This window comes from Pseudomonas sp. PvP001 (genome assembly GCF_040546375.1).
Classification (GTDB): Bacteria; Pseudomonadota; Gammaproteobacteria; order Pseudomonadales; family Pseudomonadaceae; genus Aquipseudomonas; species Aquipseudomonas coleopterorum.
In genome coordinates, this window is sequence record NZ_JBEPNQ010000001.1 from 4,508,344 (window position 1) to 4,566,014 (window position 57,671).

Here is a 57,671-nt window from a genome sequence, read left to right on the forward strand (position 1 = left end):
CTCGCCGATCCGGCGCGCCTCGAGAAGATCGCCCGCCTGCGCCGAGAGCTGGACAGCGTGAGCGACGAAGAGCGCGCCAACCTGCGCGCCCAGGCCGTGGCCGCCAAAGGGTTGGCCGCCCACTGACACCGGGCCGGCCCCGGTCGGCCCCCTCTTTTGCGAACTGGATTGACCATGACCGATATCGACCGCGACGAGTTGCTTGCCCTGTTACTGGATGACGAAGGACTGGACGATGCAGCGCCAGCCACACCCAGCGGGCCGGTCCGCCGCACCGAAGATGGACCGGCGCCGCTGTCGTTCGCCCAGCGCCGTTTGTGGTTTCTTCAACAATATGACGTACACAGCCCGGCCTATAACTCGGCTCGTGCATTGCAGATTCAAGGCCAGCCGGATGTCCCGGCCTTGCAGGCCGCCCTGCGCCGACTGATCGAGCGCCATGCCAGCCTGCGCACGCGTTTCGTGCAAGTCGATGGGCAACCTCTGCAGGTCATCGATCCCGAGGTGAAATTTCATCTGGAATGCGTCGACCTGCCTGACGACACAGGGTTGCAAGCAGCCCTGCGCCAACGCGTCGCCGTACCCTTCGACCTGGGGCAGGCACCTCTGCTGCGCGCCAGTCTGCTGCGCTACCCTGGCGGTGCCGTGTTGCTGTTGTGCCTGCATCACATCGTTGCAGACGCCTGGTCGAACCCGCTGCTGATTGCCGACCTCGGCCAGGCCTATGCCGCCGCCCTGCAAGGCCACGACCGCGCCTTGCCGACACTGCCGCTGGAGTACGCCGACTATGCGACCTGGCAGCGCGAGTACGTTGGCGGCCAGGCGGGCCGCCAGGCTCAGGCCTACTGGCGTGATTATCTGGGCCAGGACGTGCCGGTGCTCGAACTGCCCAGCGACCGACCGCGTCGCGCCGAACCGCGCCTGGACGCGGCGCGTCATGACCTTCGCCTGCCGGCCAGCACGGCCCAGGCACTGCGAGAATTCTGCCGATTGCAGCAGTGCTCGCCCTTCGTGGTGTTGCTGGGCGCCTGGCAAGTGCTGTTGGCGCGCTACAGCGGCCAGCGCGACTTTGCCGTCGGTGTGCCCAACGCTGCGCGCAGCCATGCCCAGGTGCAGAACATCGTTGGTTTCTTTGTCAACACCCAGGTGTACCGCGCACGGCTGGAGCCTGCGCTGACCACGCGTGGGCTGTGCCGCCGTTTGCGCGAGCAAAGCCGTGTCGCATTGGAGCAATCGGATTTTCCCTTCGAGTGCGTCATGGACGGCCTGAATCTGAGCCGAGATCTGCATCACACGGCGCTGTTCCAGGTGCTGTTCAACTTTCGCCATTCGCGGGACGCCCAGGCCCTGCATCTGCCCGGATTGCAGGTGCAGGTGTTGGACGTGGAGCTGGAGAGTGCGCGTTTCGACCTTACCCTCGATGTCATTGCCAACCCTGACGGCATCGATTGCCGGCTGGAGTACGTCACCGCGCTCTATGACGCCGCGACCATCGCGCGCATGGGCCAGCATCTTGCTCAGCTCGTGCAGGGCATGGTCGCCGCGCCCGATCGGTCGGTATTCAGCCTGCCGCTGATGGATGTTGCCGAGCTGTACCAATTGAGCGCCTGGAACGCGACCGACAGTGGCTACCCGCAGTATCCGAGCCTGCCTGCGCTGATCGCTGAACAGGTGCGTGCGACGCCCGCTGCGTTGGCTTTGGTCCATGGCGAAACGCGTTTGAGCTACGCCGAACTGGATGCCCGCGCCAATCAGCTTGCCCATTGGCTGCAAGGGCAGGGCGTTGGTCCGGATGTGCCGGTTGCCGTCTGTGCCGAGCGCTCGGTGGAATTGGTGGTGGCGTTGCTGGGCGTGATCAAGGCGGGCGGTGCGTATCTGCCGCTGGATCCGGAGCATCCGCTGGAGCGGCTGCAGGGCATGCTGGAGGACAGTGGCAATCCGTTGTTGCTGACTCAGAGTGAGTTGGTAGAAAAATGGTCGGACGAGGCGGGTGTTCCTGTTTATGCACTGGAAGATCTGCCCCTGAGCGGCTTGCCGATGAGCGCGCCGGACGTTCTCATCAGTCCGGAAAACCTCGTCTACTGCCTGTACACCTCGGGCTCCACCGGCAAGCCCAAAGCCGTCGGCAATCGCCACGCCGGTCTGCTCAACCGACTGCAATGGATGCAGGCCGAATACGGGCTGACCTCCCATGATCGAGTGCTGCAAAAGACCCCGTACACCTTCGACGTATCGGTATGGGAATTCTTCTGGCCGCTGCTCAGTGGCGCCGTGCTGGTCATGGCTCCGCCCGGTGCGCACCGTGATCCGCAAGCGTTGCGCGAACTGATCGTCGAGCACGGCATCACCACGCTGCACTTCGTGCCTTCGATGCTGCAGGCGTTCGTGTCGGCGGGTGAGTTGCCGGCTTGCACCTCGCTCGAACGCATCATCTGCAGCGGCGAAGCCCTGCCGGCCGAGTTGCAGCGCCAAGTGCTGGCGCAGACGTCTAGCGAGCTGCACAACCTGTACGGCCCGACCGAGGCGGCCATCGACGTCACGGCCTGGGCCTGCCGCGAAGACGGCAGCAGTGTGCCGATCGGCCGGCCCATCGCCAATACGCAGATCCACATCCTCGATGCCGATCTCAATCCGGTACCCGTGGGCGTGGCCGGTGAGTTGTACATCGCTGGGATCAACCTGGCGCGCGGCTACCTGGGTCGCCCCGCGCTGACCGCCGAACGCTTCGTCGCCAACCCCTACGGCGCGCCCGGCTCGCGCCTGTACCGCAGCGGCGACCTGGCGCGCTGGCGCAACGACGGCGCCATCGACTACCTCGGTCGTCTTGATCACCAAGTCAAATTGCGCGGCCTGCGTATCGAACTGGGCGAAATCGAAGCGGTGCTGCTGGCTCACCCGAACGTACAGGAAAGCGTGGTCATCGCCCGTGACGAGAGACTCATCGGTTACTGGGTAGGCGGCGACACGGATGAAGCCGAACTCAAGACCCATCTAGGCCAGCACGTGCCCGACTACATGGTGCCGTGGCGCCTCGTACAGCTCGAAGCCATGCCGCTGTCGGCCAACGGCAAGCTCGATCGCAAGCAATTGCCGACGCCCGAAGGGCAGGTCGCCGTCGAGGCCTACGTCGCACCGCGCAGCGAGGTCGAACGGGCCTTGGCGTCGATCTGGGCCGAGGTCTTGGGTGTCGAACAGGTGGGTGTCGCCGACAACTTCTTCGAGCTGGGCGGCGACTCCATTCTGTCCTTGCAGGTGATCAGCCGGGCGCGGCAGGCCGGGTGGCAATTGAAGCCACGCGATGTGTTCGAGCATCAACACATCGCTGCCTTGGCAGCCGTCGCGGTGGCCTTGGACCACTCTCGTGTCGACAACGGCCCGGTGCAGGGCGAGGCGCCGATCACACCGATCCAGGCGCATTTTTTCGCCCAGGCAGTGCCTGTCCCGGGCCACTGGAATCAGGCATTGCTGCTACGGCCGTTGCAGCCACTCCAGCCACAGGCGCTGGACAAGGCGCTGACCGCGCTGTACGCCCATCACGATGCCCTGCGCCTGCACTTTCACCGAGTCGAAGGCCGCTGGCGCGCACACCACGGGCAAGCTACGGCCTCGCTGCTGCAGTGCCAGAGCCTGGGCGACGCCGGGTCCGAGGCGATCACTGCGCTGTGTGAAGCCGCCCAGCGTGGCTTCGATCTGGACCAGGGGCCGCTGTTCAAGGCCGTGCTCATGGAACTGGGCGACGGCAGCCAGCGGCTGTTGCTGGTCGCCCATCACTTGGTGGTGGATGGGGTGTCCTGGCGCATCCTGCTGGAAGATCTGGCTCGGCTGCACACTCAGGCGCTGGCGGGTTTGCCGCTTGAACTGGCTTCGCGCACGACCAGCTTCAAGGCATGGGGTGAGTACCTCGTCAATGAGGCGCGACTGGGGGTAAGCGAGGCCGAGCGCGACTACTGGCGCACCTATGCGCAGACCCCGGATGCTTCGCTGAACGTGCAGCATCCGCACGGCAGCCGTGCCTTGGCTGACACCGCTCAGGTGCGCGTGCAACTCGATGCGGCGCGCACCCAGGCGCTGCTCGGTGCTGCCAATGGTGCTTATCGCACGCGCATCACCGAGCTGCTGTTGACCTCGCTGGCGCAAACGCTGTGCCACTGGAGTGGTCAGTCGGCGGCGGACATCCTTATGGAAGGTCACGGCCGCACATCCGATGCTGATGCGGATATGGACCTGAGCCGTAGCGTGGGCTGGTTCACCGCCCTCTACCCGCTGCAACTCACGCCCGGCAGTGACGCGCCGGAGCAAGCCATCAAGGCGATCAAGGAACAGCTGCGTGCGGTGCCGGGCGAGGGGCTGGGTCATGGCGTACTGCGCTACCTCGACCGGGGCGAGCTGGCACAGCAACTGGCGGCCCGGACGGCCCCGCAGGTCACCTTCAACTACCTCGGCCAGTTCGATCCGGGTCGTTCGGCCGGCGGACTGTTCGCCTGGGCCGATGAGCCCTTGGGTGCTTCCCTGGACCCCAGCGCCGAGGCCGACAGCGAATGGGTGGTGACCGGCCAGGTGCGTGACGGCTGCCTGCACCTGAGCTGGCGCTACGGCGTCGAGCGTTTCGATACGGTCGTGGTGCAAGCCCTGACGCAACGGTATCTGGCGACATTGGCCGGGCTGATCGACCATTGCCTGAGCCCTGGGGTCGCGGGCGTCACGCCGGCGGACTTTCCGCTGGCGCAGCTCACTCAGGCGCAACTGGATGCCCTGCCGGTGGCCGCGGCCGACCTTGAGGACCTGTACCCCTTGTCGCCATTGCAGCAGGGTTTGCTCTTTCATGCCCTGCAAGGCGGCACCCGCAGCACCTACGTCAATCAGGTTAGCGTGCCGCTCAGCGACGTGGACGGCCTGCGCTTTGCGGAGGCCTGGGAGCGTGTCACCCGCGAGCACGCGATCCTGCGCGCCGGTTTTGTCTGGGACGGCGATCTGCCGCAGCCGCTGCAATGGATTCATCGCCAGTTGCCTTCGCCGGTGCAGCACCTGGACTGGCGCGCACGCCCTGGGCAGCAGGTGCGCCTGGACCTGGCCGAACTAGCTGACGCCCAGCGCGACCAGGGCTTCGACCTGCGCCAACCGCCGCTGCAACGGCTGTTGCTGGTGCGCCTGGGCGAACGGGATTACCAGCTGATCTGGACCCGCCATCACATCCTTCTCGACGGCTGGGCCACCGCGCGAATGCTCGAAGAAGTGCTCTTGCATTATCGCGGCGAGTCGCCGGTGCCGAGCGCGAGCGCCTATCGCGATTACCTGGCCTGGCTGGCACGTCAGGATGGGCAGGCGAGCGAGGCGTTCTGGACCGACCAGCTGCGTCACCTGGATGCGCCGACGCGATTGGCCGACGCCTTGCCGGCAGTGCCCGAGCAGCCGGGACATGGCGATCTGCGCCTGCACGTGGACGAGGCGACCACCGCGACACTGACGGCGTTCGCCCGGCGTGAGCGGGTGACCCTCAACACGCTGGTGCAGGGTGCCTGGAGCCTGCTTTTGCAGCGCTACACCGGGCAGCGCAGCGTGGCCTTTGGCGCCACCGTGGCCGGCCGCCCAGCCGCGCTGGCCGATGCCGAGCGCATGCTCGGGCTGTTCATCAACACCTTGCCGGTCATTCAGGCGCCCGGCCCGCAGCGTCTGTTGGGCGACTGGCTGCGCGAGCTGCAATCGCTCAACCTGACACTTCGCGAGCACGAGCACACGCCGCTGTTCGATATCCAGCGCTGGGCCGGGCAGGGTGGCCAGGCGCTGTTCGACAGCGTGCTGGTGTTCGAAAACTATCCGGTGGACAGCGCCTTGCGCAGCGGCAGTGGCGTGCGGTTCGGCCAGGTCATTTCGCGGGAGACCACCCATTACCCGCTGACCGTGGTGATCCATGCCGGCGATACCCTGAACGTGCAACTGAGCTATCTGCTGAGCGCTTTCGCGGCGGACAGCGTGGCTCGGATCGGCGAGCATTTGCGCAACCTGTTGTTGACGATGGCAGCCCCGGCGCTGGACACGGCTTCGCTACGCCTGGGCGATCTGCGCCTGCTCGATGCGGTGCAGCAACGGCAGTTGTCGGACTGGAACGCTACGGATATTCGGTATCCGTCTTATCCAAGCTTGCCTGCGCTGATCGCCGATCAGGTGCGCGCCACACCCGATGCATTGGCGTTGGTCCATGGCGACACACGTTTGAGCTACGCCGAGCTGGATGCCCGCGCCAATCAGCTTGCCCATTGGCTGCAAGGGCAGGGTGTTGGTCCGGATGTACCGGTTGCGGTGTGTGCGGAGCGCTCGGTGGAGTTGATGGTGGCGTTGCTGGGTGTGATCAAAGCGGGCGGCGCGTATCTACCGCTGGACCCGGAGCATCCGCGGGAGCGACTGCAGGGCATGCTCGAAGACAGTGGCAGTCCGTTGTTGCTGACTCAGAAGCACCTGATGGAAAAATGGCCGGGCGCGGCGGATGTTCCTGTTTATGCGCTTGAAGATCTGCCCCTGAGCGGTTTGCCGATGAGCGCGCCGGACGTCGTCATTGGCCCGGAAAACCTCGTCTACTGCCTGTACACCTCGGGCTCCACCGGCAAGCCGAAAGCCGTCGGCAATCGCCACGCCGGTCTGCTCAACCGCCTGCAGTGGATGCAGGCTGAATACGGCCTGACCTCCCATGATCGAGTGCTGCAAAAGACCCCGTACACCTTCGATGTATCGGTATGGGAATTCTTCTGGCCGTTGCTCAGCGGTGCTTCATTGGTCATGGCTCCGCCCGGTGCGCACCGCGATCCGCAAGCGTTGCGCGAGCTGATCGTCGAGCACGGCATCACCACGCTGCACTTCGTGCCGTCGATGCTGCAAGCGTTCGTGTCGGCAGGCGAGTTGCCAGCCTGCACCTCGCTCAAGCGCATCATCTGCAGCGGCGAAGCTTTGCCGGCCGAGTTGCAGCGCCAGGTGCTGGTGCAGACGTCCAGCGAACTGCATAACCTGTACGGCCCCACCGAAGCGGCCATCGACGTCACCGCCTGGGCCTGTCGTGAAGACGGCAACAGCGTGCCGATCGGCCGTCCCATTGCCAACACCCAGATCCACATTCTGGATGCCGATCTCAATCCGGTGCCGGTCGGCGTGACGGGCGAGTTGTACATCGCCGGCGTCAACCTGGCGCGCGGCTATCTGAGTCGCCCTGCGCTGACCGCCGAGCGCTTCGTCGCCAATCCCCACGGCGCGCCCGGCTCGCGCATGTACCGCAGCGGCGACCTGGCGCGCTGGCGCGAGGACGGCGCCATCGACTACCTCGGTCGCCTCGATCACCAGGTCAAATTGCGCGGCCTGCGTATCGAGTTGGGCGAGATCGAAGCGGTGCTGCTGGCTCACCCGGCGGTGCGCGAGTGTGTGGTGGTTGCCGCAGACAACCAACTGCTGGGCTACTGGGTCGGCGACGCCGTTGACGAGGCCGCGCTTAAATTTCACCTCGGCCAGCACGTTCCTGAGTACATGGTGCCGTGGCGACTGCTGCAACTCGAAGCCATGCCGCTGTCGGCCAACGGCAAGCTGAATCGCAAGCGCCTGCCGCAGATCGAGGTTCAGGCCGTCAAAGGGCATGTCGAACCGCGCACTGACGCCGAACGCGACCTGGCAAGGATCTGGTCCGAAGTGTTGGGCGTGGCGCGGGTCGGGGTGACGGATGACTTTTTCGAGTTGGGCGGGCATTCGCTGCTCGCGACCCGTCTGGCTTCGCAGATCCGCCACCAATTGGGCGTACAGATTCATCTCGGCGCGGTGTTCGACACACCCACCGTCGAGGCGCTCGCTCGGCACCTGGAGCACATTCCGGCGCACGCCCCCGAAGAGGAGGTGGACGCCATGACCCAATTGCTGAACGAACTGGAGCGCATCGAATGAACGACCTGAGCCAACCCCACGGCCCTAGCCTGCGTGACGATCCGTTGCGCCCGTTGGCGGAACGGTTCAACGCGCTTCCAGCGCAAAAGCAGCGGATATTTCTGCAGCAACTGCGCGCAAAAGGCATCGACGCCCGTCGCCTGCCGATCGTCCCGGCACCTCCCGAGGCGCAATCACCGTTGTCCTACAGTCAGAAGCGGCTATGGCTGCTCTGGCAGTTGGAGCCGACCGCCAGCGCCTATCACATCACCGGTGGCCTGCAATTGTCTGGCGAGCTGAACGAGGCCGCTTTGCAGGCGGCGATTGCCGACATCGTGGCCCGACACGCGGTGCTGCGCAGCGACTTCCCCACTCAGGACGGCGAACCGGTGGTGCGCGTGCACGACGTCGATGCCTGCACCGTGACACTGACCCGCGAAGACCTCAGCGACGTATCGGTGTCGGCCCGCGATGCTGCGTTGGCGCGTCTGGCGCAAGAGCAGGCCACACGACCGTTCGATCTCACTCAAGGCCCCTTGCTGCGTTTGTGCCTGGTGCATTGTGAGACCGAGCGGCATGCCTTGCTGGTCACCTTGCACCACATCGTTGCCGATGGCGTCTCGGTCGAACTCTTCGTCGAGGAGCTGGCCAGCGGCTACGCCCGCCGTCTGCGGGGCGATGCCGATGCCTTGCCCAGCCTCGAGATTCAGTACAGCGACTACGCCCGTTGGCAGCGCCTGTGGCTGGAAGCGGGTGAGGGCGAGCAGCAACTGGCGTACTGGCGCGAGCGCCTGGGCACCGAGGAACCGGTGCTGGAGTTGCCGGTGGATCATCTGCGGCCCGGCTTGCCCAGCTACCGCGGCGCCCGGGTCGGCAAAGCCTTGCCCGACGCCCTCAGCCAGCGCCTGCGCCAGTTCGCCCGCGCCCAGCACGCCACGCCGTTCATGGTCCTGCTGGCGGCTTACGGGGTGTGGCTCGGCCGGCTGTGTGGTCAGTCGCAGTTGCGTATCGGCATTCCGGTGGCCAATCGCACGTCCGCCGCCACCCAGGGTTTGATGGGCTGCTTCGTCAATACTCAGGTCTGGCCGCTGCAGGTGTCGCGGCAAGCGTCTTTCGTCGACCAGCTCAAGGCCGTGCGTGAACAGGCCTTGCAGGCTCAGGCTCACCAGGACGTGCCCTTCGAACACCTGGTCGAGGCGCTGCAACCGGCGCGCAGCCTGGGCCGCAACCCGTTGTTTCAGGTGCTGTTCAACCACTTGCAGCGTGGCGACCGTGAGGTGGAGGCGGGCGGCCTGGTGTTCGAGCGTCTGGAGCAGACGGCCCAGACCGCGCAGCTGGACGTGGCCCTGACCACCGAAGAAAACCCCCAAGGCCAGATTACCGCGACCTTCAGCTACGCCACCGACCTGCTCGAGGCTGCCACCGTGCAGGCATGGCACGCGCACTTCGTGCACCTGCTCGAACGGGTGCTGGAACAGCCCGAGCGCGCGCTGCATGAACTGGCGCCGCTGACACCGGCCGAGCAGGCGCAGATGAGCACCTGGAACGCCACTCAGGAAGACTATCCGTCCTACGCGAGCCTGCCAGCGCTGATCGCCGAACAGGTGCGCGCCACACCCGATGCGCTGGCGTTGGTCCATGGCGACACACGTTTGAGCTATGCCGAACTCGATGCCCGCGCCAATCAGCTTGCCCATTGGCTGCAAGGGCAGGGCGTTGGTCCGGATGTGCCGGTTGCCGTCTGTGCCGAGCGTTCGGTGGAGTTGGTGGTGGCGTTGCTGGGTGTGATCAAGGCGGGCGGTGCGTATCTGCCGCTGGACCCGGAGCATCCGCGGGAGCGGCTGCAGGGCATGCTCGAAGACAGCGGCAGTCCGTTGTTGCTGACTCAGAAGCACCTGATGGACGCCTGGGCACGCGTACCGGTTTACGCACTTGAGCTTCTGCCGCTTAGCGGCCAACCTGCGAATGCGCCGGGCGTTGTCATCAGCCCGGAAAACCTCGTCTATTGCCTGTATACCTCAGGCTCCACCGGCAAGCCCAAAGCCGTCGGCAATCGCCACGCCGGTCTGCTCAACCGGCTCCAATGGATGCAAGCCGAATACGGACTGACCGCCAACGACCGGGTATTGCAAAAGACCCCTTACACCTTCGACGTATCGGTATGGGAATTCTTCTGGCCGTTGCTCAGCGGTGCTTCGTTGGTCATGGCTCCGCCCGGTGCGCACCGTGATCCGCAAGCGCTGCGCGAGCTGATCGTCGAGCACGGCATCACCACCTTGCACTTCGTACCGTCCATGCTGCAAGCGTTCGTGTCGGCGGGTGAGTTGCCGGCTTGCACCTCGCTCAAACGGATCATCTGCAGCGGCGAAGCCCTACCGGCCGAGTTGCAGCGCCAGGTGCTGGCGCAGACTGATAGCGAGGTGCACAACCTGTACGGGCCGACCGAGGCGGCAATCGACGTCACCGCCTGGGCCTGCCGCGAAGACGGCAACAGCGTACCGATCGGCCGTCCCATCGCTAACACCCAGATCCACATTCTGGATGCCGATCTCAATCCGGTGCCGGTCGGGGTGGCGGGTGAGCTGTACATCGCCGGCGTCAACCTGGCGCGTGGTTATCTGGGCCGCCCCGCATTGACCGCCGAACGCTTCGTCGCCAACCCTTACGGCGCGCCCGGCTCGCGGATGTACCGCAGCGGTGACCTGGCGCGTTGGCGTACCGACGGCGCCATCGACTACCTCGGTCGTCTCGATCACCAAGTCAAATTGCGCGGCCTGCGTATCGAACTGGGCGAGATCGAAGCGGTGCTGTTGGCTCACCCGAACGTCCAGGAATGCGTGGTCATCGCTCGTGACGAAAAACTGATCGGTTACTGGGTGGGCAGCGGTACCGATGAGACCGAGCTCAAGACACATCTAGGCCAGCACGTGCCCGAATACACGGTGCCGTGGCGCCTCGTACCGCTCGACGCCATGCCGCTGTCGGCCAACGGCAAGCTCGATCGCAAGCAATTGCCAGCCCCCGAAGGGCAGGTCGCCGTCGAGGCCTACATTGCACCGCGCAGCGAGGTCGAGCGGGCCTTGGCATCGATCTGGGCCGAGGTCTTGGGCGTCGAAGAGGTGGGTGTCGCCGACAACTTCTTCGAGCTGGGCGGCGACTCCATTCTGTCCTTGCAGGTGATCAGCCGGGCGCGACAGGTAGGGTGGCAGCTGAGCCCGCGTGATCTGTTCCTGCACCCGACCCTGGCCGCGCTGGCGCAGGCCGCACGCAGCGCCTGTCAGAGTGTAGAGCGAGTGCCGACCGTGGCCAGCGGGCCGGCGCCGCTGACGCCGATCCAGCACTATTTTTTCAGCCAGGACATTGCCCAGCCTCAGCACTGGAACCAGTCGGCCTTGCTGCGCCCGTTGCAGGCCTTGCAGGCCGAGCCACTTCGCGCCAGCCTGGGGGCTCTGGCCGAGCACCACGCCAGCCTGCGTCTGCGTTACCACCAGGGTGCCGATGGCACTTGGCAGCAACGCTACACCGCGTTCAGCCGCGACGACCTGCTGGTGGAAATCGATGCCCCGGACGCCGAAACCTTCCTTCACGAGGCCGAGCGCCTGCAAGCCAGTCTCGACCTGAACGAGGGGCGCGTGTTGCGCGCCGCGTTGCTGGCGTTGAGCGACGGCAGCCAACGGTTGTTGATCGTGATTCATCACCTGGTGGTGGATGGCGTGTCCTGGCGCGTGCTGGTGGAGGACTTGCAGCACGCCTATCGGCAGCACAGCGCCGGCCGGGGGGTGACGCTGGCGCCGGGGGGGGCCAGCTTCGGGCAATGGGGCGAACGGCTGCTGGCCTTCGCGCAAAGCCCGGCGCTGCTCGATGAACTGGAATACTGGCGCGCGCAGACGCAAGGGCAACCGGCTCAGGCCCTGGGTCGCGAAGGCCAGGCCGTGGAACACCGGCTGCGCCTGCCGGCCGAACTGACTCGCCGCCTGCACAAGGAAGCACCGGGCGCCTACCGCACGCGTCTGGATGAACTGCTGCTGGTGGCCCTGGCCCGCGTGCTGTGCCGACACAGCGGCCAGACCTCGCTGAGCGTGGCCCTCGAAAGCCATGGCCGTGGCGCCTTGCCTGCGCCCTACAGCGACGGCCTGGACATCGAGCGCAGCGTCGGTTGGTTCACCAGCCTGTACCCGGTGCGCCTGAGTCCGGGCCTGGGCGATCTGGGCACCGCCATCAAGGCGGTCAAGGAGCAACTGCGCCAGGTGCCGAACAAGGGCATCGGCTACGGCGCGCTGCGCTACCTGGGCCCGTCGTCCGCCCAGGCGTCGCTCGCCGAGCAGGCCTCGCCACAGGTGATGTTCAACTATTTGGGCCAATACGACACCGGCTTCGACGCTCAGCGCCTGTTCACCCTGGCCAGTGAACCGCAGGGCCGGCAGCGCGACGACGAGGCGCCGCTCAGCCATGCATTGACGGTCAATGCGCGCCTGGTGGAAGGCCAACTGCACTTCGACGCCCGGGCCGACGCCAGTCATTACAGCCCCTCGCAACTGGAGTGTCTGCTGGACGATCTGCGCGCCGAACTGAGCCTACTCGCCGCCCACTGCCTGGCCCCGGAGAACGCGGCACTGACGCCTGCCGACGTACCGCTGGCCGAACTGACCCAGGCTCAACTCGACGCCTTGCCCCTGGCCGCACGCGACGTGGAAGACCTCTATCCGCTGTCGCCTCTGCAGCAAGGCCTGCTGTTCCACAGCCTGCAAGGCGATGCCCAGGCGGCCTACGTCAATCAGATCGATGTGGTGCTCGAAGGGCTGGATCTGCAGCGGTTCCTGCAGGCCTGGGACAGCACCGTGCAGCAGCACGCCACCTTGCGCAGCGTGTTCCTCGGGCAAGGCGAACTGCAGGTGCCGCTGCAGGCCGTTCTGCGCCGCTGCCCGGCCGTGGCGCAGGTGGACGATGCCCGTGGGCTCACCCAGCAGGCGCTGGACGACTGGGCGGCTGCAGAGCGCTCGAAAGGGTTCGACCTCACCTGCCTGCCGCTGCAACGGGTGCAGTTGTTGCAGCTGGACGCCAACCGTTGCCGCATGATCTGGACCTTCCACCACATTCTGCTGGATGGCTGGAGCAGTGCGCGCCTGATCGGCGAGGTGCTGCAACGTTACGCGGGCGAGCAGCCGCTGGCGCCGCGCAGCCAGTATCGCGACTACATCGCCTGGTTGGGTACCCGCGACGGCGAGGCTGCGCAAGCGTACTGGCAGGCGCGTCTGGCGGTGCTGGACGGACCGACGCTGCTCGCTCAAAGCCTGCCGGCCCAGGACACACAGGGCCTGAGCGATGTAACCGGTCATGGGGTGATCCGCAGCGGCCTGTCGGCCCAGGACACCCAGCGCCTGCGCCAATTTGCCCGTCGCCAGCGGGTGACCCTCAACACCCTGGTGCAGGGCGCCTGGATTCTCTTGCTGCAAACCTACACCGGGCAGGCGCAGGTGGCGTTCGGCACGACCGTATCGGGCCGGCCCACGGCGCTCGACGATGCCGAGTCTGTGGTGGGGCTGTTCATCAATACCGTTCCGGTGATCGGCAGTGGCGAGCCGGGCGAAAAAGTGGGTGAGTGGCTGCGTGGACTGCAAGCCCGCAGCGCCGACGCGGGGGAGTACGAACACACGCCATTGGCGGACATTCTGCGTTGGGCAGGGTTGGGCGGGCAAAGCCTGTTCGACAGCCTGCTGGTGTTCGAAAACTACCCCGTCGACCACGCCATGCGCCAGCGCAGCGGCGTGCGTATCGAAGCATCGAGCACGCGTGAAGCCACCCATTATCCGTTGTCCGTGGCGATCTTCGCCGGTGAGACGCTGGACATCACCTTCGGCTACCGCCGCGATGCGTTTGCCGCGGCGCGCGTCGAGGCGCTGGTGCAGCACCTCAACAGCCTGCTGCTCGGTCTGATCGCAGACGCCCAGCAGCCGCTGGCGACGATCAGCCCGCTCGGCAGCCGCGAATACCGCCAGGTCATGGCCTGGGGCACCTCGGACTACGCACCGCACGCGTTCATCAGTGTGCAGCAGCGCATCGCCGCCCATGCCGCTGCCGATCCGCAGCGCGTCGCCTTGATCTGCGCCAGTGAGACCCTCACCCGAGGTGAACTGGAGCGGCAGGCCAACCGTCTGGCCCATGCCCTGATTGCCCGCGGCATCGGTGCGGAGATGCGCGTCGGCGTGGCGCTGCAGCGCTCCAATCGGCTGCTGGTGGCGTTGCTCGCCGTGGCCAAGGCCGGTGCCGCCTTTGTGCCGCTGGCGTTGGACTACCCCCGCGAACGTCTGGGCTATGTGCTGCAGGACAGCGGCATGAGCCTGCTGATCACCGAGCAGCTGGCGCACGAGAGGTTGCCCGAAATGCCGGGACTGCCGCTGCTCGACCTCGACCGCGAGGCGCTCGACGACTACAGCGAGCACGCCCCCGAGGTCGGTGTGCAGGCGCAGAATCTCGCCTACCTGATCTACACCTCAGGTTCCAGCGGCACGCCCAAAGGGGTTGCGGTCGCTCATGGTCCGCTGGCCATGCATTGCGCTGCCACCGCGCCGCTGTACGACATGAGCGAGGCCTCCCGCGAATTCCACTTCATCTCATTCGCGTTCGACGGCGCCCACGAGCGCTGGATGACCGCCCTGACTTGTGGCGCCAGCCTGGTGCTGCGCGACGAAGAACTGTGGTCAGCGGCGCGCACCTTGCAGACCTTGGCCGAACAGCAGGTCACCAACGCCGGCTTCCCGCCGGTGTACCTGACGCAGCTCGCCGCCGAAGCCCAGGCGCAGGGGCAGGCGCCAAAGTTGGACCTGTATTCCTTCGGTGGCGAAGCCATGCCCCAGGCCAACTTCGAACGCATCCGCCAGACCCTGGCGCCGCGCACCTTGATCAACGGCTACGGGCCCACCGAAACCGTGGTCACGCCGCTGGTATGGAAGGTCGCAGCGAGCCAAGCTTGTCGCTCGGCCTACGCCCCCATCGGCCGACCGGTGGGTGACCGTCGTGCCTACATTCTCGACGCGCGCCTGCAACCGGTGCCGGCCGGGGTCAGCGGCGAGCTGTACCTGGGCGGCAGCGGCCTGGCCCGTGAATACCATGACCGACCGGCGCTCAGCGCCGAGCGCTTCGTGCCGGATCCGTTCGGCGCACCCGGTGCGCGCATGTACCGCACCGGCGACCGCGTGCTGTGGGGCGCCGACGGGGTCATTGAATACGTGGGTCGCATCGACCAGCAGATCAAGATTCGCGGCTATCGCATCGAACCCGGCGAGGTCGAGGCCTGCATTCAGCAGCACCCCGAGGTCGAAAACTGTGTGGTGCTGGCCCGGCCTTCACCGTCCGGCGTGCGGCTGGTCGCCTATGGCGTGGCCACGTTGGCGGCAGATGAATCGACTCTGGAATCTCGGGTCAAGCAGGCGCTGGCCGAGCAGTTGCCGGACTACATGATCCCGTCCCGCTTGCTGTGGTTGCCGCAATTGCCGGTAACGCCCAACGGCAAGCTCGACCGGGCCGCGCTGCCGATTCCGGACTGGCACGCGCAGAGCGGCGATTTCCTTGCACCTCAGGGTGAGGTGGAGATCGTGCTGGCTGGCCTCTGGCAACAGTTGCTGGGCGTGGAGCGCGTGGGCGCGAACGAAAACTTCTTCGAGTTGGGCGGCGACTCCATCGTGTCCCTGCAGCTGGTTGGCCGGGCGCGCCTGGCCGGCGTGCTGCTGACGCCCAGGCAGGTGTTCGAACAGCAGACCATTCGGGCCCTGGCCCAGGTTGCCAAGCGCCAGGCAAGTGTCGTCCAGGCGCAGGGGCCGGTCACCGGTTCCGCGGCGTTGACGCCGATCCAGGCGTGGTTTTTCGAAAGCCCGATCAGCGCGCGGCAGCACTGGAACCAGTCCGTCCTGCTGCAGGCGACCGAGCCCCTGAACGCCACGCTGCTCGAAACGGCCCTGCAGACCTTGGTGGCCCACCACGACGCCTTGCGCCTGCGTTTCGTCGAGGACGACGACGGCCACTGGCAGCAGTCTCACGCCGAAACGGCCACAGTGCCGCTGGACCAGTTGCAGGTTACCGACAGCGCGCAAATGACCCAGGCGTGCAGTCGCAGCCAAGCCCTGTTGAATCTGAGCGAAGGCCCGCTGCTGCGCGCGCTGCTGCTCGATACGGCGCAGGGGCAGCGTCTGTTGCTGGTGGCTCACCACCTGGTGGTGGACGGTGTGTCGTGGCGCATCCTGCTCGATGATCTGCAACGTGTGTATGAACAGTTGCAGGCCGGCCGGACGCCGACCCTCGGGCACAAGACCAGTGCGTTCCAGCGCTGGGGCGAAGTGCTCCTGGAGCAGGCGCCTGCGCGCCTGGCGGAGCTGGATTTCTGGCGCGCTACGGTTGCGGCCGGGGCTGTCAGCCTGCCGCTGCTGGACGCTGCGGGCAGCCGCCGTCGTGACCAGGTCCGCGAGTGTCAGGTGCGCCTGGCCGAGCCCCTCACGCGTCAGTTGCTGACCCAGGCGCCGCAAGCCTATCGCAGCCGCGTCGATGAACTGCTGCTCACCGCGCTGGCCCGTGTGGTCTTGCGCGCCACCGGCGGTCAGAGTTTGCTGGTGGCTCTGGAAGGCCATGGTCGCGAGGTCCCGGCGCAATACAGCGATGTCGACCTGAGCCGCAGCGTCGGCTGGCTCACCAGTGTCTACCCGGTGCGCCTGCACACCGACCCCGAAGCGGACGCCGGCGTGGCGATTCGCGGCATCAAGGAACAGCTGCGCCGGGTTCCCGATCACGGTATGGGCTACGGCATCCTGCGCTACCTCGGCGAGCCGCAGGTGCGCGCCGAACTGGCTGTCGGGTCGCAACCCTCGATCACCTTCAACTACCTTGGCCAGACCGATCTGGGCATGGAAGCCCAGGGCTTGTTCCGCCTCGCCCGCGAGCGTGGCGGCGACGATCAGGCGCCCGATGCGCCGCTGGGCAATGAGCTGGTCATCAATGCCCAGGTGCGCCAGGGTGAGCTGCACATGAACTGGCAGTACAGCGGCGCGCGGCTCGCCTCGGCCTGGATCGAGGCTTTGGCCCAAGCCTGGTGCGACGAGTTGCAACAGCTCATCGAACATTGCCTGCAGCCGGACGCACAGCGTTTCACGCCTTCGGACTTCGCCTTGGCTGGGCTGGATCAAGCGACGCTGGATGGCCTGCAACTGCCCGTCGATACCGAAGCACTGTATCCGCTGTCGCCGTTGCAGCAAGGCATGCTCTTCCATGCCTTGCAATCGCCCGATGAAAGCCATTACCTCAACCAACTGAGCCTGGCCATCGACGGCCTGGATGCAGCCCGCTTCCAACAGGCCTGGGATACCACGGTCGCTCGCCATGACGTGCTGCGCACCGCGTTCCTCTGGGAAGGGTTGAGCCAGCCCTTGCAAGCCGTGCGGCGCAGCGTGCCGTCGGTGGTGCGCCTGCTCGACTGGCGTGACCGGAGCGAGGGCGACGGTGCGGTCGAGGCGTTGGCGAAGGAGGAGCGTGACGAAGGTTTCGATCTGGCGAGGGCGCCCTTGCTTCGCGTGCTGCTGGTACGCCTGGACGAGCAACGCTACCAGTTGATTCTCACCAGCCATCACCTGTTGCTCGACGGCTGGAGTTCGTCGCGGCTGATCGCCGAGGTGCTGCAGCACTATCGCGGCGCGCCGCCTGCCGAACCGGCCGGGCGTTTCGTCGACTACGTGCAATGGCTGCAGCAACGCGATCTGGCCGAGCGCGAACGGTTCTGGCGTGAACGCCTGGTCGATCTGCACGAGCCGACCTTGCTCGCCAGCACGGTGAGCGGCGCGGGCGAGGGCGTGGGTCACCGCCAGCACCTCTGGCAATGCGATGCGGCGACGACCGCACGCCTGAGCGCCATCGCCCGCCGCAAGCGGGTCACCTTGAACACCTTGGTGCAAGGTGCCTGGAGCCTGTTGCTGCAGCGCTACAGCGGGCAGGCCACGGTGGCGTTCGGCGCAACGGTGGCCGGTCGTCCGGCGCAGTTGCCCGAGGCCGAACGCACGTTGGGGCTGTTCATCAACACATTGCCGGTGATTCAGACGCCGCTCCCTCGGCAGCCGCTGGGCGACTGGCTGCGGCAGTTGCAGGGCGTGAACAGTGCGCTGCGCGAACATGAACACACACCGCTGTTCGAGATCCAGGGTTGGGCCGGGCAGGGTGGCCAGGCGTTGTTCGATACGCTGCTGGTGTTCGAAAACTATCCGGTGGAACAGGCCCTCGGCGAGGCCAGCGGTTTGCGTTTCTCACCCGTGCAGCGTCACGAAACCACTCATTATCCGCTGACCCTGGTGATCCACGCGGGGGCGCAGTTGCAGATCGAGTTCAGCTATCGCCAGGACGCGTTCATCGAAGCCGATGTCCTGCGCTTCAGCGAACACCTGGCCGGGCTGTTGGCGCAGTTTGAGGACAGCCAGCGTCCGTTGGCCAGCCTGACCTTGCTGAGCCCTGCCGAGGTCCAGCAGATCAAGGCGTGGAACGCGACCGATAGCGGGTATCAGCAGTATCCAAGCCTGCCGGCGATGATCGCCGAACAGGTGCGCGCTACACCCGATGCGCTGGCGTTGGTCCACGGCGACACGCGTTTGAGCTATGCGGAACTCGATGCCCGCGCCAATCAGCTTGCCCATTGGCTGCGAGGGCAGGGCGTTGGGCCGGATGTGCCGGTTGCGGTGTGTGCCGAGCGCTCGGTGGAGTTGGTGGTGGCGTTGCTGGGTGTGATCAAGGCGGGTGGCGCGTATCTGCCGCTGGACCCAGAGCATCCGCGGGAGCGGTTGCAGAGCATGCTTGAGGACAGTGGTAGCCCGTTGTTGCTGACTCAGAGTCATCTGTTGAACACATGGTCGGGCGAAGTCAGGGTGCCGGTGCACGCTTTGGAGCGCCTGCAGTTGGACGCGCAATCGATCACCTCGCCGAACGTCGTTATCAACCCGGAAAACCTCGTCTACTGCCTGTACACCTCGGGCTCTACCGGCAAGCCCAAGGCCGTTGGCAATCGCCACGCGGGTCTGCTCAACCGACTGCAATGGATGCAGGCTGAATACGGTCTTACCGCCCATGACCGGGTGCTGCAGAAAACCCCTTACACCTTCGATGTATCGGTATGGGAGTTCTTCTGGCCGTTGCTCAGCGGCGCCGCATTGGTCATGGCACCGCCCGGTGCGCACCGTGATCCCCAAGCGTTGCGCGAGCTGATCGTCGAGCACGGCATCACCACGCTGCACTTCGTGCCGTCGATGCTGCAAGCGTTTGTGTCGGCAGGCGAGTTGCCGGCCTGCACCTCGCTCAAGCGCATCATCTGCAGCGGCGAAGCCCTGCCGGCCGAGTTGCAGCGCCAGGTGCTGGCGCAGACCAATAGCGAGCTGCACAACCTGTACGGCCCGACCGAAGCGGCGATCGACGTCACCGCCTGGGCCTGCCGCGAAGACGGCAGCAGCGTGCCCATCGGCCGTCCCATCGCCAACGCGCAGATCCACATCCTCGATGCCGATCTCAATCCGGTACCGGTCGGCGTGGCGGGCGAGTTGTACATCGCCGGCGTCAACCTGGCGCGCGGCTACCTGGGTCGCCCTGCGCTGACCGCCGAGCGCTTCGTTGCCAACCCCTACGGCGAGCCCGGCTCGCTTATGTACCGCAGCGGCGACCTGGCGCGCTGGCGCGAGGACGGCGCCATCGACTACCTCGGCCGTCTCGATCATCAGGTGAAATTGCGCGGCCTGCGTATCGAGTTGGGCGAGATCGAAGCGGTGCTGCTGGCTCACCCGGCGGTGCGTGAATGCGTGGTCATCGCCGGCGACAACCAACTGCTGGGCTACTGGGTCGGCGACGCCGTCGATGAGGCCGCGCTTAAATTTCACCTCGGCCAGCACGTTCCTGAGTACATGGTGCCATGGCGACTGGTGCAACTCGAAGCGATGCCGCTGTCGGCCAATGGCAAGCTGGATCGCAAGCGCCTCCCACAGCCCGAGGGGCAGGGCAGCTCCGGTGCCCATGTCCCGCCGAGCACCGATGCAGAACGCGCCCTCGTGGCGATCTGGGCCGAGGTCTTGGGGCTGGAGCAGATCGGTGTCACCGACAGTTTCTTCGAGCTGGGCGGGCATTCGCTGAGCGTCATGCAGGTGCGCGCCCAGTTGCAGCAGCGTCACGGCTGTCACCTACCGATCAACGCTTTCTTCGATCACGTCACCGTGCAGAAGTTGGCCCGGCAACTGCCCAGCGACGTGTTCGCCGCAGCGGCCGATCACCGCGAGCGGCTGAACGACATGTCCCGCTGGCTGGATGAATTCGAGGTTTGAGATGAGTATCGACCCGCATCAAATCGCCCACCGGTTTGCCGAGCTGAGCCCCGAGCGTCGCCAGGCCTTCCTGGCTCGGCTCGAGGAAAACGGCATGCGCTTCACCGACCTGCCCATGGTCGCGGTGCCGCGCTCGCCCACAGCGCCGCTGTCGCTGGCCCAGCGCGGTCTGTGGATCGCCTGGCAGCGCGAGCCCGACAGCCCGGCCTACAACCTGGCGGGCGTGTTGCGCCTGGGCGGGCTGCTGAACGTCCAGGCGCTGGAGCAGGCCTGCAACGATCTGCGTGCCCGGCACGAAGCGCTGCGCACCTCGTTCGCCCAGGATGCCGATGGCGAGCCGCAGCAGTGCATTCATCCGCATCAGTTCCAAGCCCTGGTGTGCCTGGAACTGGACGAAGCCGGCTCGCAGCAGCGGGCTCGGGTATTGACCCGGGAGCCTTTCGATCTGATGGGCGCCCCGGCGCTGCGTCTGGAACTGCATCGCCTGGATGCGCAGCAGCATCGTCTGGTGATCGTGCTGCATCACATTCTCGCCGACGGCTGGTCCATCGGCCTGATCATCGAAGACCTGGCCGCCGCGTATGCCGCACGCTGCAAAGGCCACCCCGCGCAATGGCCGGCGCTGGCCGTGCAGTACGCCGATTACGCCGGCTGGCAGCGGCGCTGGCTGGAGGCGGGCGAACAAGCGCGCCAGCTCGACTACTGGCGCGAGCAACTGGGCGATGACCACACGCCCCTGGCGCTGCCGCTGGACCGTCCACGCAGTGCACAGCGCGATGCCCGCGGTGCCAGCGTCCGGGTGCAGGTAGCCGCCGACACCAGCGCGCGCTTGCGCAGCCTGGCCAAGGCGCAGGGGGCAACCACGTTCATGGCCATGCTGGCCGTGCTCAAGCTGCTGCTGGCGCGCCAGAGCGGCGCCGACCGCGTGCGCATCGGCTCGCCGTTGGCCAACCGCACCCGCGCCGAAACCCAGCGCGTGGTGGGCTACTTCACCACCCTGAGCGTGTTGAGCACCGCCGTCGATGAGCGGCAGAGCTTCACCGCGCTGCTGGATCGAGTGCGCAGCACCCTGTTCGAGGCCCAGGAACATGCGCAGCTGCCCTTCGACCAACTGGTGCAGGCGCTGGCACCGCCGCGCGAGGCCGGCACCCACCCGCTGTTTCAGGTCAAGTGCACCGAGCAACCGGCCAGCCGTCCGCAGCGTTTCGCCGAGCTGTCCATGAGCCTGGAAGGTTTGACCGCAGGGGAGGTGCATTTCGACTTGAGCGTCGACTTCACCGACCGCGCCGAAGGCATCGAGGTGTCGATCGCCTATGCCTGCGACCTGTTCGACGCCGTGCGCATCGAGCGCTTCGCCGCTCGGTTGTTGTCACTGACCGAAGCGGTGAGCCATGAGCCCGAACGGCGGCTGCTCGAATTGGCCGTTGAATGCGAGAGCGACGAGGGCGCACCGGCGGTCGAGGCCCAGGACGTAGTGAGCCTGTGGCACCACCAGCACCGCCTCGACCCGGATGCCGTCGCCTTGACCGGTGCCGGCATGAGTTTCAGTCGCGCACAGGTCGAACACGCAGCCGACGCCCTGGGCCAATGTCTGCTCGCACAGGGCGTCGGGCCCGGCGCACGGGTGGCGCTGCTGAGCGCGCGCACGCCGGCCATGGTCGTCGGTATCCTCGCGGTGCTCAAGTGTGGTGCTGCCTATGTGCCGGTCGATCCGCGCTGGCCGACAGAACGGCAGGCGGCGATATTGGCCGACAGCGGGGTCTGTCTGGTGCTGGGCGCCGATCCCCAGGTGCCGGGCCTTGCGTGGCTGGCCCTCGATCTGGACATGGACGCGCCGCCGTCGCCATCGCCGCTGCCCTGGCCGCGGACGGTGCCCGAGCTGCCGGTGTACCTGATCTATACCTCCGGCTCCAGTGGCACGCCCAAGGCCGTCGTCGCCACCCGTGGCAACCTGGCCGCCTATGTCGCAGGCGTCGGCCAGCGCCTGCAGTTGCCCGCGCAGAGCCGCTTCGCCATGGTCTCGACGGTGGCCGCCGACCTCGGCCACACGGTGCTGTTTCTCGCCCTCAGCCAGGGGGGTGTGTTGCACCTGGCCGACGAAGAGCAGGCCTTCGACCCCGATGCCTTCGCCCAATGGCAGAGCGAGCAGGGCAGCGACGTGCTGAAGATCACCCCCAGTCATTTGCAGGCCCTGCTCAATGCCCGCGATCCGCTGCATGTGTTGCCGCGGCACACCTTGATCCTGGGCGGCGAAGCGACGTCCTGGGCGCTGCTCGACGAGATTCGCCGGCTTGCTCCCCAGCTGCGTGTGTTCAACCACTACGGCCCCACCGAAACCACGGTCGGTGCGCTGTGCCAGAACGCCGCCGATGCCGATCGCCTGCGCGCGCGAACCTTGCCCATCGGCACGCCGCTGCCCGGCGTACAGGCGCGTGTGCTGGATGCCTACCTCAACCCGGTGGCCGACGGCGTGGTCGGTGAGTTGTACCTGGGTGGCGTTGGCGTGACCCAAGGGTACTCAGCGCGTGCGCAGCTGACCGCAGAGCGATATGTGCCCGATCCCTATGGCGCGCCCGGTGCGCGTTTGTACCGCAGCGGTGATCGCGTCCAGCGTTTGCCCGACGGCAGCCTGGAGTACCTGGGGCGCAGCGACGATCAGGTGAAGATTCGCGGCTATCGCGTCGAGCCGGGGGAGGTCGCCACGGCCATTCGCCGCTTGGCCGGCGTCGGCGAGGCGGCGGTGATCGCGGTCGCTGGCGAAGACGGCGCTCACCAGTTGCACGCGTATGTGGTGCTGACGGCTGAGACCGACGTGGCCACGTTGCGCCAGTCCCTGACAAGCCAGGTGCCGGACGCGCTTGTGCCGTCTCACTGGACCGTGTTGGACAAGTTGCCGCTCACCGCCAATGGCAAACTCGATCGGCGGGCCTTGCCCACAGTGGAGCCGGCGCTGCCGACCCGCGAGGGCCCACAGGGGCCGACCGAGCAGGCCCTGGCGCAGCTGTGGTGCGATCTGCTCGGGCGCAGCGATATTCCACGCAGCGCATCGTTTGCCGAACTGGGCGGCGACTCGCTGCTCAGCCTCAAGCTGCTCGCGCGCATCCGCAAGCAGGGGCTGCAAGGCGAGCGTAAGCTGACCCTGGCGGACGTGCTCAATGCCTCCAGCCTTGCTGCCTTGGCGGAGCGCCTGACACCGCCGCCGGTGGCCGAGCCCGAGGTGGTGTTTCTGAGCCGTTCCGGCCATGGCGCGCCGCTGTTCTGTCTGCCTGGGCTGATCGTCAACAGCAGCGAATTCAAGCCATTGGCGGCCGCACTGGGCGAGGATCGGCCGGTGTATGGTTTCGTCAGCCATGTCTACACCGAGCAGCGCTGGCGCGGCTACCACGTGCTGGCGCTGGCCAGCGAATACGCCGAGTACATCGTCCGTACCGTCAAGGGGGGCCGCTGCGCCTTGCTCGGCTGGTCATCCGGAGGCGAACTGGCGCTGGAAACCGCACGCTTGCTGCAAGGACGCGCCCAGGTCGAGTTCCTCGGCCTGGTAGACGTGTTCGAATCGGTGCCCTTTCATCCACGCCAGCCACTGGACGCTGGCACCCGGGATCGCGCGCAGCCGCTGCTGGAACACTGGCTGGCGCGTTCGGCCATGGCGACGCAATGGCGCGGGTTGTTCGCGCTGATGGACGCGCGCGAACGCGACGCGTTGGCCGAGCACGTACTGGCCCACGAGGGCCAGTTGCCCTGCGACGGACCGGATCTGCTGTCCCGCGAATTCGAGCAATGGGCATTGCTCGACAAGCGCTTGAAAGCCGCGCGCCATGTGCTCGAACCCCTGGTCATAGCGGCGCACGTCTGGCAGGCCGAGGACTCCCTGACCCGTAGCGAGCGCCTGCGCGACTGGAACGGGTTGGTCGAGGTGGTTGAGCAGCGCTGTGTAGCGGGTGCGCATCACCTGGACATCGTCCGTCACCCCGGCTTCATGGTCGATCTGGCGCAGGCCCTGAAGACCCTCGAAAGGGGCAAGCGACCAGAGGTGGCTAAATTCGCCGAGGCCACGAGCGTCTTCTAGGAACACGTCACCCGAAGGCCGCAGGCAACCCGGCGGCCTTCGCTCCCTCACCCTCTTCTGGAAGGAATCGGTCACATGACGCAGCACCTTACCCCGACGGCTCCCCACGACCTCATCGGCATCGGTTTCGGCCCGTCCAATCTGGCCCTGGCCATTGCCTTGCAAGAGCGCGCAGAGCAGGGCGGCCGGTCGTTCGACGCGCTGTTTCTGGAGCGTCAGCCCGACTATAGCTGGCACGGCAACACCCTGGTCGCCCAAAGCGAACTGCAGATTTCGTTTCTCAAGGACCTGGTGACCCTGCGCAACCCCTCCAGCCGCTTCTCGTTCGTCAACTACCTCAAGGCCCACGGTCGCCTGGTGGACTTCATCAACCTGGGCACCTTTTACCCCTGCCGCATGGAGTACAACGACTACCTGCGCTGGGTCGCGCAGCAGTTCGCCGAGCAGAGCCGCTATGGCGAGCAGGTGCTGCGGGTCGAACCGATCGTGGAAGGGGATGGCCGGGTGCAGCGCCTGAACGTGGTCAGCCAGCACCAGGGCCGCGAAGTCCAGCGCCAGGCCCGCTCGGTGATCGTCAGCACCGGCGGCACGCCGAAGATCCCTCAGGCGTTCGCCCCGTTCAAGGACGACCCACGGGTGTTCCACCATGCCCGCTACCTGTCGGCCATGGCCACTCAACTCTGCAGCCGTGGCGAGCCGATGCGCATTGCGGTGGTGGGCGCAGGGCAGAGCGCCGCCGAGGCGTTCATCGACCTCAACGACAGCTACCCCAACGTTCAGGTCGACATGATTCTGCGCGCCGCCGTGCTCAAGCCGGCGGACGACAGCCCGTTCGTCAACGAAATCTTCGGCCCGGATTACACGGACCTGGTGTTCAATCAGCCCGAAACCGAACGCGAGCGTTTGATCCGCGAGTACCACAACACCAATTACTCGGTGGTGGACCTGGACCTGATCGAGCGCATCTACGCCATGCTCTATCGCCAGAAAGTCTCCGGCGTCGAGCGCCATGGTTTCCTCTGCCGACGCATGATCGAAAGCGCCACTGACGTCGATGGCCGCGTGCAACTGCAACTGCGCGACCTGGCCACCGGCAGCACCGAAGCGCGGCGTTACGATGCGGTGATTCTGGCCACCGGTTACGAGCGTCGCTCGCATCGCGAGCTGCTCGCTCCACTGAAGGACTATCTGGACGACTTCCGGGTCGACCGCGACTACCAGTTGATCGCCCGCCCGGAGCTTGAAACGCCGGTCTTCATCCAGGGCTTCAGCCAGCATTCCCACGGCCTGAGCGATACGCTGCTGTCGGTGTTGCCGGCTCGTTCGGGAGAGATCGCCGCTGCCCTGGAGCAGCGCCTGGAGGGCGTCGACCAGGCCCGCCCGAACGTCGCACGCCGCGCGGTCGGACGAAGCCTCTCGGCGTGATGGCTGAACAGGAGCGGCGGATCGGATATGCTGGGTGAATGATGCTGTTTCTCATTCACTTGCTCACATGACCACAGGTGCCAGGGGCTGATGATAGACGTGCTTGCGCCGCTGTTTCGCGGCGATTTCGAAGCCTACCGGGACGTGTTGGTGCTGGCCGACGATCCGCGGCCAGCCATGGTGTACGACGAGCTGCTGGCGCCCGATGCCTTCGCCGAGCTTCAGCGGCGATTCGGTCAGCGCTACAGCGGCGATGATCGCCGTGCCTGGGTGTCGTTGTGGGCCAAACACTACATCGTCAAGCTGTTGCCGCCGGTGATGGGCGCCACGTTGCTGTTGCGCTGGCGCCTGCCGCTGGGGCTGGCCGACACGGCCTTGTTGCTGGACGAAGGCGCGCTGCCGCAAGGCTTTCGTCTGAGCGACAAAGGCGCGCCGTTCGCCGCCGATGTGAACGAGCCGTTCGAGCTGTTCGCAGGCCTGCTCGACGATCACCTGCAGCCGTTGTTCCAGGCCCTGGCCAGCCAGACCAGGCTCTCGCCCAAGGTGCTGTGGAGCAACGCCGGCAACTACTTCGAAAACCTGCTCAACCTGATGGCCAAGGCCGGCATGCCTGCCGAACGCCTGACGCCGGGCCGCGCTCTGCTGGAAACCAAGACACGCCCCGATGGCACCCGCAACCCGCTGTTCCAGCCGGTGCGCTACCTGCCCATCGACGACGCCAGCGGCCAACCCACCTTGCGCCGCGAACGCAAGGTCTGCTGCGTGCGTTATCTCTTGCCCGAGCTCGAACTGTGCGGCAATTGCCCGCTGAAGGTGAATCCCGCCAGGGTACCGGCCTGATTCAGTTCGGCATCGGCACTCAGTAGTGGAAGCTGATCGCCGAGCCATCGCCCGGATGCGCCATGACTCCCATGCGGATGCCGTAGATCGACTCCAGCACTTCAGCGTTCATCAGCTCAGCCGGTGGCCCCTGAACGAGTAGCCGCCCGCTGTGCAACGCCACCAGGTGATCGCAGTAACGCGCAGCCATGTTGATCTCGTGTAGCACCACGACCACGCCCAGGTCCAGCTTGTGGCTCAGTTCACGGATCAGGCCCAGCACTTCGATCTGATGAGCGATGTCCAGCGCCGAGGTCGGTTCATCGAGCAACAGGTAGCGGCTGTTCTGCGCCAGCAGCATGGCCAGCCAGACCCGCTGGCGTTCGCCGCCGGAGAGGTTGTCGACCAGACGCTCGGCATAGGCGCGGGTGTGGGTCAGCTCCAGGGCCTGTTCGACCTGGGCATGGTCCTCTTCGCTCATGCGTCCCAGCGCGCCATGCCACGGGTAGCGACCAAAGCGCACCAGTTCACGGACGCTCAGGCCGTCGGCGGCCGGCAATTGCTGCGGCAGGTACGCCACCTGCCGGGCGAACTCGCGGTTTTTCCAGTCCGCCAGGGGCACGCCATCGAGCTTGACCGTGCCGTGGCTGGCGGCTTGCTGGCGGGCCAGCATCTTGATCAGGGTCGATTTGCCCGAGCCATTGTGCCCGATCAAGCCGATGATCTGGCCGTGGGGCAGGGTCAGGTCGAGGGGGTGCAGGAGGGTGCACTCGGGAATGCAGAAGGACGCGGCCTGCAACTCGAACATGGAAGGGTCCTGAAAAGAAAGACGCTAATCTAAACGAGATAAGAACCATCATCAAAGGGTGGGGGTTGAATTGATTGCCATCCTGACCGGCTCCGAGCTGCAGCGAAATGAGCCTGGGGCAAGACCAGAAAACGTTACTCAAGTGGTTGTAATAGAGGTTTTACATCTGCTGGATCACCGCGAGCTTGACCGGTAAGCGTCTGGCGCCTGGGGTCGATCGGACCAGGTTCTACGGGGGGATCCCGCCGTCTCATAAATAATCGTATGGTCACATTTCAGATCTTAATCGCAAAAGGCCATCGCTCGATTGACGCTCCGGCGACCTGTCGTGGTTAATAGCTTCGACGCTATTTCACCCAGAGGTCGCTGCCATGTTCGGAACGTTTCCCCGCAAAAAACTAGCCCTCAGCGCCCTGACCGGCCTGGCGCTGCTTATCGGCGCGGACGGCGCGATGGCGGCGCAGACCTTGCGTCTGGCCCATGCATCGAGCTCTGAAAGCCTGATCAACCAGGCCATGGTGCGTTTCGCCGCGCAGGTCAGTGAACAGACCAAAGGCGAGCTGAAAGTACAGCTCTATCCGGACGGCCAGTTGGGTGACGAGGCCCCGATCGTCGATTCGGTCGGCGCCGGAGCGATCGATATCGGCCTGGGCGGTTCGACCGACGGCATCGACCCGCGTCTGAATGCCCTGTCGCTACCTTTCCTGTTCAAGGACGCCGCTGCGGTCCACGCCTACCTGGATAGCCCGGCCGGCAAGAAATTCCTGACCATGGGTCAGGACCATGGCTTCGTAATGCTCTCGGCCCTGGACTCGGGTTTTCGCCAGTTCGCCAACAGCAAGCACCGCGATCTTCAAGCCTGCTGACCTCAACGGTCTGAAGATCCGCACTCCGCCCAACCCGGTCATTCTGGCCACCATCAAACAGCTTGGCGCCCTGGGCCAGTCGATCCCGTTCGGCGAGGTCTACACCTCGTTGCAATCGGGCGTGGTGGATGGGGTCGAGCCTGAGCTGCGCGATTTCTACGACCAGAAGTGGTTCGAAGTGGCCAAGAACGTCTCGGTGTCGAACTACGTGTGGTCTGCCAACTTCTGGTTCATCAACAAAGACCGTTACGAAGGCCTGGACGACAGCGAGCGTGCCGCGCTGGACAAAGCCGTCGTTGACGCCACCGCCTGGTATCGCTCCCAGCTCGAAGCGGTCTACGCGAAGATCAAGACCGAAATGGAAGCCAAGGGCGTGAAGTTCAACGAGGTCGACACCGGCCCGTTCCGCGAGCTGGCCGGCCCGGTCTACGCCCAGTTCGGCAAGGTCTGGGGTGAAGACTTCGTCAATCAGTTGCGTCGCGACGCCCAGGGCCAGTAACCATGTCTATTTCCCAACACCCGGACCTGCCGCCCAAGGGCTGGCCGGAGCGTACGTTGGCGGTGGCCGGTGCGGTGATGTTCACCGTGACCTTCCTGGCCATCCTGGCCGGGGTGTTCTCGCGCTATTTCAACCTGCATGGGTTCGAGTGGTCATTCGAGATCGCCACCCTCGGCTTCATCTGGGTGACCTTCATCGGCACCGTGATTGCCGAGATCCGCCATGAAAACGTGCGCTTCCAGGGCCTGGCCAACCTGTTGCCGGCCCCTGTTCAGCGAGGCCTGGACGCCTTCGCCAGCCTGGCTCTGCTGTGCATCAGCGGCTGGTTGCTGTACAGCGGCAGTGCGTTCATCGCGCGCACCGGTTGGGCGCCGACGCCGGTGCTGCGCTGGCCAGCGGGCTTGAGCTCGGCAGCGCTGGTCAGTGCCGCCGCCATGCTTGCCGTCCTTGCGCTGATCCGCCTGATCCGCCTGACTCGTAGCGGAGTTCGCCCATGACCGTCCTGATCTTGTTCCTGGCATTCGTGTGCCTGTTGCTCGCCGGTCTACCGGTGGTGTGGGCCATGGCGGGTGGCACCATTGCCGCCTTGCTGTTCGGCGATCTGCACCTGCCATTGGCCTGGCTCGCCCAGCAAACCCTGCGCGGCGCCGACTCGTCCACCCTCGCTTCAATCCCATTGTTCCTGCTGGCGGGCGAGTTGATGAACCGCGGCGGGCTCACCCTGCGCATCATGCGTGTTGCCGAACATTGCTTCGGTCGGCTGCGCGGCGGTCTGGGCCTGGTCAACGTTGCCACCGCCTTTGTCTATGGCGGCCTCACGGGCTCGGCCACCGCTGACACGGGCACCGTGGCCAAGGTGATGATCCCGGTGATGGAGGAGCGAGGCTATCCGCGGGCATTCGCTGCCGCGGTGACCGCTGCGTCCGGCACCCTGGGCATCATCGTTCCGCCCAGCGTGATTCTGATCATGTTCGGCGTGCTGACCAACACCTCCATCGGCGGCCTGTTCATGGCCGGGGTCATCCCGGGCGTCATGCTGGCGGCGGTATTCATGGTCACGGCATACGTGGTCGGCGTTCGCGAGCACTTTCCCAAGGTCGAGGGCAAGATGGACTGGGCCGAACTGCGCCGAGACCTGTTGGGTGCCTTGCCGGCCTTGCTGATGCCGATCATGGTGCTGGGCTCGATCGTGACCGGCTTTGCCACGGCTACCGAGGCCGCCTCGTTGTCGGTGCTCTACGCGCTGGCGGTGGGCACCGTGATCTACCGACAGTTGGGCTGGCGTGATCTGTTCCCTGCTGTGACCGAAGCGGTGACGATTACCGGCTCGGTGATGATCATCATGGCCGTCGCCATGCCGTTCGGCTGGATACTGACTTTCGAACTGGTACCGCACACCGTGGCGTCGTGGATCGTCGATATGCACACCGGGCCGTTGATGACCATTCTGCTGGTGATTCTGGTGCTCAAGGTGGTGGGCTTCTGGCTCGATCTGGGCCCTGCAATGATCATCCTCGCGCCGATCCTGGTCCCCGTGGCGAAGGCCGCCGGTTTCGAGCCGTACCAGATTGGCCTGATCTTCACCATGACGCTGGGCTGGGGACTGTTCACACCGCCCATCGGCACCAATATCTTCGTGGTGTGCAACGTCGGTCGCATCGAAATCGGTGCCGTATCGCGCCGGCTGATTCCGTTCTGGATCGCCACCGCATTCGCCATCGCCCTACTGGTCTTCTTCCCTGGCCTGACCCAGTGGCTGCCACGTGTCATGGGCTACTGAGCCCCCTCATTGTGTAGAGAAATGCAGATGAAACATTTGATCGGTGGAATTTCCAGCGGCGGCCGCGCTTTGCCTGAAATCGATGGCCAGGCCTTCGGTGTCGGCCGCAGTGAAGGGCCTTGGCTGTGGGATGAGCAAGGCGTGCGCTATGTCGATACCGCCATGGGCTTTGGCGCGACGATGCTAGGCCATGCCCAGGCCCAGGTCGTCGCGGCCAGCAGCGCCGCCCTGCGCAATGGCCCGATGCCCTCGTTCGCGCATGCCGACGAGGAGAGCGCCGCCGCGGCGCTGGCACGCTTCACTGGCGAGCTCAGCCAGGTGATCTTCGTCAACACCGGCAGTGAAGCGGTGCACTTGGCTTGCCGAACCGCTCGGGTAGCCACCGGCCGCACCCGCATTGCCAAGTTCGCCGCAGGTTACGACGGCTGGTACGACGCGGTGGCCTTTGGCAACGCTGGGCAACCGGCGGCGCTGATGGCGGGTACCGAGCGGCCTGAACAGGACGGCATGCTGCTGTTGCGCTATAACGATTTCGCTGACGCCGAGCAGTTGTTCCGCGACTGCGGCGAGATTGCCGCCGTGGTGGTGGAGCCGGTGTTGGCCAATGCCGGCTGCATCGTGCCGGCCCCAGGCTATCTGAAGCATCTCAGCGACCTGGCCCACGCCAACGGCGCGTTGGTGATCCTCGACGAAGTCTTGATGGGGCTGCGCCTGCATCCTGGTCTGAGCGGGACCCTGCTGGGCGCCGAAGCGGACCTGGCCACCGTCGGCAAGGCCATCGGCAGCGGGGTGCCGGTGGCCGCCCTGGTGGGCAAGCCGGAGTACATGGGGTTGTTCGAGCAGGGCAAGATCATCCGTGCGGGGACTTACAGCGGCGCGCCACCGGCATGCGCAGCGGTACTGGCCACGTTGAAACAGTTGGCGAGCGCTGACTACCCGGCCTTGCTTGCGCGTGGCGACCAGCTGCGCGCCGATCTGGTGGCTGCCTTCGCGCAGAAGGGGATAGCGGTCAGCACCACCGGCTACGGCTCGGTGTTTACCTTGTGGCGTTCGGCAACACCACCGCTCACCTACGCCGAAGCCGTGCAGGTGGCTGACAGCGACTGGACCCTCGCCCTGCACAAGGCCTTGCGTCGCCAGGGCGTGATGACCATGCCGTTCGCCTTTGGCCGGGTCTACCTGACCTTCGCCCACGACGAAGAGGCCCTGCAAATGCTGCTCGACGGCTACAAGGCCGCAATCGCCTTGCTGTGAGGCGCGATCGCCGCCCGGAACCGGTCAAGGACGAAGTGGGCCAGGCGGCGAGTGTTGAGCAAGGCATGCTCGGGCATCAGCAACGCCAGTTCAATGCTCGGCAGTTCCGGAAGCTGCTCGCCACGCAGAATTCGCCAGCCTGGCGGCACCACGGACGCCGGCAGCACCGTGACCGCCGTACCCAAGCGCACCGCATGCATCACGCCAGGTAGATGCGATGAGGAACTGACCACCCGCCACGGCGTACCGAGGCGGTCCAGTGCTTCGATGATCTGCGGCCTTGCCCGGCAACTGTCGGTGAACAACGACAACGGCAGGGTGTGTTGCTGTTCGGGGAAGTGTTCTGGCGATGCGCACCACAGCATCGGTTCGCAGCGCAGCAGCTCGCCCTGCAGCTTGCCATTGGCACGGGTGATGATGGCGATATCGATGCTGCCTTCGGCAATCATCGCTTCCAGACGCGAGGAAAAATCACAGATGATCTCCACCTGAAGATGAGGATGACGCTGCGTGAACGCCTGCATCAGTTCACAGCCCAGGGTCTCCAGGTAATCATCCGGCATGCCGATGCGGATGCGTGTGGCTTCCTGGCCACATTCGAGGGCCGTGAGTGCCTCATCTTCGAGCATTTGAATGCGCCGCGCATAGCCGATCAGGCGTTCGCCGTGTTCGGTCAGGGTCACTCCGCGACGTGAGCGCTCCAGCAATTTGCGGCCGACCCTGGCCTCCAGCCGACCGAGCATCAGGCTCACGGCCGCTTGTGTCTTGCCGATCCGCTCACCGGCGGCGGTGAAACCGCCGTAATCAATGACCGCAACGAAGGCGGCAAGACAGTCTGTGTCGAGATGGCGCATGGGGAAGGGTCCCTCGGTGAAAAGACAGCGGGCTGACGTGATCATGCACGTTTCATTCCCATACCTTCACCGGCGGAGGGCCAGGCGCACCAGAGCGCTCAGCTCTCGTTGCGCAGCGCCAGCAAATGCTTCATCTCCTCGCCCCGCAACGGCGGGCTGAGCAGGTAACCCTGGACGAACGGGCAATCCAGCGATTGCAGACGGTCCAACTGGTCCTGGGTTTCCACGCCCTCGGCGACGATGTCGACGCCCAGCGCGCTGCCCAGTGACAGGATGCTGGTGACGATCGCAATGGTGCGGCGGTGGGTCATCATGCGCGTGACGAACGAGCGGTCGATCTTGATCGAATCGATCGGGTAGCGGTCGATGTAGCCCAGCGAGCTGTAGCCGGTGCCGAAGTCGTCCAGTGCGATGTGCACGCCCAGCTTGCGCAAGTCGGCCAGGGCGATGGCCACGGTTTCCGGTTCGTTGAGAAACACCGATTCGGTGATTTCGATTTGCAGGTCGCGTGGGCTCAGCGACGTGCTTTCCAGAATCTGCGCGACCTTCGCTACGAATCCCACATGATTGAGTTCAGCGCCGGAGACGTTGACGTTCAGTCGCAACCCCGCAGCGGGGCTGGCGTCCCAGCGCTTGATCTCGGCGCAGGCCGTCTGCATGACCCAGCGGCCCATCTCGTGGATGATGCCGATGTCTTCCGCCACGGCGATGAACACGTCGGGCGGTACGTTGCCGAGCACCGGATGCTGCCAGCGAACCAGCGCTTCGACGCCGGCGATGCGGCGCGAGCCGGCGTGGAAAATGGGCTGGTAGACCAGGTAGAACTCTTCGCGCGCCAAGGCGTGTTTCAGCGCATTGCGCATCAACAGCAGGTCCACCGCCGCCTGGCGCATGGACAGGTCGAACAGCGCCCACTTGCCTGGGCCTTGCTTCTTCGCGGCATACATGGCGACGTCGGCGTCGCGCACCAGATCTTCGGCACCGGTGTGCGCGGCGTCGAGGGTGACGATGCCGACACTGCACGAGGTGAAGATCGCCTGACCCTCGACTTCGACGGCAACGCCGAGTGCCTGGATAACGCGTTTTGCGGTCTCGATGGCCGTGTGCTTGGACGCCTCGCCGGTGTGGAGGATGGCAAACTCGTCGCCACCGATGCGCGCCAGGACTGCATTGCCGGTGAGGCAGGATTGCAGTCGCTGCGCCACGATCTGCAACAGGATGTCGCCGGCGCGGTGACCCATGCCGTCGTTGATGTATTTGAAGCGATCCAGGTCCAGGTACAGCACCGCCGCATCGCGCTCGGCCTGGGCCAGATTGAAGACCTCCTGGATCTGCGCCATGAAGTAGGCGCGGTTCTTCAGACGGGTCAGGTCGTCGTGGAAGGCCGCGTAGGTCAGCTCTTCCTGGATCCGCTCGCGCTCCACCAGGCGCGAACGCAGCGCCACCTGTTCCTCACGGTCGATCTGGGCTTGCCTGAGGCCTTCTTCGGCTTCCTTGCGCTCGCTGATGTCGCGCTGCACCGACACCCAGTGGGTGAACCAGCCTTTTTCGTTGGCCACGGGCACGATGCTCAATTGCACCCAGAATCGGGTGCCATCGCGGCGCGTGTTGATCAGTTCGACCTCGACCGGTTGCCACCGGGTCAGCGCGTCGCGGATCTGATCCAGGGTGCTGCGATCGGTTTCTTCGCATTGCAGGATGCGCGGTGTCTTGCCGACGATCTCTTCCAGGCTGAACCCGGTGGTCGCCAGAAAGGCCGGGTTGCAGTAGACGATGCGCGGGCCGGGCAGGTCGATCGGCTCGGCTTCGGTGATCAGGATCGCATCCTTGGCATGCACGACCACCGACTCCAGCAGGCGCAGCCGCTCGATGACCCCGGTGGGGCCGTTGCTGACCGCCGGGGGCGGAGCGGTGTGGTACAGGGCGACCGAGTGGGTCTTGAGCGCATAGATCTGCGCAGCGCTGAGCAACTTGAACGGCGGTGTCAGCGCCAGCAGGACGATGCCGGCGAGGACATCGCTGCTGTCCTTTACAGCGATGCACACACGGTAGGTGTCTGCGAGCGACCCCAGGAAATCGGGCACCGAGTGGATGAAGGGCGAGCCGTCGCCGATGTCGACCACGTCGCCGTAGGACATCAGCATGCGCAGCCAGGACTCGGTGGCGGCATCGACCGGCACGTCCCGTGTCGTACCGTAGGCGGCGGTCACCCGCCAGGCACCGGGTGGACCCTCGATGAGCAGGCCGCCGCAACACTGAGTGATGGCCGCCGCTGCCTGGACCAGACCTTTCAAAGCGGTGTTCGATGTAGCGTTTTCGGGAACAGCTGCAAGCATATGAAGGATCCAAGCAAGGAGGGGAGCGGCGACCTCCTGTCACGACATGTCATTTTGACATCATGGTGACATTAGCACTACGCCTACCGGTCGGACCCCCTCTACGCATTTAAATTGCGCGACCGCCTTTTATTTCCCGGCAGGCGGGGACGGGCAGCGATCAACGGTCGTCTACCCGGCGCCAGCGGTCGTGCCTGCATGCTCCCCTGGTTTGCTCAGAAATACTTCAACCAGCCAATGTCACGGCGGCGTTGCTTGAGTTGCGCGAACCAGCGGGTGGGGAAGTACAGTGCGACGGCGAGTGCCACGGTCCACAGCCAGATCCCGGTCAGGCTGTCGAAGCCGTAGTACTTGCCCTGATTCAGGCCCCAGATCTGCACCGCGATCAGGTACATGGCTTTGAGCACCAGCAGGTGCAGCACATAGAAGAACATCGGCGCGCCGCCATAGCGTGACAGCACTTCGAGCACCGGGCGGCCTTCGAGGCGCTGGAACAAGGCAAGCAGCAGCAGGCCGGCGCCCATGGTGGGCATCAGGTACAGCAGCGACGGTGGGTACTTGGTCAGCGACATGAAACTCATGAAGGTGCGGACGTTGTCGTCCAGCACGCTCCACGGCTTCTCGCCGTAGCCGTTCAGGTAGCGGATGGCAATGAACCCCACCAGCAAACCCACACCCCAGTTCAGCAGCAGACGCAGGCGCCGTGCCGGGTCGGCGTCGCGACCGAACCAGGGTCCGGCGCAGTAGCCCAGGGCGATCAGGCCGATCCACGGCAGGATGGGGTAGGTCGTGCGCGCGCGGGTGAATTCGGTGATTTCCAGGAACGCGCGCTGGTGCAGGATCGACCAGATCTCGAAGAAGGGCGACTCTGCGTTCAGAACGATGCCGTCCAGCAGGTTGTGGCCGGCGACGATGACGACACCCACGATCGCCAGCGCAGTACGGGGCAGATGGATGAGCGCGGCCAGCGCGATCATGCTCAGGCCGATGGCCCAGATCACTTGCAGCCACAAGGTGGTGGGCACCAGGGTCGCGTTCCAGGCGAAGTTGACCAGCGTCAGTTCCAGAAACACCAGAAACAGTCCGCGCTTGAGGAGGAATATCGAGACTTCCCGTGGGCTATGGGATTGCCCGTACAACCAGGCCGAGAGGCCGGTAAGGAAAACGAACACCGGAGCGCAGACCATGCTGCTGATGCGGGTGAAGAACAGTTCGGGAGGCGTGTTGACCGGATCCATGGGATCGCTGACCTGAACATGCAGGAAAAACGTTTCGCGCACGTGGTCGACGAGCATGAACAGCATGACCAATCCACGTAGTGCATCGATCGCCAGCATGCGCGTGCGCGATTGGGCTTGGGTGGAGGCTGTGGAAAGCGTGCGTGTAAGGGGCGGCGAAGCAGCGGCGTCGGCCATGGGCGGGCATCCATGAATGAATTGGGATGCGAATGTTACGATATAACGTGTAAATTTGAAATTGCCGCTGTGCGAGCGGTTCTCTTGGGAGCGTTCACCGGCCGCAAAAAACGCCACGGTGTGTCATGGGAAACCGGTGAGACCCTTCGCGGCCACGGACCGCTCCTACGCGGCACTCCTTGCAGGAGCGGTCATTGGCCGCGAACAGGGCGGCGCCGTGTATCAGGCAGTCACCGATCAGGCACTCTCTTCCTGCTGCAGGCGCTTGATCAACGCCTCAGCCGCAGCTTGCGAGGACGCAGGGTTCTGCCCGGTGATCAGGTGCCCATCCTCGACCACATAGCTGCCCCAGTCAGGACCTTTGGAATACTCACCGCCATTGGCTTTGAGCATGTCTTCGACCAGGAAGGGCACCACATCCGTCAGCCCGACCGCGTCTTCTTCGGAGTTGGTGAAGCCTGTGACCTTCTTGCCTTTGACGATGGAATCGCCATCGGGCGACTTCACGTTCTTGAACACACCCGGTGCATGGCAGACGGCAGCGACCGGCTTGTTGGCGGCATAGAACGCTTCGATGACGGTTTTCGAATCGGTGTCTTCGGCCAGGTCCCACAGCGGACCGTGCCCACCGGGATAGAACACGGCATCGAAATCGTAGGGGTCGACTTCGCTCAGCGGAAAGGTGTCGGCGAGGGCAGATTTGGCCTGTGCATCGTCGGCGAAGCGGCGGGTGGCGTCGGTCTGCGCATCCGGCTCGTCGCTCTTGGGGTCCAGTGGTGGCTGGCCGCCCTTGGGCGACACCAGGGTCACATCGGCGCCGGCGTCGATGAAGGCATAGTAGGGGGGCGGCGAATTCTTCCAGCCAGAAGCCGGTTTTCTTGCCGGTATCGCCCAACTGATCGTGGGACGTGAGAACCATCAAGATCTTCATGCACATTTCTCCTGCAGGTGTGGGGATGCAATGCACGGCATTGCCCGGTTCCATGTTCAGAAAGCAAAGTGTTCAGAAAGCACAGTGTTCAGAAAGCACATGCACGCAGACGTTCAAGACAATCCCCCGGCGCCTCTCGCGCCGAACCGAAGGAACGCTGGCGGATCACTCCAGTCAGTTGCTGCAGGGCCGAGCGCGCCCACCCGTCCGCTACCAAGAGGAGATGTCCCATGGCACCCGCATCCGTTCAATACCGCTTCAACGGTGAGCCGCGCACCTGGACGCCGCCGGCTCGGATCGAGCCAGGCCTCCACGCTGTGGTGATGCACCTGCTGCAATTGCACTTTGGCGACGGCGAAAACAGCCTGGTGATGCCCACCGCCGAGGACAGTGATGAGCAGGTTCTGGAGCAGGCGGCACGGATGGGGCTGACCGATATCCAGCTTCCCGGTACTCCCCCCAACTAGGCGCTGACCGCCCGGTACAGCGCGCGGATCAGGTCGGACTGAGTGATGATGCCCACCAGACGGCGCTCGCTGTCGATGATCGGAATGTGTCGATGGCCGTTCTCCGAAAACACCGGCACCAGCTCGGTCAGCAGCCGATCGGCGCTGGCGACGCGGACCGAGCGAGTCATGATCTGCCCGACGCTGCTGGTCGTCGGCCGATTGCGTCCGGGTCGCAGCAGGGCGCGCAGGTGCCAGGCCACGCCGTCGTGTGCGTCCAGATCCAGTTGCCGCATGAAATCGGCCACGGTGACGATGCCTATCAGATGGCGCTGGCGGTCGATTACCGGCAGGGCCTTGATCTTGTGCTTGCGCATCAGTGCCCAGGCCTCGCGTAGCGGCATCTCCTGGCGTGCGGTGATCGGTTCCCGACTCATGACTTCGGCACAGCGCAGCTCGCCCATGTTGCGCTGATAGGCCGATGCTTCGGCCAGTTCGAGCAACGCCTGCAGGTCGTTGCGATCGACGTCGAGGACCTGGTTGTAGTGCACCAGCGCGGCGTCCAGGTCGGCGCGGCTGAATCGCCCTGTGGCCGACGGTTGGGGCGTGGCAGGCACATGGGGCCAGGGCCGACGCGTCAGGTTGTTGTAGAGCAGGCCGGCGGCCACCAGCAGCAGCGAATCGAGCAGGACCGGATTCACGGCATAGGCGAAGTGTTCGCAACCCATCACGACCATCAACAGTGCCGCCGCGCCACCGGGTGGGTGCAGGCAACGGGCGGCGAGCATCAGTGCGATTGCCAGGCCTACGGCGAGGGCGGCGGCCACGGTCGGATCGGGAATCCATTTGGCGCAGGCAATGCCGACCAGCGCGCTCAGGGTATTGCCACCGGTTACTGCCCAGGGTTGGGCCAAAGGGCTGGCGGGGAGGGCGAACACCAGCACAGCGCTGGCGCCGATGGGCGCCACGATGGCCAGGCCCAGGGCGCCATGCTCGGCGGCCCAGTGCCCCTGCAGGCCCAGCGCTGCAAGCACGCCGACCACCAGCACGCCGAGGGCGGCACCGATGCAGGCACGCCATTTTTCCCGGGCATTGATCGGTTGGCGGGTCGGCCAGAGGCGGGTGAAGATATCCATTGCAGGTGTTTGAGTTCCGGCTGTGAAACAGGGCCGGCATCAGTATCCGGCCTTACATTCCCCTGTAGCAGAGGCGCGAGCCGCGTCACAGGCCACGCGGATCATCTGACCCCATGCAGTGCCATCGGACGCAGCTTGCGCAGCTGCTACAGGTATTGGGTGGCCGCGTCGGCCGCCGATGCGACAGCCCTGACACGGCGCGATCAATCCACCGTATCAATGAGGCGCGCGGCGGATGGTCTTCATCAGATCCTGCGGGCTGATCTGACCCACCACATTGACGCCACTGCCCGGCTGCGGCAGGTCCAGGATATGCCCCTTCATCTTGCCGATCACGTGCATCTCGCACGGCTTGCAGTCGAACTTCAGGGTCAGCACTTCATCGCCATGAATCAACTGCATGGGCGCGACCTTGGTTTTTACCCCGGTTACGCCCTTGGCCTGCTTGGGGCACAGGTTGAACGAGAAGCGCAGGCAGTGCTTGGTGATCATCACGGGCACTTCGCCCGGCTCTTCATGGGCCTCGTACGCGGCATCGATCAGCTTGACCCCATGGCGATGATAGAAATCGCGAGCCTTCTGGTTGTACACGTTGGCCAGGAACGACAGGTGCGATTCCGGATACACCGGCGGTGGCGTCGTCTCGGCCTTGCGGCTGCCACGCGGATGGGCCTGCACGCGCGCGGTGGTCAGCGCTTCGATCGCTTCGCGACGCATGGCCTTGAGCTGCGAGTTGGGAATGAAAAACGCCTGCGGTGCATCCAGATCGATGGCCGTTGCATGGTACTGGGTGGTGCCCAGTTGCCCCAGCAGGTCACGCAGTTGATCCAGCGCCTGCTCGGGTTTGTTGGCCGGTCCGAACGGACCTTCCAGCGCCACATCCACGCGCACGCCTTCTTCGCTGGTGGCGGTCAGTTGCAAACGTTGCTCGCTCAACTGTGCATGCCAGGCCACGCCCACGCGTCGCTCGGCGGAGGTCTTCTGCAGCGCCTGCTGCCAGTTGTGGTCCAGGTTGCGATTGAGCGGGTGGTTGGGGCGCAACTGGAACAGCCCGGCCGGCATCTCGTTGGGTTCGACGCGATAGCGATAGCGCTTCTGACCGTCTTCGTCGAACTCGCCCTTGAGCTCGGCGATGTTGGCGCGGAAACCCACGACTTCGCGCTTGACCAGCACGTTCAGGCCATCGCCGTTGGACAGCGGCTGCTCGCTGACGACCAGCATGTCACGCTTGGCGACTTTCTCGACGCGTCCGACCGGCAGGCCGGTGAAGGTGGGTGAATCGAACGCGCCGATGTCGATCTTGCGCTCGCTGACGAAATAGTCGGTGCTGCCGCGGTGGAAGGTCTTGTCCGGGTCCGGCACGAAGAAGTGTGCGGTGCGACCGCTGGAAGCCCGGGCCAGATCCGGACGGTCTTCCAGCACGTCGTCCAGGCGCTGGCGGTAGTAGGCGGTGATGTTCTTCACATAGCCCATGTCCTTGTAGCGGCCTTCGATCTTGAACGAACGCACGCCGGCCTCGACCAGCGCGCGAATGTTGGCGCTCTGGTTGTTGTCCTTCATGGACAGCAGGTGTTTCTCATAGGCCACCACGCGGCCCTGGTCATCCTTGAGGGTGTAGGGCAGGCGGCAGGCCTGGGAGCAGTCGCCGCGGTTGGCACTGCGCCCGGTCTGCGCGTGGGAGATGTTGCACTGCCCGGAAAACGCCACGCACAACGCACCGTGAATGAAGAACTCGATGGCTGCATCGGTTTCTGCGGCAATGGCGCGGATCTCGCCCAGATCCAGCTCCCGCGCCAGCACCAGCTGGGAGAAGCCGGCCTGGTCGAGGAATTTTGGCCCGCGCCAGGGTGCGGATGTCGGTCTGGGTGCTGGCGTGCAGCTCGATCGGCGGAATATCCAGCTCCATGACCCCCAGGTCCTGCACGATCAAGGCATCCACGCCGGCGTCGTACAACTGGTGGATCAGCTTGCGCGCCGGTTCCAGTTCGTTGTCGTGCAGGATGGTGTTGAGCGTGGTGAACACCCGCGCGTGATAGCGGCGAGCGAAGGTCACCAACTCGGCGATGTCGCTCAGCTCGTTGCTGGCGTTGTGACGCGCGCCGAAGCTGGGCCCGCCGATGTAGATGGCGTCGGCGCCATGCAGGATGGCCTCGCGGGCGATGGCAACGTCGCGTGCGGGGCTGAGCAGTTCGAGGTGGTGCTTGGGCAGGGACATGTTTTTCTGGTCTGAGTCATCACGGTCAAGGTCGCCATTGTAGCGGCGAATGACCGGAACGGCACGGCCCGCGCGTCGCAGCTTTGTCTGTTGCGGGAAGACGGATCGAACCGCCGAGTGGGCCTGGCGTCTACCGGGCAGCGTGCGTGCCGCAGCCAATCAGGGATACCGCCGATGAGCAAGTCCATCACCGCCCAGGATCTGGGCATCGACATCACCGAGCAGCACGGTTTGTTCAAGTGGTTGCTGGCCAGCTTTCTGATGGGCAAGCGCATTCAGGCCGATATCGCCGTTCAGGCCTATCGGGTGCTGGTCGAAAAACATGGGCGCGATACGCCGCGCAAGCTGGGCCACTGCACGCATCGCGAGTTGGTGGCCATGCTGGGCGAGGCGCATTACGTGCGCTATGACGAGAGCACGGCGACGCGGCTGAGCGCGTTGGCCAAGACATTGGCTGCAGAGTACGGCGGCAGTGTCAGCCAGATGCGCGAGGCCAGTGCCGATCGCAAGGATTTTGAACGCAGGTTGGCACAGTTCGATGGGGTGGGGCCCAAAACCGTGGAGATCTTCATGCGCGAAGCCGGCGGAGCCTTGTTTTGAGCATGGACCGGGTACGCGTGGGCTGCGCCGGTTGGAGCCTGCCGCGCGAGTACGCTGAGCACTTCACGGGCGACGGCACCCATTTGCAGCGCTATGCCTCGCGGTTGCGTTGCGTGGAAATCAACAGTTCGTTCTACCGTCCGCATCGCCCACAGACCTATGCCCGTTGGGCCGCGTCGGTGCCGGATGACTTCCGTTTCTCGGTCAAGGTGCCGAAACAGATCACCCATGTGCAGCGCCTGCGCGACTGCGCCACGGCCCTCGATGAATTCCTTTCGCAATGCGGTGAACTGGGCGACAAGCTCGGTTGCCTGCTGGTGCAATTGCCGCCGTCTCTGGCTTTCGAAGTGCAGGTTGCCGAGGTTTTTTTCCATTGTTTGCGCGAGCGATTCGCAGGTCATGTGGTGCTCGAACCGCGCCATGCTTCCTGGGTCGAGGCCGAGCCGATCCTGCAGGCTTACCGCATTGCCCAGGCGGCTGTCGATCCATCACGCATCGCCACCGATACCACCCCTGGAGGCTGGCGCGGCTTTCGTTATTGGCGGTTGCACGGTTCACCGCGCATCTATCACGACGCGTACAGTGCTGAATATCTGGCACACCTGCGCCTGCTCCTGGCCGAAGCCGCCACCGACGCCGAGGTATGGTGCATATTCGACAACACCGCCTCCGGCGCCGCAACAGGAGACGCGCTGCGCACCATCACCCCTTCGGAAAATCCACCCCTGTAGCAGCTGCGCAAGCTGCGTCGGCGGTACCCGCGGTGTATCTGGACGAACGCATCGACCCCGGACGCGGCTCGCGCCGCTGCTACAGGGGAATGCGGTGAGGCCGGTGAGGCCGGATGCGGTCGCAATCCCTGTAGCAGCTGCGCAAGCTGCGTCGGCGGTACCCGCGGTGTATCTGGATGAACGCATCGACCCCGGACGCGGCTCGCGCCGCTGCTACAGGGGAATGCGGTGAGGCCGGTGAGGCCGGATGCGGTCGCAATCCCTGTAGCAGCTGCGCAAGCTGCGTCGGCGGTACCCGCGGTGTGTCTGGATGAACGCATTCAACCCGGACGCGGCTCGCGCCGCTGCTACAGGGGAATGCGGTGAGGCCGGATGCGGTCGCAATCCCTGTAGCAGCTGCGCAAGCTGCGTCGGCGGTGCGCGCGGTGTATCTGAATAAACGCGTTGAACCCGGACGCGGCTCGCGCCGCTGCTACAGGGTGCGGTGTTGCAGGCTGCGTTCGATGCGGGCGAGGCCCTCGGTCAACAGCGCGCGCGGGCAGCCAAAATTCAGGCGGACGAACTGTTCAAGGCCCTCGCCGAACTCCGGGCCGGCGCTCAGGCCCACTCGAGCCTCTTCAAGAAAAAACCGCTGCGGATTGGCCAGACCCAAAGCCGAGCAGTCCAGCCAGGCCAGGTAAGTGCTTTGTGGCGCATGGACCACGATGCCGGGCAGCCACGTACGAATCGTTTCCAGCAGGTAGTCGCGGTTGCCTTGCAGATAGGTTTTCAGCTGTTCCAACCACTCGCCCGGCTGCGCATAGGCGGCATGGGTGGCTTCCATTCCCAGGGGATTGACGCTGTCCACCATGCCCACCCGTGCCGCATCGAAGCGGGCGCGCAACGAGGGATTCTGGATCACTGCAAAGGCTGTCTTGAGCCCCGCCACGTTGTAGGTCTTGCTCGCGGACATCAGGGTAATGGTGCGCTGGGCCACTTCCGGCGACAGCGACGCAACAGGGATATGCCGACGTCCATCGAACTGCAAGTCCGCGTGGATCTCGTCACTGATGATCAACACATCCTGCGCCACGCAAATTTCGGCGATCGTGCGCAGTTCGTCGCGGCTATAGGTCTTGCCGATCGGGTTGTGCGGATTGCTCAGCAGGTACGCCGAACTGTCGCCCAATGCCTGTTGCAGCCGCTGCGGGTCACACGCCCACTGACCTTGCGCGTTGGCCTGCAACGGCACTTCGATGCTGCGCATTTTCCAGTGGCCGGCCGCCTGGCGCAGCGGCGGATAGTTGGGGGTATGCACCACCACGCCGTCACCTTCGGCTACCAGACCGTGCAGCGCCATGTTGACCCCAGGCACCACACCCGGCAGGACCACGATGTCCTGCTTCTGCACCTGCCAGTCATAGTGCTCGCGCAGGTAATCGACCAGCACCTGACGCAGTTCGTCCGAGGGCACGCTGTAGCCCAGGACCGGATGGGTCAGACGCGTCTGCAAGCGTTCGATGACCGCAGGCGGTGCGGCGAAATCCATGTCGGCGACCCACATCGGCAATACATCTTCGGGGTAGCGGCTCCATTTGGTACTGCCCGTGCCGGTGCGGTCGAACAGCGTGTCCAGGTCTGTGCTCATCGTGTGCTCATGGCTGCAATGCGTGAAAGATTCAAAGGCTTGTAGGCGCATAGTAACCAGCGAAGGTGAGTGCGGCCAGTCGCGACTATCAAGCCTGTCCAAGCTGGCGAAAAAAGATATTCAATGTTTTTTTAAAACTTTTTCGCGAAGCCCTTGGTCAATTGCTGTAAGCGAGTTCACCTGCTCGTTCTGCCACTGACCCAAAGGACTACAATCATGATCCGCGATGACCGTATCGCTCCAGACGGCTACACCACACCGGTCTACCATGACCACGCCACAACCGCGCCGTTGCTCAAGCGAATTTCGTGGAGTGCGATTCTCGCCGGTGTGGTACTTGCCATGGTGGTTTCGCTGTTGCTCAACCTGTTGGGTACCGCCATCGGTACAGCCACCATCGATCCAATGCAAGAAGCCAATCCGCTGTCGGGCATCGGCACCGGTGCCGGTATCTGGGTCGTGGTTAGCGCAGTCATCTCGCTGTTCGTGGGCGGTTGGGCTGCTGGCCGTCTGGCACAGCGCGAAGGCGCTTTCCACGGTCTGCTGGTCTGGGCGAGCGTTTCGCTGATCACTGTCTACCTGGTATCCAGCGCAGTCACCGGCGTTGTCCGTGGCGGTCTGAACCTGGCTGGCAGCGGCGTATCCGCACTGGGCAGTGGCATTGCTCAAGTCGCTCCTGCACTGGGCGACAAGATTCAGGATCAACTGCGTCAGCAAGGCATCGACTTCAACCTGGACGATATCCAGGGCGAGATCGAATTGGCCATGCGTCAGACCGGCAAGCCTGAACTTAACCCCGACAACGTCAAGCAGGAAGCTCAGGCGACTCAGCAAGATGCGCAGAACACTGCTCAGCGCAGCGCCGAGAACCCTCAGCAAGCCGACAACCAGCTGGCTGGCCTGATGGATCGCATCAAAGCCAAGGGCGACCAGGCTTGGGATGCTGCTGACCGCGAAGCACTGGTCAATCTGATCAAGGCACGTGGCAACAAGACCGATGCTGAAGCCAACCAGATCGTTGATCAGGCCCAGGCCAGCTACCGTCAGGCTTATGCCAAGTATCAGGAACTGAAAGCCCAAGCCGAGCAGAAAGCCCGTGAAGCTGCCGAAGTGGCCGCCAAGCGCGTTTCGCAAGGCGCCTGGATTCTGCTGATCACTCTGGTGATCTCGGGTCTGGTAGCCGCCGGTGCCGGTGTACTGGGTCGTCGTACTCAGCCACCTGCCAAGGTCGTTGCTGCGGTCTAATCGATCCGCACACGCAACACGGTTGTAGAAAAGCCCACGCTGATCAGGTCAGCGTGGGCTTTTTCTTTGGCTACGACTGTGCGATTCGAAGCCTATGACATTCGATTAAATAAGGCTCAGCCCAGCAAGCTTTCGTAGGGAATGTTCATCCCGACATGCAGGCGCTTGATCATCGCAAGACTCAAGGAGCGTTTGGCGTTCAATACCTCAGACACACGCCCACTCGAGCCGATGAAGGGCTCCAGATCGCGCATGCTCAGGCCTTGCTGGTGCATTCGAAATTTTATCGCCTCGATAGGATCGGACGGACCGATAGGGTAATACTGGTCTTCGTATTTCTCGATGAGTATCGCGAGAACTTCCAATTCATCGGCACGAGCAGTACCAGGCTGCGCACCCCACAGCTCTTCCATGCGAGCGAATGCGTTCTGAAGGTCTGTCTCGTTACGGATGGGTTTGAGATTCATCAGATGGTCTCCACGTCGATCTGGTCATAATGGGCATGAGTGCCAATGAACTTAACCCATGCAATCTGGTGGTTGTAGTCGATCGCTACGACCAAGCGATACTTGTTGCCTGCTACGTTGAAAACGACCCTGCCTGCTTTGATGATGCTTGCTGTACCGATCTCGGCTTTTAGTGCCTGAGGGGAAAGCCAGCTGGCGTTGATCATGAGATTGTGCCACTCGATCAACGGCCGCTGCGCGTCACCGTGTCCGTTCCGCTCCCAGAATTCTCGCAGTGTTCGCTTGGCGATGACTCTCATGATAAATGCGGATCTCCCTTTTTGGGAGGATTTTCTGGTTCAATTGCGTGAGGGTCAAGTGTCGTTCTGGTGCCGGATGTGTATTGACCTACCCCATTGCACCGCCAGTACTGTCGCTGAGCCAACAGCGGAGCGACAGGTTGCATCATAACGATCGCTCCTTTGCTGCCAAATGCCCTGCCTATGGTGTTTCACCCTTGGCACGATAGCTGCTCAAGCCCCTGCGAGCGCGACTATACGAATAGAGGCTCATCATCTTTTCGTAGCGTTCAGGAGCTTCATCCATGGATTCAACATCGGGCCGCAAGCCCAGTGGTTCATATCGCGCTTTTGTATCGAGCGGCGTGGCACTGCTCACCGCCACCAGTTTGGGTCTGGCCCACGCCGAGGACACCCAGCTGTCCACGGTGGTGGTGACGGGCGCGGCGCGCAGCGAGGCGCAAAAGGCCAGGGTCGAATTGGACAAGACTCCCGGTACCACCGCAGTCGTCGATATGAAAGAAGTCGAGAAAGGCCGCCCTTCCAACGCCGAAGACGTACTCGCGCTGCAACCGGGCGTGTTCGCGCAGGCTACCAGTGGCACCGGTGCGAACAAGATTTCGATTCGCGGTTCGGGTTTGAATACCTTCTATCAGGGCTATGCCTTGGGCATCAAATTCCTTTACGACGGACTGCCGATCACCGGGCCAGGCGGGACTCAGGAAGACCTGCTGAACATGGCCGCAGTCGATCACACCGAAGTGCTGTACGGCGCCAATGCCTTCAAGCACACGGCGCTGTCGCTGGGTGGCGCGATCAACTTCGTCAGCCGCACCGGACGCACGTCCCCAGGCAACTACGCACGGTTCGAAGTGGGCAGTTTCGGCTACCGCAAACAGCAACTAAGCATCGGTGGCGTGGTCGCCGACAGCGATTACTACGTCAGCGTGCTGCACAATGAACGCGACGGCTATCAGGACAACACGGCCAACAAGGGCCGCGACCTGATTGCCAACTTCGGTCATGTGTTCAGCCCCAAACTGGAAACGCGCTTCTTCCTGCGCTACCGGGAAGAACAGCTCACCAATGGCAACACCCTGACCCGAGCCCAGCTCAAGCACGATCCGCGCAGCAACGACGTCCCCACTGGTCGCAAGAAGGACGGCACCACCTTGCTGGGCAGCAATACCACCTACAGGTTCGACGACGACTCGACCCTGGAAGTGGGCCTGGGGTACAACGACTACCCGTTGCTCAACGGCTGGCGTTATTCGGTTTCGCCACAGGACTGGCGCTCCAAGGACACCAGCGTGGTGCTGCGCTATCGTCGCGCCCACGACGAACTGTTCGGCCTGCCCAGCGATAGCAGCATCACCTTCAGCAATACCCTGGCCTACCTGGGCGATGTCAAATCCCACAGCCGCAGCACCGGCCAACTGTTGCAGTACACAAAGTACACCGGCTCGCGCGACAGCGTGCTGGCGCTGGGCAACGAGCTACAGCTCAACGACAGGACCTGGCTGTCCACGGGGCTTTCGTTCATCAACATCAAGCGCAAGGCCGAGATCGAATACACCACCGGGGTGAACACCAGCGAGTTTCCCGATGGCGTGAACTACTCCGAATGGGACACTGCGCCGCGGCTGGGCCTGCGGTACGAACTGACGCCGCGACATCCAGCTGTTCGGCAACGTCAGCCGCTCCATCGACCCGCCCGTGACCTGGCAGCTGGGCAGCACCGGTTCGCCGTTCATACGCAACGTGAAACCCCAGAAGGCCACCACGGCCGAGCTGGGCGTACGTGCCAGTGCCGGGATTTTCGATGGCAGCCTGACGCTCTATCGCTCCTGGATCGATGACGAGATCCTGTCCGTGGTGGTGCGTCAGGCCTCGGCCAGCCAGGACCAACTGGTGGCTTCGTCCAACGCCAGCCCGACCATTCACCAAGGCGTCGAGGCGGGCTTGAATGCGCTGCTGTGGGAAGGCGACAACGGCGACACGCTGAACCTGCGCCAAGCCTACACCTTCAACGATTTCTACTATCGCCACGACAACACCTTCGGCGGCAACGAACTGCCCAGCCTGCCACGCCACGTGTACTAAGCCGAGCTTCAGTACCAGCAAGCCGGAGGCTTCTACGCCCAACTCAACCTGCGTTCGGCCTCCAGTTACTTCATCGACTACGCCAACAGTTTCAGCGCGCCGTCCTACACCATCCTCGGCGCCCGCGTAGGCTTCGAAGCCCCAAGCAAACGCTGGGACGTGTTCCTGGACATGCGCAACCTGACCGACGAACGCTATGCCACCGCAGCCAACACCACCTACGACGCCCGCGGGCAGGATTCGGCCAATTTCTACCCGGGGGATGCGTTCAATGTCACGACTGGCGTTGCGTTTCGGTTTTGAGTGACCGATTCTGCATTACGCATCCCGCTCCGAATGGCTAGGGTGCGCCACTCAAAGGAACCTTACACGTACCGATCCACGATGAGGCGATTACATGCAGGAAACGGAATTCCGAGCAGTTGAACTGCAAGGCAGCCAGGGCAAAGCCATATTCACGGAGGGGCAGCTGCCTTTCCTGACGGCCCGTGTTCAGATTGTGGCGCCTGAGCCCGCCCTGGCACAGCTCCTGGCGGACGCCTTGAACGCGAGTTACGAAACCCACCGTCTGTTTCTGGTTTGGAGTAGGCCCCGCTGGGAGCTGACCGATACGCTGGACACCCTGCAGCGAGCGCAGAGCGATTTCGTCCGCGACGATGCGGAGAAAAAGTGCTTCCTGCTGACTCGCGAGCACCCGCAGCAACTGGTGGGGTGTATCGGCTTCACCCCCAAGACCGATGGCTCACACGAAATAGGCTACTGGGCGAACCAATCACTCCAGGGCCGGGGTTTGATGCGCGAAGCATTGACGGCACTGATCGCCCAGCTGCCTGGAACACGTTTGTACCTGACGACGTCTTCGGCCAACGCCGCCAGCCGCCGGCTCGCGGAGTCGGTCGGGTTTCGCCTGGTTCGCACCCTGGTCGGTGATCGTCGATCCGATGTCTTCGGGGTGTGTGACACGCTGGTGTTCAACTGGCCCGTAGTGCGGCCTGCAGCATTGGAAGATGCGGCGCAGATCGCCGGTGTGCATATTCGCAGTTGGCAGCAGGCGTACCGTGATTTGATGAGAGTCAAGCTTATCTGGACGGACTGGACCAGACCCTGCTGCAGAGACAGGCACACTGGGAACAGAGCATCACGGGGCACGATTCGCAAGTGCAGGTCGCCTCGTTGGCGGACGCTGTCGTCGGCTGGATATCGTTCGGGCCCAGCCGCGATCACGATGCAGACCCTCAGCGGGTAGGCGAAGTGATGGCTGTGTATGTACTGGCCGAACACTGGGGCTCCGGAGTAGGGCGGCGATTATGGCTGGCAGCCCTTGCTCGGCTGGCCGAGCAGGGCTATGAAAAAGTCACGCTGTGGGTACTGGTCGAAAACGTACGGGCGATCAGGTTTTATCAAGCCGCTGGACTTGCCGAGGAGCCGGAAACACGACGGACGCTCGAACGCGGCGGGATGAAATTGCAAGAAGTCCGGTACAGCGGCCGTCTTTGAGTGAGCGAGGTAGGTTTCATGCAGTTGTATGTCGTTCGTCATGGCGAAACATGGGCCAATGCCGAGCATCGGTATCTAGGATCACTGGATCCTGCACTTACCGAGCGTGGTCGCCAGCAGGCGGCCACGCTGGAGAGGCAATTGCCTGAAAATCTGCACGTTCTTGTTACTTCACCACGTGTAAGAGCGGTGCAGACGGCGAGCATTCTCAATCAGCGGCTCGGGCTCTTGCCCGAAGTCATGGAGAGCTTTCGAGAGCGTGATGTCGGGGTCTTCGAAGGACTGACACAAGCCGAGGCCATGGAGCGATATCCGCAACTCTGGGCATGCAACATTACTCGGCGGTGGGACAGGGCGCCTACCAACGGTGAGTCTATCGTGGAAGTGGTGACCCGCGTGAGGGCAGGCCTGATCGAACTGGAAACTCGATATCCGTCCAAGTCGGTATTGTTGGTCGCGCATGGCTTCGTCGCCAAGGTGATTCGGGGGCTGGCCAAAGCAGATCTCGCCGATTTCTATCAATGGCAGCTGCCGAACGGCAGCCTGTTGACCTTTGAAGATTTCGGTGTCCCGGTCTTCGACAAAGCTGCACTTGAAGCTTCTTTGCCTTCACCCTGAAGTTCACGTCGTCGCAATTTGACGACCAGGAACATCATTGGCTGGAAGCATCCTCCTGAACCCCGTCGATGGTCAGCAGTTGCGCCAGTATCTGCTTGGCCTGCGCGCCTGAAGTACGTTTGAGTTCGATGGTAATGCTGTCGGTGTCGTCACGGTTGCCTTTTTCGACGATGAACTGTCTGACCTTGCCCGCGCGGTGGCCACCACCTCGCTGACCTTTTTCAGGGACAGCGTCTGCGATGGCGCGATCAGTTTAATGACGTGGACTTGCACGCGGTTGCGGTAGACCCGCTCCATGGGTTTTATGGCGATTAGGATCACCAGAATGATAAAGGTGGCGGCGGTGCTGACCACGTACAGCCCACCGCCTACCGACAGGCCGATGGCGGCGACCGTCCAGAGGCTGGCCGCCGTGGTGAGTCCGCGAATCACTTCGCCGCGCAGCAGGATCGAGCCGGCGCCCAGGAAACCGATACCTGAAACCACCTGCGCCGCCACCCGCGAGGGGTCGAGTTCGGTGTGCGCCATGGCCAGGGCATCCTGAAAGCCGAACGACGATACGATCATGAGCAGGCACGAGCCCACGCACACCAGCATGTGAGTACGCAGACCTGCGGCCCACAGCAGCCGCTCGCGTTCGAGCCCGATCAGGCTGCCGAGCAGGGCAGCCAGCAGCAGGCGGATACACATTTCCCAATCGGTGAGCATGGTTGACCTCCTTGGTAAGGGTGAAGCCCGCCGTCGATGGCGTCGGGTTCCAAATTGACGATAGGCATGCTGACGACTCCAGGCGCTTATTGTTCACGATAAATAGGTGAAGAATTCTTCGCGGACGATGATCACGCCCGCCAATGAGTGCGATTGTATTTTTTGTAGGAGCGGTCCGCGGCCGCGAAAGGATCGCTGCGGTGTGTCAGGCAAGTTGCGGTAAAGCCTTCGCGGCCGATGACCGCTCCCACGGATGATCGATATCAGGTGTTTGTTGACAGGGCTGTAGTGAAGTTTCAAGTGTTCGAATCAAGGCAGTTATCCATCAGCAAGTGTGTGCTGGCAGCCACTTCGCCGCTCAAATGTAGGGTTTTAACGAGTTTCAGCCGCTCAATATCTGGCACGCTCTCTGCTATCACCCTGTTGCCAATAAATAAGCACCGTCTTTATTCAGGGCGGTGTTATATGAGTCAAGCAGGAGCAGGGAATGAACGGGGAAGTCATTGCAACAACGACGGCACGCAGTCGCTTGCCGTCGGCGCTGGGCGCTGGGGCGACATTGCTGTTTATCGGCCAACTTCATGCCGCACCCGTCAGCGAATCCGCCGAGCAGAAGCCGACCAGTCAACTCAGTACCGTAGTTGTTCAAGGTGCAAGACTGGACGAGGGTCAACGCGCCGAAACGGCTTTGAAGGAAGTGGCGGGTGGGGTCAACTATGTCGATTCGGCGACCATCGAAAAGGGGCGCGTGTCGACCAGTACCGATATCTTCGCTCTGCAGCCCGGTGTAATCGCCACGCAGGGTGGTGGCAGTAACGACGGCACACGGATTTCCATTCGTGGGTCGGGTATCAACAAGGGCGTGGGTTATTTTCGCGCCGGCATCTTCTACCTGTTCGACGGCCTGCCGGTGTCCGGGCCTGGCGGTACCCCCTACGAACTGTTCGAGCCGCTGGGCCTGAGCCATACCGAAGTGCTGCGCGGCGGCAATGCTTTCGATATCGGCTCGTTGTATCTGGGCGGTGCGATCAACTACGTGACCAAGACCGGCTACAATTCCGCGCCCTTGCAAGTGCGCTATGAAGCCGGTAGTTACGGCTATCAAAAGCGTCAGATCAGTTCAGGGCAAGTGCTGGGCCCGCTCGACTATTACGTCAGCCTCACCGACTCGGCGTCGGACGGCTTTCAGGATCAAACCCAAGGCAAGAGCGCCGGTTTCGCCGGCAACGTCGGCTACCAGTTTTCGCCGCAGTTGAAATCCCGTCTCTACTACCGCTATCGCACCACCGATAACGAGACGCCTGGTTACATCACCCGCGCGCAACTCAAGGACGATCCCGAGCAGGCCAACCCGGCTAGTGTGAACGTGCGCGCGCATCGCAAACAGCCAGGTTCGACTTGGGTAGCGAGCAAGACCCAATACACCTTCGATGACGATTCCAATCTGGAAGTGGGATTGGTCTACCACGACTATCCAATCGACGCGCGACAGGGCGTCAACCGCACGACCTGGGGCTTCAGCGATTATTCCGCCAGTTTGAAATACGACCGCCTGGACACGTTGTTCGGCAAGAACAGCATCACCCGATTCAACGCCCTGCGGACCGAGCATTTGAATGCATACGCCAAGACCAAGGTGCGGATTCCTTCCGGTATCACCGCCAACCTGCCGTCCGGGGCGTTGGTGCGCAAGGCTGAGTACGAAGGCTCCGACACCGTGTTGAGCGCCAGCAATGAAACCGAGTGGATCGACAACACACTATGGTTGAGCGCAGGCCTTTCCGCCGTGGAGTTCCAGCGCAAGGCCAAGGTGTCGTATCCGGTGGGCGGCGAGGCCGACAACCCCAACAACCCCATCGAAAAGAACGACTGGGAGTTTGCGCCCAGGGTGGGCGTGCGTTATCAGATCAACCCCAACTGGCAGCTGTTTGGTAACCTCAGTCGCACGGTCGAGGCCCAGCAGTCGTGGGCTTATGTATCCGGGGCGCAGGTGTTCACGTCCGGGCCGGCCACCGGACTCAACTCCGGTGGACAGAAACTTGAACCGCAGATTGCCGATACGTTGGAATTCGGCACCCGTGGGCAGTTCGGCAACAACAACTGGGACCTGACGTTCTATCGGTCCCACGTGCAGGATGAGCTGCTCTCGGTGATCATCAGAGAGGCCACGTCCACCGCCGATGCGCTGACCTCCGAATACAACGCCAGCAAGACCATTCACCAGGGTGTGGAACTGGGTCTGGATTCTGTGCTGTACCAGAACGATGGCGATTCGTTGCACCTGCGTCAGTCCTATACCTACAGCGACTTTTTCTACCGCGATGATGAGCAGTTCGGCAGCAATCGGTTGCCCGGCATTCCCAAACACAATTACCAGGCTGAACTGCGTTACGACTTCAGCAATGGCGTTTATGTGGGCGTGAATACGTACTACGCCTCCAAGACACCGGTGGATTTTGCCAACACCAAGGACGCCGGCTCCTACAACCTGTGGGGCGCGATACTGGGCTGGGATTCGCCGAAGAAGGATTGGAATGTCTATCTGGACCTGCGCAACTTGACCGACGAGAAGTACGCCGCCTCCATCAGCCCGACGTTCAATGCCAACGGCAACGATGTCAGGGCGATCATTCCGGGGGATGGTATAGGTGCGTATGCGGGGGTGCAGTACAGCTTCCGGTAATTCAATGATTACCGTAGGAGCGGTCATTGGCCGCGAAGAGGGCACCGCGGTGTATCAGGCATACCGCATTGCGCCATTCGCGGCCACGGACCGCTCCTACGGGAGCGTTGGCCTGGCGTAGGAGCGGTCATCGGCCGCGAAAAGGGCGCTGTGGTGTATCAGGCATACCGAATCGCGCGCTTCGCGGCCACGGACCGCTCCTACGGGGGGCTATTTCTCAAAAGTGTTGCTGGGGCAGCAGTCACTAAGCAGTTGCGGCCATTTCAAACATCCCGCCGCTACCTGATATCAATAAAGTTCCCTGTTCAGGGCACTTGGTGATTGGCACGAACACTGCAATCTATAACTTTATCGATGACGTCGCAGACTTCATCACCCGAGTCCGACTATACCAATAGAAGCTCGCCTTATATTCATTGGGTGGGAGCAACGCCGTTGAAGTTACATGCCTTTACGCCGTCATGGAACAATCGGCGCAGCAGCGCTTTTCGCTATACCGAACTTGCCTCAGGCCTGGGTGCCTGCCTGTTGTTCAACGTCACGCCGGCGCTGGCCGATACGGCCGAGCAACGCTTGCAAACGGTCACCGTGCAGGCGGCCAAGGCGACACCGGTCGAGCAGGCGCGGGCCAGGCTTGCAGAAGTGCCCGGTAGCACCAGCCTGGTCGACCAGGCCGAGGTCAACAAGGGCCGTTCGGCCAGCCTCGAAGACACCCTGGCCTATCAGCCCGGCGTGTACGCGCAGTCGGCGGGGGGCAATGACGCGATCAAGATTTCCATCCGTGGTTCCGGCGCGAATGCTTCGCCTGGCTACTTTCGCGAAGGCACCAAGTTTCTCTTCGACGGCTTGGCCCTGACTGGCGCCGGAGGCACGCCGTACGAACTGCTGGACGGGCAGGGCCTGCAGTACACCGAGATCCTGCGCGGCGCCAATGCGTTCGAGTACGGCGCCTTGTCGTTGGGCGGTGGCATCAACTTCATCACCCACACCGGCTACAGCGCGCCGGGCAGCCAGATCAAGCTCGAAGGGGGCAGTTTCGGCTGGCAGAAACAGACCCTGCGCACCGGTGGTGTGGTGGGCGATGCGGATTACTTCGTCAGCGTCGACAACGCTCGACGCGATGGCTATCAGGATTACACCTTCAGCAAGTCCCAGGGCGTGGTGGGCAATTTCGGCTACCGCTTCAGCCCGAAGCTGCAGACCCGCCTGATCGTGCGCTACCGCGAGGAATTCCACGAGAATGCCGGGGCCTTGACCCGCGCCCAGCTCAAACACGACAGCACCCAGACCAATGCGGCCACCCGCACCAGCCGCGGCGATTCCACCAAACGCGGGTCGACCTGGGTAGCGAGCAAGACCACCTACACCTTCGACGACGACGCGACCCTGGAATTCGGCATCGGCTACCACGACTACCCGCAGATCCTCAATCGGCGCAGCCCGGTCAACCCGAATTACTGGGACTGGAGCGACCTCAACGCCTCGCTCAAATACACCCGCAACGATCAACTGTTCGGGCTTGACAGCACCACCACGCTGGGCTTCACCAGCACCGAGCACCTGAATGCGGGCGCCAAGACCTACCGTGGTGACAAGGACCTCGGCATCCTGCAGAAGAACGTCAAGTACGACGGCTCATCCGACCGTGTCTTCACCGTGGGCAACGACTTGGGGCTGACCGACCGGTTGTACCTGAGCACCGGCGTTTCGGCGATCCAGATCGAGCGCGACATCGACGTGACGTTCAGCGACCGAGCCAACACCAGCGGCTTCCCCACGCGCTACGACTATGACGATTGGTCCCTGGCACCGCGGGCGGGGCTGCGTTACGAGCTGACCCCGAACCTGCAGCTGTTTGGCAACGTCAGCCGCTCCATCGACCCGCCCAGCTCGTGGTCGATCTCCAATTCCGGGGTGACCAACAACTACATCAAGCCATTGGTGCCGCAGACCGCCAATACCGTGGAGTTCGGTATCTGCGGCCAGTCCGAGCGCTTCGACGGCAGCCTGGTGCTGTACCGCTCCTGGATCAAGAACGAACTGCTGACGACCCAGATAGCCGCCGCCACTGGCAACACTGCGGCGATCGTCACGACCTCAAACGCCACCCCGACCATTCACCAGGGCATCGAAGCGGGGCTGACCACGCGGCTCTGGCAGGGCAGCAATGGCGACGTCCTGAGCTGGCGCCAGGCTTACACGCTGAACGACTTCCACTATCGCCACGACCCCTCGTTCAGCAGGAACGAACTCCCCGGTTTGCCCAAGCACATCTACCAGGCCGAGCTGCAATACCAGTACGCCAACGGCTTCTACGCAGGCGTCAACGTCCGGTCCGTGTCCAGCACGGCGGTGGACTATGCCAATACCTTCAACGCGCCGTCCTACACGATTTTCGGCGCACGCCTGGGCTATGACGCACCGAGCAAGCAGTGGCAGGCCTACGTGGACCTGAAGAACCTGGGTGACAAGGACTACGTGACCGCCATCGTGCCCGGCTACAACGCGCAGGGGCAGGACACGGCCGCGCTCTATCCGGGGGATGGCTTCGGCGCGTTCACCGGTGTGACCTACAACTTCTGATGGCTGCCCGCTCATGACTTTCGTGTTTCTCAGAACAGCACTGGTCGGCACCATGCTCGTGCTTTCGGCGTGCTCACCCGGCACCGAAGCCCCCAGTGCGCCGGTCACCCGCGCGCCCAGCACCGATGGTATCGTCGACGGCGACCTGATCAGCTATCCCGCCAGCGACTACCACGAAGCCGGGCCGGGCAAGCGCGGCGGTACCCTGCGGGTGACCACCGCGGCCGACACCGGCACCTTCGATGTGCATTCCATTTCCCATGGCAACGTGCAGTGGCTTGGGCGGGTGCTCTACGACTGCCTGGTCTATCAGGACGAGCAGGGCAACGTCTCGCCCTGGCTGGCCAAGTCGTGGGAGGTGTCGGACGACGGCCTGACCTACACCTTCCACCTGCGCGAGGGCGTGACTTTCAGCGATGGCGAGCCCTTCAACGCCCAGGCAGTGAAGATCAACCTCGAGCACATGCGCGATCCGGCCACCAAATCACCGCTGGCTGCGGCCTACATCGCGCCCTATGTGCAGGGGCGAGTGCTCGACGAGTACACCTTCGAGGCCACCTTGCGCGAACCCTACTCGCCGTTTCTCGACGTGCTGGCGCAGTCCTGGCTGGGGATGATCTCGCCGAAGCAGATTCTCGAGGCGCCGAAATCGATAGCCGAGCATCCGGTCGGCTCCGGACCGTTCGTGCTGCACAGCTACACCCGCGACCAGGGCGCGGTGTTCGTGCGCCGCGAAGGCTATGACTGGTCGCCGCCGGTCACACGCCACCAGGGCGAAGCCTACCTGGATCGCATCGAGCTGAGTTTCGTGCCCGAGGCGATGATCCGCTTCACCTCACTGGAGGCCGGACAGTCCGACCTGACCCTGGACGCGCCGCCGCAGAATGCCAAGGGCATTCGCGAGTCGACGGCGCTGACCCTGCGCAGCCGCATTCGCAAGGGCAATCCGTTTCGCAGCCTGACCTTCAACGTGGAAAGGGCACCGTTCGACGATGTGCGCGTGCGTCGTGCGGTGGCCAAGGGGATCGATCGCGAGGGCCTGGCCTGGATCATCGGTTTCGGCGAGTTCCGGCCCAAGGCTGATTTTCTCGCCGCCAATACGCGCTATTACGACCCGGCCTACAAAGATGTGCTGGCCTACGACCCCAAGGCGGCCAACGCCGCGCTCGATGAGGCGGGCTGGTCTGCGCGCGACGCTGAGGGGTATCGCACCCGCAATGGGCAGCGGCTGGGGGCGACGCTGTTGGCCACCGAGAGCCCAAGCTTCTCCAGCGCCGTGGCGGTGGCGATTCAGGCGGACCTGAAAAAGCTCGGCTTCCAGCTGCGCATCGAATTGCTGCCGGTGGCCCAGGCCACCGACCGCCGCTATGCCGGCGATTTCCAGATCATCGGCGGCGGTTACTGGCACACCAATACGCCGGACGGCCTGTACATCCTCTACCACAGCGACTCCATCACCTCG

28 protein-coding genes and 6 pseudogenes (2 of these 34 only partly in view) are annotated in these 57,671 nt (G+C 63.9%); 23 read left to right on the forward strand and 11 right to left on the reverse strand.

Annotated features, from left to right (window positions below; translation table 11 throughout):
• From ABMD26_RS20715 to fhuF, 6 genes are all read left to right on the forward strand, one after another.
• Positions 1 to 126: the 3' end of a non-ribosomal peptide synthetase gene (locus ABMD26_RS20715; protein WP_354311503.1), read on the forward strand. Its footprint begins 3,021 nt before the window's first position; only the last 126 of its 3,147 coding nucleotides appear in the window; its start codon lies off the left edge, out of view; its stop codon occupies positions 124 to 126.
• A 48-nt stretch (positions 127 to 174) separates the two neighbouring features.
• On the forward strand, positions 175 to 7,914 hold the full coding sequence (locus tag ABMD26_RS20720) for a non-ribosomal peptide synthetase (RefSeq protein WP_354311505.1): 7,740 nt from the start codon (positions 175 to 177) through the stop codon (positions 7,912 to 7,914).
• The gene (locus tag ABMD26_RS20725) at positions 7,911 to 20,219 is read left to right on the forward strand and encodes a non-ribosomal peptide synthetase (RefSeq protein ID WP_354311507.1); all 12,309 of its coding nucleotides are present in this window, start codon (positions 7,911 to 7,913) and stop codon (positions 20,217 to 20,219) included. The genes ABMD26_RS20720 and ABMD26_RS20725 overlap by 4 nt, the downstream gene beginning before the upstream one ends.
• A gap of 1 nt (position 20,220) precedes the next feature.
• Complete coding sequence (locus tag ABMD26_RS20730) at positions 20,221 to 24,285, forward strand: non-ribosomal peptide synthetase (protein ID WP_354311509.1); 4,065 nt, start codon at positions 20,221 to 20,223, stop codon at positions 24,283 to 24,285.
• A gap of 75 nt (positions 24,286 to 24,360) precedes the next feature.
• Positions 24,361 to 25,710 carry a lysine N(6)-hydroxylase/L-ornithine N(5)-oxygenase family protein gene (locus ABMD26_RS20735; RefSeq protein ID WP_354311511.1) on the forward strand — a complete coding sequence of 450 codons (1,350 nt, stop codon included), beginning with the start codon at positions 24,361 to 24,363 and terminating at the stop codon, positions 25,708 to 25,710.
• Between the two features lie 90 nt (positions 25,711 to 25,800).
• Positions 25,801 to 26,550, forward strand: a complete 750-nt coding sequence (fhuF, locus tag ABMD26_RS20740; protein WP_354311513.1) for a siderophore-iron reductase FhuF — start codon at positions 25,801 to 25,803, stop codon at positions 26,548 to 26,550.
• Positions 26,551 to 26,569: 19 nt separating this feature from the next.
• Here fhuF and ABMD26_RS20745 read toward each other — a convergent pair whose 3' ends face one another.
• Positions 26,570 to 27,337: an ATP-binding cassette domain-containing protein gene (locus ABMD26_RS20745; RefSeq protein ID WP_320521684.1), complete on the reverse strand. Its 768-nt coding sequence runs from the start codon at positions 27,335 to 27,337 to the stop codon at positions 26,570 to 26,572.
• A gap of 371 nt (positions 27,338 to 27,708) precedes the next feature.
• Between ABMD26_RS20745 and ABMD26_RS22290 the strand changes: the two are divergent.
• The 4 genes and pseudogenes from ABMD26_RS22290 to ABMD26_RS20770 all read left to right on the forward strand — a co-directional run bounded on the left by ABMD26_RS22290 (position 27,709) and on the right by ABMD26_RS20770 (position 31,736).
• Positions 27,709 to 28,702: pseudogene (locus ABMD26_RS22290) on the forward strand (TRAP transporter substrate-binding protein).
• 2 nt (positions 28,703 to 28,704) lie between these two features.
• Complete coding sequence (locus ABMD26_RS20760; protein ID WP_310792942.1) at positions 28,705 to 29,199, forward strand: TRAP transporter small permease; 495 nt, start codon at positions 28,705 to 28,707, stop codon at positions 29,197 to 29,199.
• Entirely contained in the window at positions 29,196 to 30,482 is a 1,287-nt protein-coding gene (locus tag ABMD26_RS20765; protein WP_049859998.1) for a TRAP transporter large permease, read from the forward strand. Before ABMD26_RS20760 ends, ABMD26_RS20765 begins: the two co-directional genes overlap by 4 nt.
• A gap of 27 nt (positions 30,483 to 30,509) precedes the next feature.
• Positions 30,510 to 31,736, forward strand: coding sequence for an aminotransferase class III-fold pyridoxal phosphate-dependent enzyme (locus ABMD26_RS20770; protein ID WP_354311519.1), 1,227 nt, complete (start codon positions 30,510 to 30,512; stop codon positions 31,734 to 31,736).
• On the opposite strand, the gene ABMD26_RS20775 is transcribed toward ABMD26_RS20770, so the two are convergent.
• The 4 genes and pseudogenes from ABMD26_RS20775 to ABMD26_RS20790 form a co-directional block, all read right to left on the reverse strand.
• The gene (locus tag ABMD26_RS20775; protein WP_354311521.1) at positions 31,709 to 32,590 is read right to left on the reverse strand and encodes a LysR substrate-binding domain-containing protein; all 882 of its coding nucleotides are present in this window, start codon (positions 32,588 to 32,590) and stop codon (positions 31,709 to 31,711) included. The two genes, ABMD26_RS20770 and ABMD26_RS20775, sit on opposite strands and share 28 nt — an antisense overlap.
• Before the next feature lie 98 nt (positions 32,591 to 32,688).
• Positions 32,689 to 34,884, reverse strand: coding sequence for a sensor domain-containing protein (locus ABMD26_RS20780; protein ID WP_354311523.1), 2,196 nt, complete (start codon positions 34,882 to 34,884; stop codon positions 32,689 to 32,691).
• A 257-nt stretch (positions 34,885 to 35,141) separates the two neighbouring features.
• Positions 35,142 to 36,263, reverse strand: coding sequence for an acetyltransferase domain-containing protein (locus ABMD26_RS20785; protein WP_502948350.1), 1,122 nt, complete (start codon positions 36,261 to 36,263; stop codon positions 35,142 to 35,144).
• 315 nt (positions 36,264 to 36,578) lie between these two features.
• A pseudogene (locus ABMD26_RS20790) lies at positions 36,579 to 37,272 on the reverse strand (type 1 glutamine amidotransferase domain-containing protein).
• 230 nt (positions 37,273 to 37,502) lie between these two features.
• Between ABMD26_RS20790 and ABMD26_RS20795 the strand changes: the two are divergent.
• Positions 37,503 to 37,739, forward strand: a complete 237-nt coding sequence (locus ABMD26_RS20795; RefSeq protein ID WP_354311527.1) for a hypothetical protein — start codon at positions 37,503 to 37,505, stop codon at positions 37,737 to 37,739.
• Here the strand turns inward: ABMD26_RS20795 and ABMD26_RS20800 are convergent.
• Together ABMD26_RS20800 and ABMD26_RS20805 are read right to left on the reverse strand one after the other, a co-directional pair.
• Positions 37,736 to 38,854, reverse strand: a complete 1,119-nt coding sequence (locus ABMD26_RS20800; RefSeq protein WP_354311529.1) for an HPP family protein — start codon at positions 38,852 to 38,854, stop codon at positions 37,736 to 37,738. The two genes, ABMD26_RS20795 and ABMD26_RS20800, sit on opposite strands and share 4 nt — an antisense overlap.
• A gap of 216 nt (positions 38,855 to 39,070) precedes the next feature.
• A pseudogene (locus ABMD26_RS20805) lies at positions 39,071 to 41,069 on the reverse strand (peptidase U32 family protein).
• 174 nt (positions 41,070 to 41,243) lie between these two features.
• Between ABMD26_RS20805 and ABMD26_RS20810 the strand changes: the two are divergent.
• Entirely contained in the window at positions 41,244 to 41,669 is a 426-nt protein-coding gene (locus ABMD26_RS20810) for an HhH-GDP family DNA glycosylase (protein ID WP_134721852.1), read from the forward strand.
• Between the two features lie 2 nt (positions 41,670 to 41,671).
• Positions 41,672 to 42,400 carry a DUF72 domain-containing protein gene (locus ABMD26_RS20815; RefSeq protein WP_354311532.1) on the forward strand — a complete coding sequence of 243 codons (729 nt, stop codon included), beginning with the start codon at positions 41,672 to 41,674 and terminating at the stop codon, positions 42,398 to 42,400.
• A 472-nt stretch (positions 42,401 to 42,872) separates the two neighbouring features.
• Here the strand turns inward: ABMD26_RS20815 and ABMD26_RS20820 are convergent, their stop codons facing one another.
• Positions 42,873 to 44,027: a MalY/PatB family protein gene (locus tag ABMD26_RS20820; protein WP_354311534.1), complete on the reverse strand. Its 1,155-nt coding sequence runs from the start codon at positions 44,025 to 44,027 to the stop codon at positions 42,873 to 42,875.
• 216 nt (positions 44,028 to 44,243) lie between these two features.
• Here ABMD26_RS20820 and ABMD26_RS20825 point away from each other — a divergent pair, with 216 nt between their 5' ends.
• Positions 44,244 to 45,272: a hypothetical protein gene (locus ABMD26_RS20825; protein WP_090358701.1), complete on the forward strand. Its 1,029-nt coding sequence runs from the start codon at positions 44,244 to 44,246 to the stop codon at positions 45,270 to 45,272.
• 116 nt (positions 45,273 to 45,388) lie between these two features.
• Here the strand turns inward: ABMD26_RS20825 and ABMD26_RS20830 are convergent, their stop codons facing one another.
• Complete coding sequence (locus tag ABMD26_RS20830; RefSeq protein ID WP_354311537.1) at positions 45,389 to 45,739, reverse strand: helix-turn-helix domain-containing protein; 351 nt, start codon at positions 45,737 to 45,739, stop codon at positions 45,389 to 45,391.
• Positions 45,739 to 46,038, reverse strand: coding sequence for a type II toxin-antitoxin system HigB family toxin (locus ABMD26_RS20835; RefSeq protein WP_354311539.1), 300 nt, complete (start codon positions 46,036 to 46,038; stop codon positions 45,739 to 45,741). The genes ABMD26_RS20830 and ABMD26_RS20835 overlap by 1 nt, the downstream gene beginning before the upstream one ends.
• Before the next feature lie 494 nt (positions 46,039 to 46,532).
• On the opposite strand from ABMD26_RS20835, the pseudogene ABMD26_RS20840 reads away from it, so the two are divergent.
• The 6 genes and pseudogenes from ABMD26_RS20840 to ABMD26_RS20865 form a co-directional block, all read left to right on the forward strand.
• Positions 46,533 to 46,772: pseudogene (locus ABMD26_RS20840) on the forward strand (TonB-dependent receptor plug domain-containing protein); the annotation flags it as partial.
• Between the two features lie 961 nt (positions 46,773 to 47,733).
• Complete coding sequence (locus tag ABMD26_RS20845; protein WP_354311541.1) at positions 47,734 to 48,120, forward strand: TonB-dependent receptor domain-containing protein; 387 nt, start codon at positions 47,734 to 47,736, stop codon at positions 48,118 to 48,120.
• Positions 48,121 to 48,291: 171 nt separating this feature from the next.
• A complete protein-coding gene (locus ABMD26_RS20850) occupies positions 48,292 to 48,423 on the forward strand; it encodes a hypothetical protein (protein ID WP_354311543.1) in 132 nt (43 codons plus the stop codon).
• A gap of 94 nt (positions 48,424 to 48,517) precedes the next feature.
• Positions 48,518 to 49,015: pseudogene (locus tag ABMD26_RS20855) on the forward strand (GNAT family N-acetyltransferase); the annotation flags it as partial.
• Between the two features lie 72 nt (positions 49,016 to 49,087).
• Positions 49,088 to 49,617, forward strand: a pseudogene (locus tag ABMD26_RS20860) (GNAT family N-acetyltransferase).
• An 18-nt stretch (positions 49,618 to 49,635) separates the two neighbouring features.
• Positions 49,636 to 50,235 (forward strand): histidine phosphatase family protein, encoded by a 600-nt coding sequence (locus ABMD26_RS20865; protein ID WP_354311545.1) that lies wholly within the window; start codon positions 49,636 to 49,638, stop codon positions 50,233 to 50,235.
• Between the two features lie 72 nt (positions 50,236 to 50,307).
• Here the strand turns inward: ABMD26_RS20865 and ABMD26_RS20870 are convergent, their stop codons facing one another.
• Positions 50,308 to 50,943: an MgtC/SapB family protein gene (locus ABMD26_RS20870; RefSeq protein ID WP_354311547.1), complete on the reverse strand. Its 636-nt coding sequence runs from the start codon at positions 50,941 to 50,943 to the stop codon at positions 50,308 to 50,310.
• A gap of 487 nt (positions 50,944 to 51,430) precedes the next feature.
• Between ABMD26_RS20870 and ABMD26_RS20875 the strand changes: the two genes are divergently transcribed.
• The 3 genes from ABMD26_RS20875 to ABMD26_RS20885 all read left to right on the forward strand — a co-directional run.
• Entirely contained in the window at positions 51,431 to 53,626 is a 2,196-nt protein-coding gene (locus tag ABMD26_RS20875; protein ID WP_354311549.1) for a TonB-dependent receptor family protein, read from the forward strand.
• A 435-nt stretch (positions 53,627 to 54,061) separates the two neighbouring features.
• On the forward strand, positions 54,062 to 56,209 hold the full coding sequence (locus ABMD26_RS20880; RefSeq protein ID WP_354311551.1) for a TonB-dependent receptor family protein: 2,148 nt from the start codon (positions 54,062 to 54,064) through the stop codon (positions 56,207 to 56,209).
• Between the two features lie 13 nt (positions 56,210 to 56,222).
• Positions 56,223 to 57,671: the 5' portion of an ABC transporter substrate-binding protein gene (locus ABMD26_RS20885; RefSeq protein ID WP_354311553.1), read on the forward strand. The gene runs 270 nt beyond the window's last position; only the first 1,449 of its 1,719 coding nucleotides appear in the window; it begins with the start codon at positions 56,223 to 56,225; the stop codon falls past the right edge of the window.

What these genes read in the sequence shown, in the direction of transcription:
- ABMD26_RS20720 (WP_354311505.1), top strand. Translation starts at nt 175, where the DNA reads ATGACCGATATCGACCGCGACGAGTTGCTTGCCCTGTTACTGGATGAC.
- ABMD26_RS20725 (WP_354311507.1), top strand. Translation starts at nt 7,911, where the DNA reads ATGAACGACCTGAGCCAACCCCACGGCCCTAGCCTGCGTGACGATCCG.
- ABMD26_RS20730 (WP_354311509.1), top strand. Translation starts at nt 20,221, where the DNA reads ATGAGTATCGACCCGCATCAAATCGCCCACCGGTTTGCCGAGCTGAGC.
- ABMD26_RS20735 (WP_354311511.1), top strand. Translation starts at nt 24,361, where the DNA reads ATGACGCAGCACCTTACCCCGACGGCTCCCCACGACCTCATCGGCATC.
- fhuF (WP_354311513.1), top strand. Translation starts at nt 25,801, where the DNA reads ATGATAGACGTGCTTGCGCCGCTGTTTCGCGGCGATTTCGAAGCCTAC.
- ABMD26_RS20745 (WP_320521684.1), bottom strand. Translation starts at nt 27,337, where the DNA reads ATGTTCGAGTTGCAGGCCGCGTCCTTCTGCATTCCCGAGTGCACCCTC.
- ABMD26_RS20760 (WP_310792942.1), top strand. Translation starts at nt 28,705, where the DNA reads ATGTCTATTTCCCAACACCCGGACCTGCCGCCCAAGGGCTGGCCGGAG.
- ABMD26_RS20765 (WP_049859998.1), top strand. Translation starts at nt 29,196, where the DNA reads ATGACCGTCCTGATCTTGTTCCTGGCATTCGTGTGCCTGTTGCTCGCC.
- ABMD26_RS20770 (WP_354311519.1), top strand. Translation starts at nt 30,510, where the DNA reads ATGAAACATTTGATCGGTGGAATTTCCAGCGGCGGCCGCGCTTTGCCT.
- ABMD26_RS20775 (WP_354311521.1), bottom strand. Translation starts at nt 32,590, where the DNA reads ATGCGCCATCTCGACACAGACTGTCTTGCCGCCTTCGTTGCGGTCATT.
- ABMD26_RS20785 (WP_502948350.1), bottom strand. Translation starts at nt 36,263, where the DNA reads ATGCTGGCGATCGATGCACTACGTGGATTGGTCATGCTGTTCATGCTC.
- ABMD26_RS20795 (WP_354311527.1), top strand. Translation starts at nt 37,503, where the DNA reads ATGGCACCCGCATCCGTTCAATACCGCTTCAACGGTGAGCCGCGCACC.
- ABMD26_RS20800 (WP_354311529.1), bottom strand. Translation starts at nt 38,854, where the DNA reads ATGGATATCTTCACCCGCCTCTGGCCGACCCGCCAACCGATCAATGCC.
- ABMD26_RS20810 (WP_134721852.1), top strand. Translation starts at nt 41,244, where the DNA reads ATGAGCAAGTCCATCACCGCCCAGGATCTGGGCATCGACATCACCGAG.
- ABMD26_RS20815 (WP_354311532.1), top strand. Translation starts at nt 41,672, where the DNA reads ATGGACCGGGTACGCGTGGGCTGCGCCGGTTGGAGCCTGCCGCGCGAG.
- ABMD26_RS20820 (WP_354311534.1), bottom strand. Translation starts at nt 44,027, where the DNA reads ATGAGCACAGACCTGGACACGCTGTTCGACCGCACCGGCACGGGCAGT.
- ABMD26_RS20825 (WP_090358701.1), top strand. Translation starts at nt 44,244, where the DNA reads ATGATCCGCGATGACCGTATCGCTCCAGACGGCTACACCACACCGGTC.
- ABMD26_RS20830 (WP_354311537.1), bottom strand. Translation starts at nt 45,739, where the DNA reads ATGAATCTCAAACCCATCCGTAACGAGACAGACCTTCAGAACGCATTC.
- ABMD26_RS20835 (WP_354311539.1), bottom strand. Translation starts at nt 46,038, where the DNA reads ATGAGAGTCATCGCCAAGCGAACACTGCGAGAATTCTGGGAGCGGAAC.
- ABMD26_RS20850 (WP_354311543.1), top strand. Translation starts at nt 48,292, where the DNA reads ATGCGCAACCTGACCGACGAACGCTATGCCACCGCAGCCAACACCACC.
- ABMD26_RS20865 (WP_354311545.1), top strand. Translation starts at nt 49,636, where the DNA reads ATGCAGTTGTATGTCGTTCGTCATGGCGAAACATGGGCCAATGCCGAG.
- ABMD26_RS20870 (WP_354311547.1), bottom strand. Translation starts at nt 50,943, where the DNA reads ATGCTCACCGATTGGGAAATGTGTATCCGCCTGCTGCTGGCTGCCCTG.
- ABMD26_RS20875 (WP_354311549.1), top strand. Translation starts at nt 51,431, where the DNA reads ATGAACGGGGAAGTCATTGCAACAACGACGGCACGCAGTCGCTTGCCG.